Raw genomic sequence first — 57,671 nt, 5'->3', positions numbered from 1 at the left:
TAAAGATGTATGTATTCCATTCCAACCAGAAAAAAGTACTTTAAGAGAATATCTTATTCAAACACTCAATCGTGTTTATGTTCACATTACTCAACCCGAACATGTTGCTTTTTTACGACTTATTATCGAACAGACCGAGTGTAATACTGTGCTCATACAATACCTATATGACAAATGGGTACACAATTTACAAAACACGCTTACCCAAGCATTAGAGTCTGCAGATAAATCAGGGGAAATTACATGCAATTCTCCCTATTATTCTTCACTCATGTATTTTGGGATCTTACGCGATATTGAATGGCGTATGATTATGGGTATGCCCGCTCTACCAGATGAGAAAGAAGCTATTGATTATATTGAATATTGCGTAGATATTTTCCTCAAGGGCCACCATAAAGTCTAATTCTTTTGCATTTTAAAATGCTTATAGTATAGTAGACTTCTTTTTTTCCACATCCACCCAGCCAACAACAGATAATTGTTGTATTTCATAACAATTATTATGGAGTAGCTACATGGCTCTAAGACATTTCCTGACTTTACGTGATCTATCCACTCTAGAACTTAATCGCATTTTAGAACGCGCAAGCGAGCTTAAAAAAATGCAGCATGACAATAAGGTATTCCAACCTTTTGTTGGTAAAGTATTGGGAATGATTTTTGAGAAATCAAGCACGCGTACACGTATTTCTTTTGAAGCAGGCATTAATCAATTTGGTGGTAGTGCGATTTTTCTATCGCCTCGCGACACACAATTAGGTCGTGGTGAACCGATTGAAGACTCAGCACGTGTAATTTCAAGTATGCTTGATATTGTGATGATTCGTACTTTCGGTCATGACATTGTTGAACGTTTTGCATCGTATTCAAAAGTTCCTGTTATTAACGGTTTGACAGATGACCATCATCCTTGCCAGTTACTTGCAGATTTACAGACTTATAATGAACACCGCGGTAGCATTAAAGGCAAAACTGTTGCTTGGATTGGTGATGGCAATAATATGTGCAACTCATATATTGAAGCTGCACACATGATGGGCTTTAAACTCAAAATTGCATCGCCGAAAGGATATGAGCCTAAACCTGAATTTCTGGCAGAGTTTGGTCATTGTGTTGAAGTTTTTGACAATGCAGAAGACGCTGCTGTAAATGCTGACCTCATTGTGACAGATGTATGGGCAAGTATGGGACAAGAAGAAGAACAGAAGCTTCGTGAAAGAGCCTTTGCTGCTTTTCAGGTCAATGAAAAATTAATGGGGCTTGCTCATCCTGACTGTTTGTTCATGCACTGTTTACCTGCCCATCGTGGTGAAGAAATTTCTGAAACAATGCTAGACCATAAAAATGCAGTGGTCTGGGATGAAGCTGAAAATCGCCTACATGCACAAAAAGCCTTGATGGAATTTTTACTAAATGAACATCTGAAATAAGCTTAATTTCTTTCATTAAAAAACAGCACTTTTATCGTGCTGTTTTTTTATTTTCTAAATTACTTCTTTTGTTTAGTATAATTTTTTAATATTCTTGTTTAGGCTGACGAATATATAAGCAAGCCGTATTTTATCTCTCATATATAATCGTGTATAACATTGAACACAATAAGCCAAACTCACTCTTGCTGAGTACGATCATGACCACTCTTGAACAATCATTAGCTCAAATCCCTACTTTTTCTGTTATTCATGAGCACTTATTTAGTTCAGCTCAACCCTCAATCGAACAACTGAAACTGATTAAAGAATATGGTTGCAGTACAGTCATTAATCTCGCTTTAAGTAACGCACCAAATCATATTGAAAATGAAGATCGCATTTGTTTAGACCTCGGTTTAAATTATATCCATATTCCAATTGATTGGGAGACTCCATCTGCCGAGCAATGTTTATTGGTACTCGATCTCATTGATCATTTAGTCCAGAATGAAATTGTCTGGATTCACTGTACTAAAAACGATCGCTCTAGTTGCCTCATGTATGTCTATAGACAGTTTTATATGAATATGGACATGCCTACTTCTCAAGATTTACTCCATGAAATTTGGGAACCTAATGAAACTTGGACAGGTCTTATTCATAGCATTACCTTACAGCTACAAGGCCGTAAGGCAACTCTAGAGCTTCAACAGTCTTTGCAACAGGTCGATCACTTAGTGTGATGAGAGACTAGAACAGTTGCTGTAGCTAAAATACCTTCTTGACGACCGGTAAACCCAAGTTTTTCGGTTGTCGTCGCTTTAATACTAATTTGATTAACATCTACATTTAAAACATTAGCAATACTTTGACGCATTTCCAAATTATGCTTAGCTAATTTGGGACGCTCACAAGCCACCGTAATATCAGCATTATTTAACTGATAACCGCGATCCAATATGAGTTGGTAAACATGCTTTAACAATACTCGACTATCTGCGCCTTTGCATTCTGGGTCAGTGTCAGGAAAGTGTTGTCCAATATCTCCGAGTGCCAAAGCACCTAACAAAGCATCACACAGAGCATGAAGAACCACATCGCCATCAGAGTGTGCTTTCAAGCCATGTGTATGTGGAATTTGAATGCCAGCCAATGTAACGAAGTCCCCCGCTTCAAAGGCATGTACATCCATTCCTTGTCCAATTCGAATTTGAGCAACCATATAACTATTACCTTCCATAAAAACTTAAGAAATCTTGTATTCAGCCTTTCTGTTTCGCTATAGTACACCTAGCAAAGTAGACTGAAAGTATAAGCGATCATGCTGTCTAATACTGATATGAATCAATTGAAAAGATTAAGTTTTGCCGTGACACTGAGTTGTTTATGTTCATCTCTTGTCTTTGCAGAATCAATAGACTGCTCCAACTCTGGAACTGAGCTTAAAATCTGCTCAAAAACATTTAGTGAATCGAAGAAACAACTCGATAATAAATATCTTTCCGCATATTTAGTTACTGATGCCCCCTTACAGCTTTTACAGGATACACAAAAGTTATGGTCTAAACATACTCAGCAATGCAAGAATAATACATGCGTTCAGCAACAGTTTGATTTACGTACTGATGACCTAAATTTTTATGCATCACTTAAGCAAACGCTTACCCAACATTATCTTAAGTTTGAAAATGGACGTATAGCTGCACAGCCTGTTCACATTCAAGTCCATCAGCTTGCAAAGGATAAAATCAAGATTGAAGGAATCGCATACCGCAATCCAAATAACCGTAAAGAAACTCAAACGATTTCCCTAATGGCCTATAGTTCACCTGAACAAAAAAGTGAAATCTTAGACAATGAGCACAACTGTAAATATCAGTTTAATTTTCAAAAAGCTTTACTTAATGTGAAAACCCAACAAAAAGGCTGTGAGCGTTTTAGCGGAATCTACCGATTATATGATTAATTTAATACTTAAAATAAAAGCCAGTGTTTAAACACTGGCTTTTTACTTTCTAGACCGGATATTTTTGAGCAATATCCTGACCCACTAAAACTGCTGTCGCCGCAGACAAAGTCCACCCTAAATGCCCATGTCCTGTATTGTAGAAAATACGCGGTTGTTTAGACTGCTTTACCACAGGCAGCATATTAGGCATCATCGGTCTTAGCCCAGCCCAAGGTACGACATGCTCAGTTGAAATATCAAAGTTACGGTTTACCCAATTTACTAAAGGTTGAATACGATCAGCCCGTATATCGCGGTTGTAACCGTTAAATTCAGCAGTCCCTGCCACGCGTAACCGATCTTTACCTAAACGAGAAGTCACGATTTTAGCACTTTCATCTAGCAAGCTTACCCATGGTGCATTTTTTATACTTTGTTCATCTTTTAATTGCACGGTAATTGAATAACCTTTTACTGGATAAACATTTACTCGCTCACCAATCATATCGGCGAGTTGATAACTTCCTACACCACCACAAACCACAAGCACATCACCTTCGATTTGGATGCTATCAGATTCAACAAGATAAGGGTGCTCTGCACTTGGCTGACAACTTACAATTACTTTGTCTGGATGACACTTAATATCTGTGACGTCCAAACCAAATTTATACTCAACACCGTATTGTTTAGTTTTTTCAGCCAAAGAGGTTGAATATTTATGAATATCCCCCGTTGCATCACTTGGTGTGTAATAACCACCAAAATACTCACCCGTTAACGATGGCTCTATCGTTTTCATTTCATCAGGTGAAACTGAATAACGCTCCAATTTACCTTTATTCAAGACATCATTGACTTGTTTAGCGATCTCGTAATCGGCCTTACTATGATACATATGAAGAATGCCACGTTTCTCCAAATCAAACTGAAGTTGCTCTTTTTCTGCAACTTCAAACAAGCGCTTACGAGCGAGCAATGCCAATCGGACCGTCTCGATCGTATTAGCTTCATAGTGTTTAATATGGGATAAGAACTCAACCAGCCAACTATACTTATGCAAACTAAATGAAGGATTCAGTAATAGCGGCGCATCTTTTTGTCTCATCCACTTAAAGCCCTTAACTACAGTGGCTTTTTGGTTCCATACTTCGGCGTTACAAGCCGATAATTGCCCTCCATTGGCAAATGATGTTTCCATTGCAGGATATAGATGTCGATCAATCACTGTGACTTGATAACCCAGTTGCGATAATTCATAGGCAGAAGTAACCCCTGTGATTCCCGCACCTATCACAATAACATGTGGCATAACAGACTCCTCAGAAATGCAAAACATTTCATCAGTACAGCCCATCTGTCATTGGTACCTGAGAGTTTCGACCCCAACGTTACCTTTTAACGTTTAGATCTTCCCCTTCGGTGAGTTTATAATTTATAAGTTATTATTTTCACTTCTTATAAATCTAAGCTTCTCTCCAGATTTTTTAATTATTACAGTCCTTCTGCCTGAGAGTTTCCGGGCTTGTTGCTCCTTCGGCGGGTTCTTTCGAACCTCTCTCCCGCAATAATTTTGTATTTATATAAGCAATGTATCTGCCACTTTAAAAAAAACGCATTCTTTTCTTGTAAACTTTTGTACCGACAATTATCAAGTTGTAAATCATTAATTTAATTATAAAAATAAAAAAGGTGAATCTTTATGAATTCACCTTTTGTGTTTAATTAGAGTTTTCCGTTGAGCACCGGGTCTGAAACTGTACCCTTCCATTGCTCACGCAAGGTTGGTAAATAAAATTTCTCACCAATAGTGACCAATTCTGCATCAATCAATGCGTGAACTTCGTGCATAAAAATATAATCAAGTGCAACCAAAGAGAGTTCATGATTTTTTTGTGCTGTTTTCTTACGTTTCGCTTGAGCTTGTTTCACTAACTCATTCGCAAAATTTTTATCTTTATAAGCCGTAGTTGCATTTAAACGAAGTTCAATAACACCCCATCCAGCTAATAGCTTTTTAAAGACATCAAAATCTTCAGAAGTTGATTCCCACGTTACATTTTCTAGATCGTTATCATCAGGTAAAACTGGCAATAACAGATCACCTGTACTTGGGAAAATCTTTTTAAGATTTAACAGAAACTTAACAGGCTGATCACCAGGATAATCATTAAATTGCACATGTTGTTGGGTATCTGTTAAATAAATAGAGAGCATTCAAAAATCCTTAGCTAAGCTTCTGTTTTTAAATGCTTTATTTTAAACCTCGTAAAATAGATGCAAAACAAAAACAATATAAAAACAGGACAAGGTGCGCATTTTAACAATTATGACAGCTTATTCAACGCTAATTCGCCATTAATTAGTGAAACTTACACCCTCTTGACAAAAAGCCCTCCGAAAAGAGCTCTTTGTTGATGCAGGTTTAATTCTTGCCATCGCTATAAACTCCACCAATAACTTGTCTTTAGCAGGGCATCTTATGCCGTAATAGATATACAGCTAATAAGACTTTTTAATAAAGTTGTTCATTTTATGTCTAAACTAAACTGAAGAAATGAACTCTGCTGTAGTTTTTAACTGAGCAAAAGCATTGCTTAAAACTTGGTTATGATGATCAATGATTTGCGAAGCATTTAAAGCTACTGAATCAGTTGTTGTATGTGCATCTGAAATTAGTGTCACTTTATATCCATACTCTGGAGTAGCCCTAACAGTAGTATCAATACAATATTCAGTTTTCATTCCAGTCATTATGATTTCATCAATATCAAGTTTCTCTAATACTTCTTTTAAAACAGTATTTTTAAAGCTGCTCGGGTACATTTTTTCAATGACTGTATCTTTATGTGGATTAAAAGATAAGTCTGTAATTAGTTGAGTGTTCGGGCCGTTTGGATCTAATGGTGTACCTTTCTCACCGACATGCCGAATAAAGATAATTGGTCTATCATTCAAACGACAATATTCAATGAGGCTAAGAATATTTGAAAGTACAAGTTTGACATTATGTGGCTTAGGCTCACCGTTAAATAAGCCATTTTGCATATCAATGACGAGTAAAGCCGATTTTGAGTTACTACTGAGTTTTTTCATAATCTTTCTCTGTAAAACCAATAATGAACAGAGAAAAATTAACCCAGCCATTATTGGCTGGGTTTGGTTATCTTATTAAGTCACTTTAATAAAAAAATCACACACAGCCTTCCTTAAAGGTCGTGGTGGTGGTAGTGATTTTATTCAATAAACAGTTCTCATTTGTTTTAACTGCCTTAATTAAAGCGTGATTAACCATACCATAGCTTTTTCAAAAGAAACAAAGCTTTTTAATTTTTTTACTCTGTGAAGTACTTTTTACTCTTAATTAGTTCTTACAGAAATATCTCATACTAAAAAGCTAATTTATTTAACCGAAAGTAAGTATTCATATGCTGTTTTTTCATCACTCTGTAGTTTAATGACTGCATCAGTTTCATCATTCAAAGTAAGGTTAAATACCTTCTCACCATCATAAGAAATTTGATGGCCCATACGGAATTCTGAATCAATTGACTCAAGAATAATAAAATTACCTTCGATATTCGAAGCAATATAGTAAGTATTGTTCCGATGAACATATCTAATTGTGTACATCACTATTTAAATTCCATCTAAAAAATTATGTTTTTTCTTAAATAATAAAAAAGCTCACTTCATCTTCTCAAGCAGAAATGAAGCTAGCGAAAAAAAAGATCCGCCCTTCTTTTGATTTCTAGCACTAATCGTTCAGCGCCAAACTAATATATAAATATTACAGAAATACTTAACAATAAAAAACCCCGCCATTAGTCGATACTGAGTCGGGTTTCTTATACCGTCATATGTCTGAGAGAACTAACTCTCACATGGGCTTACTGCTATTTAAATTAATCTTTACACTTAACTTTCAAAACGGCTGCTTTGGTATTCACTGGAATAAGCAGTCCTGAATTATAGACAGTATGATGATTTACGATTTTGTTATTGCTATCCAACTCATCAAAACCTTTATCTTTACATATTTCTTCTGCTTTCCCGATTAACTTTGACCTCAAAGCTTCTCTTGAACCAAATGCATTACTTTGAGCATGAAGTTGGTAAACACCAGGATTCACCTCAGCTACAGAAGGTGGAAACATTTGTAGACAACCCGACAACATACAAGCTGTTATTGCTAAAACAACTATTGATTTAGTCTGTTTCATTTATTGAAGCTTAGAATAAAAATAACGTAGCAAAATTAAAGTCTAGATATGACATTAGTATTTCAAGGTATAAAAAAAGCCCACTTTTTCAAGCAGGCCTTCCCCTTATGATTTTTGCGCTGATCATTCAGGACTTTTGTTGTACTTAGCAACTCGCGGATATTACAAAAGTATTTGACAATAAAAAAGCCCATTAGAAGAGATTATTTACTATTTGGTGAAACCATTTTTTCAGGTTTAACCACTTCATCAAATTGCTCTGCCGTAACTAAACCAAGCTCAACAGCAACCTGCTTTAAAGTTTTATTTTCTTTATAGGCAGTCTTGGCAACTTTTGCAGAATTTTCATAACCAATCACTGGGTTTAAAGCAGTGACCAACATGAGAGAGTTGTGTAAGAAGTGATCAATTTTATCCTGATTAGGCTCAATTCCCACCGCACAGTGATCATTAAAACTATTACACGCATCGCCAAGCAACTGAATAGACTGTAATAAGTTGTAAGCAATCACTGGCATAAATACGTTTAATTCAAAGTTACCTGAAGCACCAGCCACATTAATGGTCGTATCATTTCCAAGCACTTGTGCAACAACCATTGTCATTGCTTCACTTTGTGTTGGGTTTACTTTGCCCGGCATAATGCTTGAACCAGGTTCATTTTCTGGGATACGGATTTCACCAAAACCACAACGTGGCCCACTTGCCAACCAACGAATATCATTCGCAATTTTATTTAAACTGACTGCAAGCGTTTTTAATGCACCAGAAGCAAAAACAGCAGCATCACGCCCTGCAAGTGCTTCAAATTTGTTTGGAGCAGTGACAAACGGTAAACCTGTAAGCAAGGCAAGTTGCGCAGCTGATTTCACTGCATAATCAGGATGTGCATTTAACCCTGTACCTACAGCAGTACCACCTAGTGGCAATTCATATAAACCACTTAAAGCTTGCTGTAAGCGCACTACACCATGCTCAAGCTGAGATACATAGCCGCTAAATTCTTGACCTAAAGTTAATGGCGTTGCATCTTGTAAATGTGTACGACCAATTTTAACAATAGACTGAAACTCATCTGATTTTTTTTGCAAAGTCGCTTTAAGCTGCTCTACGGCAGGAATGAGTAATTCATTAATTTGCAAACTTGCAGCAACATGGATTGCCGTTGGAAATGAGTCGTTCGTTGATTGAGCACGATTGACATGGTCATTGGGGTGTACCGGCTTTTGGGCACCTAACACTTGACCTAATTTTTGGTTTGCAATATTTGCAATCACTTCATTGCAGTTCATGTTACTTTGCGTACCAGAACCAGTCTGCCAGACAACTAAAGGAAACTGTGAATCCCATTTACCATCAATTACTTCTTCAGCCGCGCCCACAATATATTGGCTCAAATCTTGCGGTAACTGTTCAAGCTCAGCATTGGTTATCGCAGCAGCCTTTTTTACTAGCCCCATTGCTCGAATCATGGCACGTGGTAATCGTTCTTGCCCGATTTTAAAGTTCTGTAAGCTGCGTTGAGTCTGTGCTCCCCACAATGCTTCATTTGGAACTTCAATCTCACCCATAGTGTCATGTTCAATTCGTGTTTGCATAGAAACCTCAGTTGTCTGGTTAAAGAACTTACGGGCTGAAGCAAGTATTTGCTCTGGCTAGTTAATTTTTAATATCGTACTCAAGCATTCCATTATTGTAAATAAGAATCATTATCTTATCTTCCATTTAATGTATTTTGATAAAAGCGCCATTCATCTTCAATCATTTGTTTTAACGAGCGTTTAGGTGTCCATTGCAATAATGTTTTTGCTTTTTCTATATTTGCCCCAACCTGACCTAACTCAACATGCTTATAAATCGCAGGTTGAGTCGCAATTTCGGCTTGAGTTACTTGTGAAATTTCATCTAGTAATTGACGAATAGAGTGAACTTGGTCATGGGCAATATTGAATGCCTCACAACAATGTGTTTGATTACGCAGCCAATGTAAGCTTGCAGTTACAGCTTCACACACATCTAAAACGTGTAGAAAACTGCGTTCAGTCGTATGGTCTGATGTTTCAGCTTGATCTTGTAATTCAATTAAATCACGTTGCATAGCTGCAACTTGCATAGCAAGCGGCACAATATTTTTAGGGAGCTGTGCGACATATTCTCCGAGCACCCCATGTTCAAATGCACCTACAATATTAGATAAGCGCAAGATTGCAATTTTCCACTCATGATCAATTTTATAAGTATCACGGATAATTTCTTCAATCATCTGTTGAGACTTAATATAAGGATTAGGGTAAGTGTAATTAAATTCGTCTGTTTCGCTTAATTGCAAACCAGATTTTCCATAGGCAGCAAGGCTTGACAGCTGAATAAAGTGACGAACACCCGTGCGTTGCATGGCACGCAGTAAACTCATGATGCAACTTACATTATCATTATAATATTCAAGAGGTTTAAGATTAGATTCTTCAATTGATTTAAACCCAGCAGTATGAATAACTGCATCAATTGAATATTGCTCAAAGACCTTATTCAATGCAGGTGTATTACGTACATCAAGTTTAACAAATGGAACGTACATACCAGAAATAAACTCTAGCCGTTCCAGCGTTTGCAAGGTCGAATTAGCCAAATTATCGACAATTACCACTTCTTGCCCTTGGGCCATTAGACTCAAAGCAATGTGTGAACCGATAAAGCCTAAACCACCTGTCACTAAAATCATTGTATACTTACCTTTCTCTTAATGCATCTACGCCCATTTAGACGTATGACCATAGTGAATTCTTAATGAGTACATTACTACTAATTACCTCTGCTCCTACTTCCATTCATGCTTGGCATGCGTTAGGACTTGCTCAGGCACTCAAAAGTAAAAATGAAGACTTTCGTGTATTCTTTTACCAAGATGGCGTGCAGGTTGCTAATGATTTTCAATGGGTTCCTGACGACCAGCGTAATTTAACGCATGAATGGCAAAAGCTTTCGATTCGACTTCCTGTATGTGTGAGTGCTGCCCTCGCTCGTGGTATTACCGATGCAGAAAATGCCAGTCGCCATCACCTTACTCATTACAACCTTGCCAAAGACTTTCAACTCGTCGGGTTAGGTGAACTTGCTGATGCGGTACAGTCAGCATCTCGTCTTATTCAATTTTAAGTTACTTTGTTTGCTTAGATTGTTGCTTTTAAAAGGTATATTGTGTGAAATCTGTACTCGTCATTTTAAGCCAAGCCAACTTAACTAGTCTTCAAATCAATGAAAGCCTTTCCGCTACTATGGTTTTAGCAACCTTTGGCTCACCAGTCAAAGTATTATTGAAAGATGCTGCTCTTAGTCTCTTGCAAAATGACCTGAGCTTTAACCAGTTTCATCATACCTTCAAAGTAGCATCAAATATGGTCGAAAGCTTTGAATTTTATGATTTAAGCCCCATTCTTATCGAAAGCAAAAATCAACAAAATCCTTTTGTTCAACAAACAGAACAAGAGCTCGAATTCATTCAGTTAAATAATGAGTTCATTCAGTCTTTTGACCATATCTTATATTGGTAGATGAAGGTGTAAATTTAATGAATCCATCAACACTTTATCTCGTGCAATCTACTTATCACAATACACCAAATATTATTGATGAATTAGGTCATCTTTATCAGGTAGGTGACCAAATTATTTTTATGGGTGATTCTGTTGCACGACTTTCAACTCAAATTATTCAACAGTTTAAATCTGTTTCATGCTTAAGTATCGAAAAAGATTTACTCGATGCAGATACTTTAGCTCAGATAAATGTATTGGACTATGATCAATTTGCAGATTTAGTTTTAACGTTTAACCGCTGTATTTCTCTTAAATAATAGATTTAGGCTAGTTTCATGAATTTAGAATTAGACCAAGATGGTCATTTGGTTGATTATACAATTTGGAATCCTGAAGTTGCACAAGAGCTTGCCAAGTCACTTGATCTTGAACTAACCGATTGGCACTTCGAAGTTTTAGCTGCTGTACGTCAGTTTTATCAACAGTTTGGGCATTCTCCAGCAACTCGCCCACTGATTAAATTTTTAATGAAAACCGTAAGTCCAGATATTAATAATGCCGTTTTACAGCAACAATTTAATACTGGTTTAGTTGCCCGCCATTTAAGTCGTTTGGCAGGTGTTCCTAAACCAGCAAATTGTTTATAAAGCTAAGCAAACTTTTTAGCAGCAGCGACGCATAAAAGGGTTGCTGCTGTAACCACCAACATTGACCAGCTCACATGTTCATGCAATAAGGCTGCAGCAATGGCTAGCCCCATTAAAGGCTGTAAGAGTTGTAGTTGACTAATCGCAGCAATTCCGCCTTGGGCAAGTCCTTTGTACCAAAAGAAAAAACCAATTAGCATGCTAAACAAAGACACATAAACGAGACCGACTACAGCTGATGCCGATATATTCTGGAAAGAAGTAGGCATATAAAAAATAGTAAGAAACAGCATGAAGGGTAATGATAAAATGAGCGCCCAACAAATGACCTGCCACCCGCCTATTTTTCTTGAAAGTACACCGCCTTCTGCATAGCCAAAGCCACAGAAAATAATCGCCATCAACATATAAAAGTCCCCTATTCCAAGTGATGTATCACCAGAAATAAAAAACATATAAGCGAAAACAACCGCACTTCCCAAGACTGCAAATATCCAGAAAAATTGATTCGGTTTTTCTCCGCCTCTCAACACAGCAAATATTGCAGTTGCAAGCGGCAAAAGACTAACAAAGACAATTGAATGAGCTGCATTCATATATTGCAAAGCGAGGGCGGTAAATAACGGAAAACCAATTACCACCCCTATAGCAACAATAGCAAGAGGCGGCCAATCTTGTTTGGCTGGTTTCTTTTGTTTTAAAACCAATATAAGAATAAGTCCTAAAATACCAGCAATTGCCGCACGTGCTGCGGTTAGAAAGCCCGGTTCAAACCCCATTACAGCTACACGTGTCGCTGGTAGCGAGCCTGCAAAAATAGCCACGCCAATAAAACCATTTACCCAGCCATTCATAAACCTATTCATAATTTTCTCCGTCACTATACGAAGAATTTAAGCTGTGCTAAGGTGATTAAACCAGATACAAAGCAGTACAATTTAAAAGAACTGTTATGTACTCACAACCAGTACAGTTGAGATTGTAAGCCCGTGAACCAGAGCAAAACAAAAATTGAAATTGTCATTTCAGAGATTGAGCAGCAAATAAAAAATCGATCTTTAATGCCCGGAGCACGCTTACCTTCTGTTCGCAAGTTAGCAAATGATCTTGGCTTTTCAGTATCAACTGTTGTAGAAGCGTATGAAAGATTAATTGCTTTAGGCAAAATCGAATCAAGAACTGGATCTGGTTTTTATATTGTTGGTCCGCTCGCCCCCTTAGCTTTAAGTGAATTAGGCCCTAAATTAGATCGTTCAGTAGACCCTCTATGGATTTCACGTCAATCTTTGGAAGCGAAAGCAGATGTTTTTAAGCCCGGCTGCGGTTGGCTACCCGATGACTGGATGCCACTAGACAGTATTCGTAAAGCTTTAAGGATGGCTGCAAGGAGTTCAGACGCTTGTTTAATGGGTTATTCAACCCCGTTAGGATTACCACCTTTGCGGGATTTGTTAGCAAGGCGTGCTCAATCAAAAGGAATAGATGCAAATCTGAATCAAGTACTTTTAACAGATTCTGGTACTCAAGCGATCGATTTAGTTTTCCGGTTTTTATTAAAGCCCGATGACGTCGTTCTGATTGATGACCCTTGTTATTTTAACTTTCATGCATTGCTTAAAGTTCATCAAGTCAAGGTTATTGGTATTCCCTACACACCAACAGGTCCCGACTTAGAAGCATTTAAAGAAGCAATTGATACTTATAACCCACGTCTTTATATCACCAACTCAGGAATTCACAATCCAACTGGAGCAACGCTTTCTCTTTCTACGGCACACCAACTCTTAAAATTGATTGAGCAATCTAACTTAATTGTAGTTGAAGACGATATTTTCTCAGATTTTGAATATACACCAGCACCTAGACTCGCGGCTTTAGATAATCTTTCACGCGTAATTTTTATTGGAAGCTTTTCTAAAACATTATCAGCGTCTATTCGCTGTGGTTATATTATTGCCAAACCTGAATGGATGGATCAGCTCACCGACCTAAAAATTGCCACAAGTTTTTCTCACAATGGTGTTTCTGCTGAAGTTTTGCTTACTGCTTTAACAGATGGCTCTTACCGTAAACATATAGAACTATTAAAAGTTCGTTTAGCAAAAGCAATGCACGATACGATTACAAAACTTGAACCTCTGGGTATAAAGCCATGGATTAAGCCTCAAGCGGGAATTTTTGTTTGGTGCCATTTGCCAGAGGGTATTGAAGCTTCAAAAATTGCGAAATATTGCATTAATCATAATGTTATTCTTGCGCCAGGCAATGCTTTTAGCCAAGCTCCTAATGCTGGTCAATTCGTACGTTTTAATGTAACACAGTCAAATCATGACCACATTTATAAGACTCTAGCTGATGCTATTCAACAAGAGTCTTTATAATTTATAGAGAGAAAAATTAAGCTTGTTTCTGTTTTTGTTCAATATATGCAAAATAGCCTGGTCCAGCTGAGACTTGCACTTGTTTTGCATGTAAAGGCTCACGGCAGACCGAACATACCATAACCGGTTCAAACTTATGTCCACAAGTTTTATGACGATATTCTAGTGGCTTACCTAAACCTTGATCCATCCATTTATCTGCCCAATTCGCCATAGACAAGATAATTGGATAAAGTTCAAAGCCCTTATCAGTGAGTTTGTATTCAAAGCGTTCTTGACGATCAAAATAAGGAGCTTTGGCTAAGATTTCATATTCAACCAAACGCTTTAAACGATCTGAAAGGACATGACGAGTTACGCCTAATGATTTTTGAAAATCGTCAAAACGTCGTATTCCCATAAAAGCATTACGTAATATTAGCATCGTCCATCGATCGCCAATCACTGATAGCATACGAGCAACCGAACAAGGCTGATCACCGATGTCATCCCATTTCATCTTTATGCGTTCCTCGATATTTCCTAGCCTAACGGCCCTATTGCTTATACCCTAAACCACTTACTACGATTTATGCAACATTCATTATAAAATAACTTCTTATCAACTTTATAAAAAAAATTTCATTATGAAAAAAGAAAAAGTTATTATTAAAAATTGCTAAATAAATATAACCCACTCATTTTTCATAATGAGTTATATTTATCCTTCTTTATACTTAATTTGAAATAAATACGCCTTTCAATATATTGCCTGCTTCTAGTTTTACGCCCGCTGGAATTCGAACAAGACAGTTCGCCTGCATTAAATTACTCAGCATATGCGATTGCTGTTTTCCAAGACTTTTTATTTTAAGCTGTCCATTTTCAAAATAAGCATACATACGTAAAAAACGCTCACGTGCATCTTCTTTTAAATCATGATCTAAAATCGCACTAAACCACTCAGGCCCTGCTTGATTTCCCTGTAAAGTATCTAGTAATGCCTTACCATACACTTGCATAGACACATAGACCGCAGCGGGATTACCCGGCAAACCGAGCAAATAACAACAATGATCTGTTTCTGGGTTTGAATATTCAGCAAAGAACAGTGGTTTACCCGGTTTCTGTTTTACTTTCCAAAAGATTTGTTCAAAACCAACCTCAAAAGCACATGGTCGTATAAAGTCATAATCACCTACAGATACACCACCTGTCGTTATAATGACATCATGGCTGTCTTTTAACTGATTAAAGTAATGCGTGACTTGCTCTGCCTCATCTGCCACATGAATCAGTTCAACATTTAAGCCATAATCTTCAAACCAAGCTTTTAATAATGGCCCATTTGCATCAAAGATTTTGCCGTCGACAAGATCTTCTGCCGTTTCTGCAACTTCATCACCAGTCACTAAAACAGCAACTTTCGGTGCACGATAAACTTCAACCGTTTGCACACCTGCCATACTTAAGGCAGCTAAGCTTCCAATATTTAGAAACTGTCCAGCTTGTGCAAGCAATTGACCTTTCTGGATTTCTTCTCCTGTAAAACGAATATCAGCTTGAGGACGTATATGCTCAGTTAAGCAAATTTCTTGGGTCGAAAGAACTGATACGATTTCCTGCCGAGCAACATGTGTTGTTCCTTCTGGAATTTTACCGCCTGTAAATATGCGGATAGCCTGACCTTCATTAAGTACGTCATGACTCTCACTCCCCGCTCGAATCTCACCAGTAACCTGAAATTTTTGATTATTTAAATCTTCTGCATGACTACAAAGCGCGTAACCATCTACAGCACTTTGAGAAAAACTTGGCAAATTAATTTCTGAATAGATTTCTTTAGCAAGATATCTACTTAGGCTATTTTGAAGAACTTGATTAATCGAACCCAACTTTTTTGGCTGCTTAACAATCAACTCAAGTGCTTCATCTACACTAATTAATCCACGCTCTGTACCACAACCTGACATTACTCATATCCTCCCGGATGCGGTAAATCACGGCACACATCAAAAATATGAACGAGCGCTGGTAAAATAGCAGCCATTGATTCACTTGCTCCACCACGGCTTCCCGGTAAAGTCACCACCAATGAGCGATCAATAAAACCAGCTACCCCACGTGACATTGCAGCATAAGGTGTGCGTTTTTGTCCAAAAGATCGTGCAGCTTCCATTAAGCCGTCTAGCTTACGCTCAAGAAGTGGCTCTAATGTATCGACCGTAATGTCACGCTTACCAATTCCCGTTCCACCGACCGTCATAATGCATGCGTATGACTTACTCAGCTCAAGCACTAAATCTTTTAGAACATCTGCTTCATCAGGCAAAATTTGATAATGAATCGGATCAAACCCTGCTTCAGTTAAAGTTTCAACCACAGATTTTCCGGCGGTATCGGGTTTTCTACCGGCTGCAACGGTGTCGGATAACACAATGACAGCAGCCGATACGGGCTGACGAAGAACACGTTTAAAGTGCGATTTGCCGCCCTTTTTCTTAAGCAGTTTACATTGATCCATCCAGAGTTCTTCTGGCTCACAATGTGGTTTCAACATGTCGTAAATGGTTAAACCCGCAAGGCTTGCAGCCGTGAGGGCTTCCATTTCTACCCCAGTAGGGCCAATGGTTTCAACCACGGTAATAATCTTTACAAAATCATGTTCTAATTCATATTCAACATCTGCACGATAAATCGGCAGTGGATGACACAAAGGAATCAGCTCATCAGTGCGTTTGGCTGCCAAGATTCCTGCCACACGTGCGGTTTTTAATGCATCACCTTTTTCAGTGTTCCCTTGTCTTAATAGCTCAATACAATGTGGAGGCGCATATAAAATCGCTTGTGCTTCAGCAACACGATAACTTTCCGGCTTCATTCCTACGTTTTTCATTATTTATCCTAGACGTACATATTTCAGTGTGAGTGTTCATGGCCGGCATGATGGTGGTGATGCTTGTGTTCTTGTGGTGCATCTTTGCGAATACAACAACCTTCTACATAATGACTTGTACCGTCTGTAAAGAACTCTTCTTTAAAAACTGGCACTTCATGCTTCACCCGCTCAACCGCTTCCTCACATGCTTGAAAAGCTTCACGGCGATGGGCTGCATAAGCAATCGCAATAATGGCTGTCTCACCTACATCCAAATATCCAATTCGATGAACGACCCGCACATAAGATACCTGATACTTTTTCTCAATTTCCAGTTCAATTTCACGTATCATTTTTTCAGAAAGTGGCTTATATGACGTATATTTCAACGCTTTAACAGCTTTACCCTCATGGTGATTACGAACCGTACCTATAAAAATATCGATTCCACCACATTCAGGAAATGATTGGATAGGATCAAAAGTATCTAAACTTAAAGCCTGCTCTTGTATACGTGCAAAATCTCGCATGACTCACCCTCCTGCAACTGGTGACAATAAAACCAATGTACATGGCTCACTTAAAGCAGATTGTCTCGTTATGACATTATCGCCAATCGCACATGCACATTTTTCCATGGCTTGTGTAGATTCTGGATGTAATGAAACAATTTCATCTAATACATCTTTAACCAAAATATGATTGGGACAAACCAACGAAAGGTTTTGAGGAAGCAATTTTTCAATTGCGCCAAACGCTTCGATTTTAATTTGGATAGATTGCTGCATTTATCCCCCAAGCATATGCATACTGATTTTACGGGTTTGTTGATGTTGTAAGGCATGAAAGCCTTTAGCTTTGTGCCAAATATACGGCATAACCATATCTGTTAACTGTTGAATATACATTGCATGATCAGCTGTAGTACGAGCACGTAATAATGATTGAAGCTGCGGTTTAATATTTAGACCTTGCGGGGCAAATAAACAGTTGTAGAGTTCGCCTTGTGCAGTTAACCGTATACGGTCGCATTGATGGCAAAATGAATGAGTGATTGTGGAAATAATCCCAAGAGAGTAACTATTATTGATTAGATATTGGCGTGCTGGCTCATGCTGTTGTTCGACAACCTCTACTGAATAATGTGGTTGCAAAACTTGTAAAATTTCAGCCTCACTCACTACATCTTTACTTGACCAAAGCGCATCGCCATCAAGTGGCATAAACTCAATAAAGCGTAAAGGAATATGATTGGCGATTGACCATTTAACCATCGGTAAGATCTGATCATCATTTTTATTTTTCATCAGTACGCAGTTAATTTTGAATGGTAATCCTACATCCTTAGCAGCCTGAATACCCTCGAGAACGGGTTCTAATTTTTTCTTGGTTAGCTCTTTAAACTGAATAGCATCAAGACTGTCTAAACTAATATTTAGGTCATCTAATCCCGCATCTTTTAACTGCCTAGCGTATTTTGCAAGGTAATGCCCATTTGTAGTCATTGAAATACGTTTTAAGCCCAGCGCTTTCAAGGCCTGTAACTCACGAACAAAATGCACAATGCCTTGACGCATTAATGGTTCGCCACCTGTAATGCGGATACTTTCAACACCATGTTGCACCATAAAATGACAAAATTGAAAGAGTGCCTCAAAACCAAGCAGATCTTGCTTATTCAACCATTCAGGATGTTCAGGCATGCAATATACACACTTAAAGTTACAGCGATCAGTTACGGAAATACGCAGCTTTCGCTTTATACGACCATATTGGTCTTGAAGAACCAAAGGCGTATTTTCAGAGTGATATTGTTTCATCATTTGCACTCATATCGAGAACAGTTCAAATATTGCTGGCACTTTTTCTGAGCAATTAAAATAGAAATTTGCTCTTCAATAGTGCTGTGCTGTTTAAGCAAAATTTGTTCCAATTCTATTTATCATCCATAGTTTTTTATGGGTATCAGCAAGATTAACGTCGTCCAATTTTTGTCTTAAATTTTAAAGCTGTACAAATTTAGTGCGACGTCAATCTCTTGTATGCCCTACATTATTTCTAGCATTTTTCTAGACGGATGGGTACATATTTATGGTACGGCGTTTTAGATAAAGGATCACAATGTTCACCAGACACCAGAAGATTTAATTGTGGCCCTATTGGCTCGCCACCTTGAAAGCGCATGCCATAACCATGTGGAAGTGACACAACACCTTTTCGCATACCCTCATCAAAATCTACAGTTACCTGAATTTCTCCATGTTGGGAGATACATTTAAGTTGATCCCCTACTGCTACATTCAGGTTTGTTGCGTCTTCAGGGTGAATTCGTAAAGCGCCTTCTGCATCTACTTTTCGCCATGCAGGGTCACGGTAAATCTGATTAGCGTTATAACTACGGCGCTCCCCCGACAAAAGTATGAAAGGAAACTCTTCAATACTAAATTGATGATTTTTTAAATTTGCCAACTCACTCAACATTTCAGGAATAACCAGACGTATTTTTTTGTCTTTATATGCCACGAGCTTCCACATTTCATCATATTCATGTTGTGATAACACTACACCTGAACGCTGATTTAAAATTTGCTCAAATAACCGAACACCTAAAGTTAAAGGATTACCTTTATAACCTGCACGGCGCACCGCTTTGGTATGTAAAACAGCATATTGAATAGAGAGAGGTAATAAAAAAGCAACTGAAGCAGCTGAGTTTTCTAAATGTTTACCTAAAGTGCGATAGAGAATTGAAGCTGCAAAAGGAATGTATTTTTTATGTCGAGCAAAAGTTAAACCCAAAGCTGACAGATAAGGTAAATAGGCTGTTTTTTTCGAGTCGACCGCAGCTATTTTTTCTAACACTGGAAAGCTTTTAGGAATGACCTTCATGGCTTCAAGTAATCGTGTATAAATTTCTGCTTCGGGTAACGTATTGCCTTGGGCAGTGAATACCGGATGTCTCAGGTGAAAACCATTTTTAGGAAACTCAAGATTAAACCCTGTAAATTCCCATTTTTCAAATTGCGTATGTGCCGGTAAAATATAATCTGCTAACCGAGCGGTTTCTGTCATGGCAACATCGACTACGACCAACAAATCTAATGCTTTAAATGCTTTTTCGTATGCAGGTGTATCAGGATAGGTTAATAAAGGATTACAGCTATCTACAAAAACTGCGCGAATTCGTTTTTCGCCTGCTTTTAATATCTCGTCAGGTAAAATATTGGGTGGGAAAAAACCTGAAATCGGAAACATTTTATGGTAAACACTACGTCGATATTTCGATTTTCTTTCATCGGTATCACTTAAAATCGGAATAAACATAGTGTGTAAATTATTGGTGCCTTGTTTTCCAAAGTTTCCGGTCAATAAATACAGTAGTTTTTCTAAATATCCGTTTAATGTCGTATTTAAAGTATGCTGAATACCTAAATCGATGCGCACACAGCCTCTTTTAGCCTTTGCAAAATCTCTTACCACTTGATAAATCAAATCGACTGGTACATCAGCTTTTGCAATATATTCTTCAATCGGGACACGGCTAAAAGTTGTTTTTACCTCTTCAAACCCTTGTGTATGCTGTTCAATGAACTTCGCATCATAAAGTTGTTCTTTAATAATAATGGCAATCATGGCCGACATTAAAAAAGCATCTGTTCCAGGTTTTAACTGCACATGAATATCTGCTTGCTTTGCCGTTTCGGTAACACGTGGGTCAAACACCACCATGGTACGGTTGGGGTCTTTTTTAATATGCTTTAGCGTGTCTCGTGCATTTGGAATTCCATGTGCCTGAAACGGATTTGTACCAATGAAAAGAACATAATCAGCGTATTCAACATCTTCTGTCGTATGGCAGGCCTGATTTCCAAATAAACGTCCATTTAGCCAAAAATCACCCGTTTTTTCTTGGGCAAGAGAGTTGTAAGCATAATAACTTTTCATAGCTAGCAAAAGTTGACGCCCGTAAGCTGCACCCAGATGATTACCCTGACCACCGCCCCCAACAGAAGCAAAAGCGGTACCGCCAAAATTATCTCTAATCTGAACTAAATGCTCGGCAATTTCTTGTATGGCATTATCCCAACTAATTTCTTGAAAAGAACCATCTGGTTGACGTTTTAACGGCGTAGTCAAACGGTCTGCATGCTGCTGATAATGCTGTAATCTTGCGGCTTTTTGACAAATGTAGCCTTGTGAAAATGGATGTTCAGGATTGCCTTTAATTTTGACAAACTGATTATCTTTAATTTCGACACTTAAACCGCAATTTCTTGAACACAAAATACATGCTGTAACATCCGTTTTGTTTTCCTTTAGCGCTTCTACCATTTCGATTGACTCCCTTTATTTTTATGCATATGGATGGAACTAAAACAACAAGTTCCAAAATAGAACTTATATAATAAATAGTCAACGGCACAAATATTAAAAACGTTTTTCGCACGACCAATGTAAGGTTAAAAGCTATTCAAATACATCGTTAATTTGCTGTAAAAATTTCTTTAAATGCGGTGATTTGTTTGTATTGCTGAAGCTCATCTAGAGAATTGATGCTATGAAAAAATAAATTTTGTTTTTGAAATATGGCGACTTGTGCATGTAAAAGCTTAAAGCACTCTTTCAAACTTAAGCGTTGTTTTTCAATTTGCTCTGTTATCGTGATTAGACTTTCACGCTTTAACAAACAAAATGGGTACAAGGCATCTCCATTAATTGACACATAAGCCGCTTGAGCTTGTTTATTTTTCCTAAGTGCACTGTGTAATTTGGCAATGACTTGTGTTGGTACATAGGTCACATCACAGGGAATAAACAAAACATAATCTGCTTCTACATGTGACCACGCACTTTTCATACCCATCAGTGGGCCGAAAAATCCAGAAGCATCGTCTTGAAAACATTTAATATCTGGCACAATACTTTGATAGATGGAGTAGTCGCGATGACTATTCACCCAAAGTTCAGATACCGATGATCTTAATTTCTGATGAATTTTAAGAAGTTGGGGTTCACCATCAAATTGCTGCAACAACTTATTTAAACCGTTCATACGGCGGGCTTGTCCACCCGCCAGAATGACCAGATCAGTTACGGGATATCCCTTATTCACACTTCCACCTCCTGTTGGCAAGCTTTAATCAGGCCACGGATTTCAGGTAAACATGAACCACAGTTTCCACCTGCTTTTAAACAAGCAGTGACCTGTTTTTCATGGGTAATGTTTTGTGTTTTTATCGCTTCAATAATTTTATTCTTACCTACTTTAAAACAACTACACACTAAAGGCCCATCATTATTAGTAGCCGACATCGGCATACCCGCTAGCAAAGCTTTGCGGTGTAAGGCACTTAAACGTTCGCGTTTAAACAGACTCGCTACCCAGTCACGGTCTGGCAATAAATCTGGCGGTGCAATATATAAGCTTGCAATTACAATGCCATCTTTCAAAATAACGCTATGGCTCAGTTGTGAAGAGATATCTTCAATACTTAACCATTCAAAAGTTTCATCAGCAAATGGTAAGAAATTTTTCAGGTTCTTTTGAGTATCATGAAAAGTTTGGCGGTCTGCAAGTTCATAACGGTTGGTTTTAACCATTTTGACCTTAGTCCACCATGCACAGTGATGTAGCGATTGTTGGATATGCGAATCATATCCTTCCCGAACATAGAGCACACCTTGCCAAGTGGTATAGAACGGCTGAATGGTGACAGGCGTATGTTTAAACTCAGGTTCACCAGAAATTGCATCAACTTCTGGGTTAACCACTTTACCAATGCGGGCGTCGGAGGCAACTTGTTCAGTCCAGTGAATCGGTGCAAAAATTTGCCCACGACGTACACCCGATGAGAATGTCACACGTAGTACACAACTGCCCCACTTTGAACGAACTTCAACCAAACCTTGATCACGCACACCAAACTTTAGCGCATCGCTCGGATGAATCTCACAGAATGGTTCTGCGCGGTGACTAGTTAAGTTTGCTGACAAGCCCGTACGGGTCATGGTATGCCACTGATCACGAATACGGCCAGTATTCAAAATGAGTGGATAGTCTTCTGAAACTGCATGAACCGGATCAATTGCGACCGTTGGAATCAGTTTTGCCTTCGCATTTTTATAGCTAAATTGGCCCTTGCCAAACAGTTGCTGAACGGCTTTAGCATTTTGGGTTTTATCCCACACTGGCCATTGTAGAGGTTGCAGAGCATCGTACTCAGCAGCATTTAAGTTCATCAAACCTTTAAGGTTAAAATAACGAAAAATACTACTTTCTTCACGCGCATCTATATCTACATTATCTTGTGCAGATAGTGCCGCATGCTCATTAAAGATGTCACTAGGACCCGCAAAGTCAAAACCATTAAAGCCTAATTTTTTCGCAACTTGGCTCACTGACCACCAGTCTGCTTTTGCTTCACCTGGAGCAGGTAGGAAAGCACGCTGACGAGAGATACGGCGTTCAGAGTTAGTTACAGTACCGTCTTTTTCTCCCCAACCTAAAGCAGGAAGTAAAATATCAGCATATGCTGTCGTATCGGTATCTGCACAAATATCTGACACCACGACCAGCTCGCATTTTTCTAATGCACGTTTGACTTGGTCTGCATCAGGCAAACTCACAACAGGATTAGTTGCCATAATCCAGATGGCTTTAATTTTTCCTGATTCAACAGCACGGAACAAATCAACTGCTTTTAAGCCCGCTTGATTAGCAATGAATGGGCTATCCCAAAAGGTTTGCACGACTTTTTGATGCAGTGGGTTATCTAAATCCATGTGAGCTGCTAGCATATTTGCCAAGCCACCCACTTCTCGGCCACCCATCGCATTGGGTTGCCCTGTCATTGAAAACGGTGCTGCGCCCAGTTTGCCAATTTTTCCAGTGAGTAAATGACAGTTAATAATACTATTGGCTTTATTTACACCCTGAGTGGATTGATTCACACCCATTGAAAATAGGGTTACCACTTTTTCTGTCTGAGCGAATTTCTCAAAGAACTGCTGTAACTTATCTAGTGCAATTCCTGTCCGCTTTGCCACATACTCCATATCAGTTTCTGGCTGACTGCTCGCCAAAACTTCTTGTAAGCCTTCGGTATAGGTATCGACAAACGCCTGATCGGCATGACCATTTTGATATAAGTATTGAAATAAGCCATTAAACAAGGCGACATCTTGACCCGGTAAAATCGGCAAATGTAAATCAGCTTGTTCACAGGTACTGGTAAAGCGTGGGTCAATCACTACCACAAACATATCTGGGTTTTGGCTCTTTGCCTGCATAATCCGTTGATAAAGTACCGGATGACACCATGCAGTATTGGAACCTACCAATACCACCATGTCTGCGTGTTCAAAATCTTCATAGCTTGCTGGTACAAGATCTTCACCAAAGCTACGTTTGTGTCCAGCCACCGCTGATGACATACAAAGACGTGAGTTAGTATCGATGTTGGCTGTACCTAAATAGCCTTTTACAAATTTATTAACGACATAATAGTCTTCGGTAAGCAATTGTCCTGAAACATAAAAGGCGATGCTGTCACGACCATATTTGTCGATACACGACTGAAATTTATCGGCAATCTTATCGACTGCATCGTCCCATGTAGTTACAGTCCGATGAGACTTACGTCCCATCATTGGCTGTAAAACACGTGTTTCTAACCCCAAAGTATCCGCAAGTCGGCTACCTTTAATACATAAGCGTCCAAAGTTGGAAGGATGCTCCGCATCCCCCTCAACCTGAACCACAGGCCCTTGAGGTTTTTGTTGAACGTGTACACTGACACCGCAACCAACACCACAATATGGACATGTTGTTTTAGTTGTTTTTGCCACATGATCGGAGCTATCGATTTCAACGCTTGGAATACTGTTCATAACTGCTCCTTTCCCTATTTAGCCTGCATTTTTTAATGCAAAATCTCGACCAAATAACAGTTTATTTCTGAATGAAGAAACAGGGGTTTGATCTGCGATTAACTCTGCATACCACATACCATCTTCAGTATCACCAAACAATACTGCACCAATTACCCGATCGCTTTGAATGATAATGCGTTTGTAAATCTGGCGTTTTTCATCGTTTAGGATAATGTCTTCATAATCATCTTTAGGTTCAAAATTACCCGCAGAGAATACATCGACACCACTGACTTTTAACTGAGTTGGTACAGTCGGCGCCTTAAAGGTCAAACTACCATGCTCAGCCAAGTGCGTCGCACAGATAAAGGCTTGGCCCCATAATGGCTCAACCAGACCAAATGTTTGCCCACGGTGTTCAATACACTCCCCCACAGCATAAATACTTGGGTCAAAGGTTTGCATAGTGTCATTCACCAATACGCCACGGTTACAGCGTAAACCCGCACTTTGTGCCAAGCTAATATTTGGTCGGATACCAACTGCAAAGACCACAAGGTCAGCATCTAAAACAGTACCGTCTTTTAGTCGAATCTGTTTTACATGACCATTTTCATCACCTACCAATGCTTCTGTATTGGCTTCAGTAATAATATTAATGCCCTTTTGTTCAATGCTATGACGCAGTAACTGACTCGCACGACCGTCGAGTTGACGCTCCATAATACGGTCCATTAAATGCAATACGGTCACGTTCATACCGCGTTGCTTTAAACCGTAAGCTGCTTCCAAACCAAGTAAGCCACCACCAATCACCACTGCATTGGTTTTTGAACCGCAGTACTCAATCATGGTGTTAACGTCATAAATATCACGGAAGGTTAAAACACCTTTTAAATCCACTCCTTGGACTGGTGGAATAAATGGCGCCGAACCAGTTGCCAAGATCAAACGGTCATAATCAACTGTTTGTTCCTTTTCGGTGTAAACCACTTTACGTGGGCGATCAATTTTTACAGCTTTGTCGCCTGCAATAAATTTGATACCTTTGTCGCTATACCACTTTGGCGGGTGCAGCATAATGTCTTCAATGGTTTTTTCACCAGATAAAACTGGAGATAACATAATACGGTTGTAGTTACCCCAAGGTTCTTCACCAATCACCGTTACTTCATAACGATCTGGTGCCATGTCGAGTAAATCTTCTAGGCAACGCATACCTGCCAAGCCATTACCAATCAGTACTAGTTTAAGTTTGTCTTGAGACACACCTGTATTGGTAATATAAGTTTTTTGTGGCACGGGGTTGATCAAAACACGACCATCAACAATTTTGCTTGGATAAACTGAAAGTTTCTGGTCTTTATCTTCTAAACAGCGACCAGTAGCCAAACTAAAGTGTTGTTTATAAATCGGTGATGCGATCACACGCTCACCTTGTAAATCACCAATAATGCCGCGGCTCATGACATTTGCTTGGCTAAACGGATCTTTATTGCTTAACACATAAACGCGTTTTTCATGTCCAACTCTGAAGATTGCAACTGCTTGATCACCTACTAACGCGCCTGCGCCAGTGTTTGGGGTTAAATCATCTAGTGCACACACATCAATCCATTCGCCATCAGGAAGCATATTTTTGTCTTGTACAATATTCATAGAAATTCTCCTGCTTATGCTTCAACCATTGGAATACGGTCTTCTGAACGCTCAACGTCTGTTAATGGTCGGATTTGGCCACGTTCAGTCGTAAATTGAATGTGTGGATCGGCCTGTTCATTTGCACTTGCATTGATATAAGTTTGGAAGCGTTTACGAACTTCAGGATTTTCTACCGCAGTACGCCATTCATCTTGATATGTGCCAATCACATGTTCCATACGGCGCTCAAGCTCAGCAGCCAACCCAAGAGAATCATCAACCACCACAGATTTAAGGTAGTCCAAACCACCTTCCATGTTGTCGCGCCATACGCTGGTACGTTGTAAACGGTCTGCGGTTTGGATGTAGAACATATAGAAACGGTCGATATAACGAATTAGTGTCTCTTTATCGAGGTCAGATGCAAGCAATTCTGCATGACGCGGTTTCATACCCCCATTACCACACACATAAAGGTTCCAGCCTTTTTCAGTCGCGATAATACCTACATCTTTACCTTGTGCTTCCGCACACTCACGTGTACAGCCAGACACCGCCATTTTTAATTTATGTGGTGAACGTAAACCTTTGTAGCGGTTTTCTAGTTCAATCGCTAAACCAACCGAGTTGTCTACACCGTAACGGCACCAAGTACTACCGACACAAGATTTCACGGTACGTAATGACTTACCGTATGCATGACCCGATTCAAAACCAGCAGCATTCAATTCTTCCCAAATGAATGGAAGCTCATGAACTTGTGCACCAAACATATCGACACGTTGACCACCAGTGATTTTGGTATACAGATTATATTTCTTGGCAATTTGACCAATCGCAATCAAACCATCTGGAGTCACTTCACCGCCAGCCATACGCGGTACGACCGAGTAAGAACCATCTTTTTGGATGTTACCCAAGTAGTAGTCGTTACTGTCTTGCAGACCGGCATGACTTGGTTCAAGTACGAAGTCATTCCAGCAAGATGCCAAAATATTTGCTGCAGCAGGTTTACAGATATCACACCCTAAACCATGACCATGTTGATCAATCAAATCATCAAATGTTTTGATTTCATTAACACGAACCAAGTGATACAACTCCTGACGAGAGTACGGGAAGTGTTCGCAAATGTGGTTGTTAACGGTTACACCTTGACGTTGTAACTCAGATTTCAATACTTGAGTCACTAATGGTGCACAACCACCACATGCCGTTGCTGCTTTGGTGCATTTCTTCAATGCACCTAAAGAAGTCGAGCCATCGCTAATCGCTTGGCAAATGTCTGCTTTTGATACGTTGTTACATGAACAGATCGTCGCGCTGTCCGGAAGTAAATCTACACCGCTACCACCAGATTTACCTGCTGATTGCTCAAAGCCCGGCATGATTAAACTTTCAGGTACTTCCGGTAAATCCAGACCGTTTAACATCATTTGTAAAAGGTCGTTATATTCTTTGGCATCGCCCACTAAAACTGCACCAAGCAATTTAGTTTTGTCTGCATTTACAACAATCTTTTTATAAACCAGTGCATGCTCATCTGTATAGAAGTAGCTTAATGCACCCGGAGTCATGGCATGCGCGTCACCTACAGATGCAACATCAACACCCATCAATTTCAACTTGGTGCTCATATCCGCACCAGCAAAAGAATTACATTCTTCATCTAGCACATGTTTCGCTGCAATACGTGCCATGTCATAGCCCGGTGCAACCAAACCGTAGATTTTGTTTTGCCAAAGCGCACATTCACCAATTGCGTAAATGTTGCTATCTGAGGTTTGACAGTAATCATTAATCACGATACCGCCACGTTCACCAATCGCCAGACCACTGTTACGTGCTAACTCATCACGTGGACGAATGCCTGCTGAGAATAAAATGATATCTGCTTCAAGTTCACTACCATCAGCAAACTTCATCACATGTGTTGTGCTATCACCGCATTCAATACATTGAGTGGCTTTTTGTGTATGAACTTTTACACCCAAATCTTCAATTTTACGGCGTAGAACTTTACCACCCAAGTCATCAATTTGAACTGCCATCAAACGTGGAGCAAACTCAACAACGTGCGTTTCCAAATCTAGGTCACGTAATGCTTTGGCTGCCTCAAGACCGAGCAAACCACCGCCAATCACCACACCAGTTTTAGCATTCAAGCTCGCTGCACGAATCGCATCTAAGTCTTCAATGGTACGGTAAACAAAGCAGTTTTCACGGTCATTACCCGAAATTGGTGGAACGAATGCATACGAACCTGTTGCCAACACCAATTTATCATAGCTAATCACATCGCCATGATTGGTTGTTATTGTTTGTGCGGCAGTATCAATTGCAGTTGCTTTGGTATTTAAACGCAGGTCTATGCCATGAGCATCAGCAAAGTCAAAACGAGCTAAAGATAAATCTTTTGCCGATTTCCCCGAAAAATATTCAGTCAAATGTACGCGGTCATACGCGATACGAGGTTCTTCCGCGAGGATAGTGATTTCCAGTTCATCATCTGCTTTTTCTAAAATGGCTTCGATGAATTTGTGGCCCACCATACCATGACCAATCATTACCAATTTCATAGTGTTTCTCCTCAAATCACGTTGCTTTTAAGCTGCGTTATTGCGTTCTCAAATAGACGTTGTTCTTTTGCTTTGTGCTCTACCGAGAAGCGAATCAACATCACGAAGCATGTAGCTGCTTGAAACCAATTTTTTTCACTCGTTGACGACGCCCAATGCACAGCAAAGTCATAAAAAGAAATAAAAAAAGCGAGCCCCCTCATAGAGAAGGCTCGCATCGCTGGAACTGAAAATTTAAATAATTCAGATGTAACTTTTTTATGCAATAAAAATAAAGACATGACCTTCACTCCGACTGAACGTAACTTCTTTGTGTGTACGGTTGCACTCACAAACTCGATCAGAACGGACATCGTTGGCCGTCTTTAAAACTCATGGTCGTCTTCGACCTGCAATTAAGTAAGCATTTTGCATGCCAATATTTTAAAAAATTAATAAGATAATATTTTTTATATTTAATTTCATATAGATAATGATTTTTAATGTATACATAAAGAATTACGTCTTATTTTGCATGCTCTATCACTGCACACTTATATGGTTTAAATAAAAATACGCCTTGCTACAAAATGAATCGTATTTTTGCACCAAGATTGATCAGCCCCATACTTTGGCATGCTAAAGTGCCATTAAAGCTCGATTTTTTCTTTAGTTTTCGATGGCACTAATCTTGCTTAAAAAACTGATAACAAAAAACGCGTCGAATTGGCGCATTTTCTTAGCCTGATTTTCTGAACTTATGCCAAAACTCAAAATAGCCCTTATTGATGATGATCATGCGCGAGCCGACTATATAAGAAAAAGTCTGCTTGAAAATGATTTTGAAGTGGTCGCTTGCCTTACTTTGGACCACTTGAATATCTTTCGCCTCGAACATTTACAAGCTGATGTGATCTTGCTTGATATGGACCATCCTCACCGTGACATTATTGAAAGCTGTGTCAGTAGCTATGACCTTCCTACCGTTCTGTTCACGAAAAATTCAGATAAAGACACAATCAAACAAGCCATAGATGCGGGGGTGACTGCTTATATTGTTGATGGCATAGACCCTGCCCGCTTACATACCATTTTAGAAATCTCTATTGAGCAATATAAAAAACACAAAAAACTCGAAGGGGATCTAAAAGATGCTCAAACTAAACTCGCTGATCGTAAAGATGTTGAAAAAGCCAAAGTTTTACTTATGCAACTCCATGGCCTTCCTGAAGATACAGCATTCCAGCTGCTCAGAAAAAATGCCATGAGCCACCGTATCACGATTGGAGAAATGGCGCGGCGTTTACTTGACGCCCAAAAATTACTTGGCAATCAACTAAAGGATGAATAAATGAGCACAATAGAAAAGACTCAGTTACAACTCGGCTATATTCCTTTGCTTGATTGTCTTGCATTGCTTTGGGCAAAACAAAGAGGTTTCTTTGAAGAAGTAGGGCTCGATGTTACTTTAGTTAAAGAAGCTTCATGGGCAAGTCTTCGCGACCGCCTTGCTTTTGGTTTATTAGATGCAGCTCACTGCTTATCTGCAATGTTACCTGCGGCCGCAGTAGGATCAGATCAAATTGGTACACCACTGCAAACCTCGCTAGTTTTGAGTGAAAATCGTGCATTTATCAGCTTAAGCCAAAAATTAACATATCAACTTAAACTTCAAGAAAATGATACAGCTCAAGTAACGGCGCAAAAAGTGGTGCATTACATTGAACAAGGTCATTCCCTTTCTTTAGCACATGTGTTTAAGCACTCCATTCATCATTATTGTTTAAGAGAATGGTTAGCTTTAGCAAACCCTGAACTCGCTCAATCGATTCAGCTCAAAACCTTACCACCACCTTATATGGTCGAAGCACTAGATAAACATGTGATTGATGGTTTCTGTGTTGGAGAACCTTGGAATACTCAAGGCGAGCTTCTCGGTTTAAGTAAAATGATTTGCTCAAGCCAGAACATTATTCCACCTGTGGCTGACAAGGTTTTAGCCGTAACGCAAGAATGGGCTGAACAGCATCCACAAACGCTGGTTGCACTCACCGCTGCAATTATGAAAGCTCAGCAAGAACTTAGCGCACTAGAAGATTTTGCTCCAATTTTAAAATTATTGGTCGAATTTGGAATTGTTCGTTTTCATTGCTCAGAAGAAGTGCATGTCGACAAATACTATATGATTCAGAATATTGTCCGTCATTTGGTAAAAGAAAGCGCTCTTCCGAAAGTAGAAGACTTTTATTGGCTCTTTCAGCAAATGCAGAAGTGGGATGACCTTCAGCTAGACCAAACGCAAATCAATGCACTGGGTCATAAATGCATCAATCTTGCGGCTTATGAACAAGCTAAGCAGCTTAATTTCGTCTAACACGCCCTATCAATCAACAAAAAAAAGCTGTCTTTTATATAAAAGGCAGCTTGAAAGACCCATAAGACAAAATGCGAAACACGCATTACTATACTTTTTGGACTCAATTGATCCATTTAAAATATAGCGCTTATGGACATGATCATATCCATCTAAACGTATCATTTTCAGACATTTTCATATCAATAACTGACACTTGATCAAAATCCCTCTCTTAATAATTCTTACAATTCAAACTAATAGCCAACGTACTGTTGACGTGGCTGTAAATTATTTGGCTTGTGAATCGTAGTAGTTGCTGAGATTTGGGGAAACTAAACAGCTTTGAACCACGCTCATGGCGATACTTACATCCAGTTAAAAATTTGAATTATATAAATAATAAAAAAGCTGGTGATAAGTGAAAATTAAACACTCAGCACCAGCTTTTAGCTAAAATCAATTAATAATTAAAAGTATAACTCAAACCAAAGGTACGCCCTTGTGCCCGCATACTAGACACAGGTGAGAAGGTAATTTCTGACTGCTGGCTATAAACTATGCGATAGTCTTTATTCCACACGTTATAAATTCCAAAATTCACTCGCCCCTTATAAGCTGGAAAATTCACTAGGGCGTCCATAATCGCATGACCCTGTATTTTTAGGGGGACTTACCATGTTAAATAACCAATAAAGATTTTATATCCATAATAGTAATGACTACTATTTACATCTGTAATGATAATGAATACTATTTGCATCAATATTAATACTTACTAATTGGGAATAACAATGCGCTTGTCACACTTCAGTCTTTGCTTCCTTACAACAGCAATTTGTACCCATCTTTATGCCGATGGTTCAATTAAAACAACTACTGAATCACAAAATGCTGAAGCTAAACTTCCGACAATTGTGATAACAGCGACACGTACACCCAAAAGCATTTCTGAAATTGCGGGAACAGTTCAAACCATTTCTGCTGATGAAATTGCGCAACAGGCTGGTCCAGGTCGTAAAGTTGCAGATGTTCTGGCACAACTAATTCCATCTTTAGCACCAAGCAGTGGAACGAGTAGTAATTATGGTCAAACTATGCGTGGACGTAATGTACTGGTGATGATTGATGGCGTATCACAAACGGGCTCACGTGATGTAGCACGTCAGTTGAATAGTATTAGCCCAAATATGATTGATCATATTGAGGTAGTTTCAGGTGCGACCAGTATCTATGGTTCAGGTGCGACTGGCGGAATTATTAATATTATTACCAAACGTGCTGACAAGTCTAAGCCTGTTAGCTTTCAAACAAAATTAGGTGTGACATCGGCCGATAATTTCCGCGGTGATAGTCTGGCTTATCAAGTTGGCCAAACGGCTTCATTTTCAAATGATAAAGTCGACGGTTTTCTTGGCATAGACTATACCAATCGAGGTTCTCAATTTGATGGTAATGGGGATCGTATTTCATTAAGCCCTTGGCAGGGTAGCACTATGGATACCGACACCATTGATGTGAATGGTCGTGTTAACTTTAATTTAACAGATAATCAGACTCTTAGTTTTGGTACTCAGTATTATAAAGATGAGCAAGATACAGAATATGGACCTGATTATTCTTATTTACTCACAAAAACAGATCCATCTTACAAAGCTATCAAAGGTTGGAGCTTAGATAATCAGCCGTTTACTGAACGTTATGCTTTTAATACACAGTACCAAAATCAGGATTTCTTAGGTCAAGTTCTGAATGTGGAAGCTTACTATCGAAAGGAGAAGTCACGCTTTGTACCTTATGGTTATTCAGCTGACGGTGTTAGTGTAAAGCAAAGTCAATCAAATGTGGATTATGCAGGTATTCGTTCAACTTTACAGTCTGATCTTGTGGTTGCTGACCGTGATTTAAAACTAACTTATGGCTTAGACTACGACTGGGAAAAAGATCATCAGTGGGCGGACTACTACATGCCAAGCAATAATGGTTTAGTTTATACCCCAACTGGAGAAAAACAAGGCTCAGGACCAGATACTGAAATTCAGAATATTGGTACCTTTATACAAGGGGACTATGCAGTAACAGATCAGCTTAATATTCAAGCTGGAGTGCGTTACCAATATGTTCAAGCGGACACAGACAGCTATTTAACTGCACGTAAGCCATATACATTAATGGCTGCAGACTCTACAGATTCAGATAAATTCCTGTTTAACCTAGGTGCTGTCTATAAACTCAATGATGCTCAGCAAGTCTATGCTAACTTTTCACAAGGCTACAGTTATCCAGATGTGCAACGTGTATTACGTGATGTTGCAGCATATACCTTAACTACGTCTGGTATTGCTCCGATCACTGTGAATAGCTATGAACTAGGCTGGCGCTTGAACCAAGATAAAGGTTTAAATTTGGGCCTAACAGGTTTTTATAATACTTCTGATAAAGTCGTTCAATTTAACTCGGATCGTTCTGTAAATGTTGTTGATACCGACCAGCGAATTTATGGGGCTGAAGCAACAGTAAGTTACCCATTCATGGAAAATTATAAGGTAGGTGGGACTTTAGGTTATACAAGAGGCCAGTACAAGGATGGAGCCAATAATTGGCATGAGTTAAATGCTTTTGCAGTTTCACCAATGAAAGGTACGTTGTTTGCCGAATGGAATAATACGGCAGGCTATGGTGTACGTGCTCAAATGCTTGCGATCAAAGGAACTGATAAAGCTTATAAAGACGATCTAGAGTTAAAATCAGCTGGACTGAGTGATAGTAATAGCGCAGCAGAGATTAAAGGTTATACAACCATGGATGTATTAGCACATTTCCCTGTGGCGAAAGGTCGTGTGGACTTTGGTGTCTATAATCTATGGGGAAATCAATATAAAACTGTATTCGCTCAACAAGCAGCAGTAACCAATGCTAACTCATTGTTAGCAATCCCAGCCGAAGGTCGTACTTTTGTGCTAAGTTATACTATAAATTATTAAATTTAGAACTGGGAGAGACTGTTCTAAATTTTCTAAAATTAACGTAATATGCCTTATTATTTAATAAAAAGTCCAACCTTAGTGTCTGGACTTTTTTAATGATTTGTCACGTTTAACGGTTAATTATCAATCAATTTTTCACAATTTCATGTAGCCTCTCTTATTCTATTAGAGAGAAATACAGATATTAAAATTCGACTTTTTTTAACAGTCTGATTTAGGTTTTCCCAAAAAAAACTTGCCCCTCTTTCTTTAATCGATCATGGATTAAGATGGTATGTAAGAGCATATGATTATGAAAAATGATGCTGTATATCAAACTGGTCCTGACTATTTGAGATAAAAAATTAAGTTGTTGATTTATTATATTTTACTGTACTTTCATTTCTGATTCATTTAGTCCATCACGTTGCCGACAACTTCCACAGCGTGAGTAAAATTCATTTCGATAACAATGATATAGAACTGCTGTTTTTTCTAACATCTTTATTTTTTTCTGCGCTTGATAAGCAATATCTTCTGCAATATAGGCATAAGATTTTACATTTTCATCCGGCTCACCCACTATTCTACTGGCAGTTGAATTTTCAAAAATAAAATAACTCATCATGCGCATAACAGCTCTGAAATGCCCTTGCCCCAGCACATGTTTTTCACCAAATAAAATATGCCAGCCCAGATCAGAGTCATCAGCATCATAATAAAGCGCCAGCCGATCACGCTTGGCTTCATATATCTCAAGATAACCAACATCAGTATGTTCAATCGTAATAATAAATAACCGCTGATGATCATCACAAATCATCTTTTCAAAATAAACTGCCAGTTCAAGCTCCGGTTTATTTAGCTGCCACTGGGGAATCACATGAGGTTCATGCATCCATTTATACAATAATGGAAAATCCTGCGGGAGTTGCACAGCCCTTAATCCATAGGCTATTCCTCTTTCCTCGTAATGAAACTCATCCAACAGCTGTGAAGATAATGTCATCATAAATATTTCCTCAATTCAATTTTATGCAGATGCAGTAAAGTGGTAATAATCCTGTGCTGAATGTTCGCTAAAAAACTGATCCCGTTTCTGCCGTTCTTGGATTTCCATTTGCTGAAACTGCTCGATATGATGGCGGGCAATATCTGGACTCAAAATAAATACACCATCGGCATCTCCAACCATTAAGTCGCCTGAAGAAATACAGGTATCTCCCATCTGTATTTGCTGGTCAAACTCCACCACACACTCTCCCTGCTGACGTGTAGTCAGACAACTGACCGATGAAGCAAAAACGGGGACCTTCATGTTTCTTAAGGCAGTTACATCCGTTACTGCACCCAATATGATTACAGCGGCAAGCTGATGATATATGGCAGCGCGATGTCGCTGTTCTCCCCAGCAGGCGCGATGTTCCAACTGACGTGCATCAATGACCAGTACATCACCCGGTTGGCTGTTCAGCAAAGCCTGACGCAGTGCCATACCATTGACTGAATGCAATGTAGCCGTACGCACTCGCCCCACAGCATGCCCAATTTGGTTAATCGCATGAATCTGTGGTAAATGCCCTTGGTCCAGTACATGACCAATGGTTGAGCTGGCAATACCTGCATAGCTCTGGATTAAATTATTTAAGTGGTCTTGCATGAGTATTGACCTCTGTGTTCATCCTGTCTCAGTAATGGACAGCTTGCACAATATTCTTTCTGTGCTTCAGGTAACTGAAAATAAAAGCAGCATTTTTTACGTTGATAGGTCGTGGACGATTGCTGTCGACTCTGATCCAGTAGATAAAATGGGTTCTGTTTTAGGCCCAGATCAGCTGCAGGTAAATCTATCAAAAACTGCCGTTGAAACTGGATACGGCTGAGGAAAGCTTGGTTCCCCCCTTTTCTGTTCATCATGTCGTAAAATTGCAGAATTCGTAATGCAGTATTTTCCCACAACAAAAATTTCTGTACTTTCCCTATACGGGTGAGGACATCAAATAACTTTTGCAGGTCATCCAGTATAAATCGCACATATCCTTCAAAAGATTGCTGTTTTCTACTGACGCCATGCTGTAATTGAGGCAGATTAATCAGATGCAGTGTTCTGTCCCAATACCAGTCAGGAGGCAATACTGTGGAAATACAGGATATTTCCCATGGCAAATCAATTTCCTCAGAAGTCAGTGCATAAAAATATGGGAATAACAGAGGAACAGCCCAGTATTTAATGAACATGGATGTAGTGCAGGTTAAATTCACTGCACCCACACGGGAACCAAAATCATTTAATGCTGTCAGACATGCAGAGGGATTTAGCAGATCTGTAAAACTCAGTATCTGCTGGCCCTCTACAGGCAGCACATCAAATTGAATATTCAGGCGTTCAGCCAGCAACTGCCTAAGTACTGGTATATCAGATTCTGTCATTTTAAAATCACACCCAATATTCAATACTGCAATCTTTGACTGCACGCCTGAGTTTTCTCTATTCATGAAATTAAACAAAACTCCTGAATACATTCGGTACAGTTCCCATACTGCTTGGCATACTTCCCACCCGATTATCTTGCTCAAGTAGCGGACGGATCAGTTGCTTATATGGCCACAACTCACTATCAAACAGGATATGCTTTAATTCAGCGCGGGCCGTATTCGTAAATGGCACATCATCCAGCGCTTGCTGTAACTGCTGAGCCAATACGCGCCATAAATCCGCTGAGTCAACCTGATAGAACTCTGCAACAGTCTCCAAGATACTGGCCAGATTGACCTGTATACCGAGTGTCTGCAGATAGAGAATCAAACTTTTCACGCTGTCGTGATACAACGTAATACGAAAATCATGTGGGCTCAGGTACTCAGGATCAGGCAGGCCCTGCTGCTGCATCCACGGCTGATAAATACGGACAGAATCATGGTCGCGGAGCATGAAACCAGCGAACTGCCCCTGTTCCAGTACAATACAAATATTTTGACCATGAATTTCGCCCATCAGACCAAGACGGAACAGGCGCAAATTTACCTCAAAGAAATCACGGCATAATGCAGCAAAAGTATTATAGATATGCTGTGGTGTAACATTTAAATTCTGCCATTTTAGAATCAAATCAAATACACATCCCTGCCCATCCATCAGTTGCCCTAAGCTAGCCATAGGAATAATCTGATAAGGTGCTTGTAACAACTCAGCAGGAATTCTACGGCGCTGTGCAGCGAGATGCATCGGTCGTTCGTTGAACAGCATTAAATTATCTGGCGTTAAATTCTCCTGTTGTTCTGGAAGATAAGCCCACCATTGATTTTCATCGCATAACCACAGACGTCTTTTCAATACCTCATCTTTTTCCTTAGCAAGCTGCAACAGTTGCTGATTCTTTTGCCCATTGATCATTTTTACAATTGGTAAAAAACGCAATGAACCCAGTGACTTAACCGCAAGTGGCAATTTCAGACTATCCTGTGGCTGTGTCGCTGAAAGAAGGCTTCTTAGTGACGAACTGGCGTACCAGCCGCCAGACTGGAACGCTAAGGGGATAATATCCTTATGGCGCAACTCTTCAGAAAATTTGTCGGACAGCACATGCTTGAACTGCCACGCATGTAGGGGAATCGCCAAATAACCATCCCCCAACGCTTTTTCATCACATTCCTGTTTCAACATCAGGAACTGTTCCGCATTCAGAAAAATACGAGCAGGTTGCTGCCTGCTGATCTCGGTAACATCCTTTCCATAGACCAACTTTTCTCTATTTACTGCAACCCAGTGAACATTCATATCGTGAGCAAATTCAGGACTGAAATACTGATATTCATCAGGACTAAAACCGTCCTTTAATTTGGCCAGCGGATGATAGGGACGATCCCGCAAAGCGGCATACTGCTCCAGCTGTATAAATAAGTCTGCAGGATGCTGCGTTAACCAATCTGAAGAGGACAATTGATGTTGCTGAGACAATTCTGCATGCAGCATTGCCTGTTTTAAATCTGCACGAAAATCTGCCAGTTTTGATGTATCAGCAGAGTTGAAGCACTGTAATTGCTGCATGAAGTCAAATAACTGCAATGCACTTAGTTTCTGAACATGATAACCCTGTACTTTATCCATGCTAAGCTTACAGATCGATGCTCCAACATGCATCCAACGCTGTTTCAAACCCTGTTTCAGCGATAGAATCAAGCACTCCGTCTGCGCAGAATTAAATAAAACTGCAAAATGCTCCCCAGCTGTATAACTGTCGAAAAGTGTTTCAAAGCCATGCTGAAATCTTTGTCTGCATAGGCGTTGAGCCTGATCCTTTGTCAGGATCTCCGATTCTGAAATATATTGCTCAGCAAGTAGACTATTGACCAAATCCATCAATATCTCCTGCCCTGAAACGGCAGGTGAAAATACCATGGTATTCATTCGTTTATCTCCCCTAAACAAGCTGACGGAAATGGAACAGAGGGTTATTGACATAACGCATCTGTACATCACCATCACCGAATAAGCGGCGGCGGGTTAGCGATTCAATACAATATTGCTCTGCAAAGACATCAAACACTGCATAGCGTGACTGGTGTTCAGGATATTGCTGCTGAAAATGATGAATAATATCTGCTGCTTTTTGCCAGAAGACCTGCTCACTAAAGTCAAGCTGCTGTTGTAGTGTTATGGCGATATCACTCAATGCAACAAAGAATAGACAAGCGCAACTAAAATCCCGCACTGCATTTAGATCATCCGTGAGGATAAATGACATGCGATTAGCTTTCGCATGTTCCGCGGGTAATGCATGCAAGGCCGGAAAAGCTTCTGGATGGGTCAGATGATCAGGACTGAAGCGTACCCCATCATGAAAATCCTTTAAAATGATCCGTACTGGCCAGCCATTACGATGAACCAAAATAATATTCTGCCCATGCGATTCAGTTCCAATTCCTTCAGCAAAGAGTAAATATAGAATTGGCTGAATGACCACAGACAGCAATTGCCCAACCCATGCGTCCACACCATACTGATCCAGCCAAGGTGCGATCAATAACTTCCCATCCTGCTGAACATGACCAATTCCATTCAGAGGAATAGCGTCTTCACCAGATTTTAGATACTGCTGAACACTTTCACGCCATAGACTGGCAATAGTTCCATATGCCTGCTTGGCATGTGATGCAGGCAGACGAGTAAAATCCACTGCTGAGGCATGTACTTCCCCAAGAATATCAAAATCCAATTTTTGGGCAATTTCACTGTTCTTTTTTAAACCCTGTAGCCAATCTGTAATTAGCGGCCCATTCATTGCTGTATGTGTCGCCAATATCCGTGAACTTGAGGTATTTGTCAGACTCATGGACATTTTGATATAAGGCTTTTCAGGATGTTGTAAATTGGTCAGTGTTCTCAGTGACTGCTGAGCAATATAGGTATATTCACCTCGTCCCAGATAAACAATCTTCTGTTCAGCAATTTCCTTAAAGAACACATGCACAATAGTATTTTCCCATTGCCATGGATGAACTGGTAACCAAATATACTCATCTGCATTTTTTTGCTGATCCAAAACCTTTGTAAACTCTTGCTGATCCTGTTCAGTCAACTGCTGCTGCAGGAAATCATCCGCATTTAAATGACTGGATGCGTTATGGGAAAGTATGGACTGATGTACTGCAATCCACACCAGATGAATAGGTTGTGCATATTCAACCCCATATTTCAGATTATCCTGCAGATTAAAACCCACTCGGGATTTATAACAAGGATGATAGGGATGGCCATCCATCAGATAGGTTTCCAGCACATCATAACTATATTGTGCTGCTGGTAGTGCATACTCATTCTGGCAGTGCTGAGACTGCACATCATGAATAAAAGTTCGCTTCAATTCACTGATAAAACCATCAATCTGGGCTGCCTGTGGAATACTTCGGATGACCTCATCAATCACTAAATTCAACTGTGCAACCGTTTTCTGACCCTGATAATCTTCACGGATAACATCTGTAGCATTCATGCGTACTAGCCCAAAACTGAGATGTCGCTGTCCTGCAGCTATGTAACGTACCGATTGCCCCTGTGGATTGATCACATTTATATAAAAAACACCATCCTCAAACTGGGCTGGAATCACCTCTTCATAAATCAATGCCTGTAGCAATTGTTTGATCACACGCTGTTCAACTTTTTTCATCGTGGCTTGATCAGGCTGCTGCCAAGCCAAAGTGCTTGCATTCACAGAATGTGTGGTCGTAGAAAGTGCTGGATTTAAATTACCCATTATTTTTACCTTTATTGATTTTGGACCAAAACGTCCGCTTGCTTTTGACTCGGAAACTTCCATGCAGCGGGTAATGCCAACAGCATCACTCCTGCACAGATCAAAAACAGTTCCCGTATTGCATGAATTTGAGCAATTGCGAGTTCTGGTGAATATGAAATATTGTGTGTACGAATTTGCAGATAGAGTGCAGCAATCACGACAGCAATTGCAGCGCAGATCCGCCGCAGTAAGTTATTAACAGCTGCTCCCTGAGTTACCAGTTCCTGATCTTCAAGACTATTTAACCCTGCTGTTGTCGCTGGCATATAGGACAAACCAAATCCCAGCCCATGCAAGATCATACAAAACATCAGGGATATAACATGTGTGCCAGGAATCAATGCCAGACCAGCAAATGCAGCAACAGTCAACAGAAGACCAAAACAGATTAATTGTCGGGCACCATGTTGATCGAGATATTTACCCGCCCATTGACTACATAGACTGGTGGTCAGTGCACTGCTCATCAGAATCAGCCCTGTCCACACTGGATTGAGTTTTAAAGTATTCTGTAACAGTAGTGGGATCAGGAGTAAGGTAATGAACAGTCCGATGGTATGCACAACTGAAATAATGACACTGTAGTTAAAACCACTATTGGTAAATAGTTGCCAGTCAATTAAAGCATTGGGCTTATTACGACTGAACAAGAAAAAGCCGCAACATGCCGCAATACCTGTACTGAACAACAGCAGAAACTCAGGCGTTTGGATGTCACTCAACTGCTGAATTCCACTCAAGCTGAGCAGCAACGCTACAATACCCACAGCAAGCAGTACAAAACCACTCCAGTCAAAACGCAACAATTTCACATTAGTCTGCTGTGACGGCAACCACCTTAACCCCATCACTAATGCAAAGATCGCCAGCGGAACATTCAATAAAAACAACGCCTGCCAGTTCCACCACACCAAAACCAGTGCACCCAGCATGGGTCCACATGCCAAAGTCAGCATGATCATGGCACCCCATAGCCCTGTAGCAGCACCCCGCTGCGCAGGCGGAGTTACTATAAATATAATTCCCAGAGACAATGGGATCATTAATCCACTTGAAAAGCCTTGTAAGGCACGAACCAGCAGTACAGTTTCAAAATGCTCTGCAAAAGCACCATACAGCGAGCTCAAACCAAAGACTATCAGCGCAGTCAGATATACCTGACGTTTACCAAATCGCTGACTCAAATAACCTGTGAGCAATAAACTCAGGCTCATACTCAGCAGAAAAATAACCATCACCCAGCTGACTGCTGTTTCATTAATCTGAAAATCATGCATCAACTGAGGAATAGCGGGGTTAAAACTACTGTTGTTTATACTGACGGTGCCAGTCCCCAACATCACACAGATCATCACCCGACGTTGTAACCCTGAAGATACAGGATTTTCTGTTTGCAACAGTGGTTGTGGCTGTTCAGCCATCTCCTGTCCCCTGTGTTATTTGCTCATGACTTTTAAATACTGATCATCGGTTTTCCCAGAGGGACGCGGCATGACTGTATTTGTTCGGGAATTATTTATCTGGAATTCAGTCGTCAAGGCCTGACTACCCAGCTGAAAATCCTGAAAGCCTTGTTTTCCGTCTACATCAAAATAGTTTTCTTTCAGAATCTGATTGGCAATCCTTGCAGAACGGAATGCACCCAATCCCAGATCTGGAGTACCAACGCCATGGTGTTGGAGACTGGTATTCTGTATATAGATCTCACCATCTCCTTGATACTGCAGTTGATGATGCTCACTAATTTTCCAGCGTTGCTGGGTATCTAATACAATCCCGTCATTTAGCTTATTCAAGAACGTCTGTGCAGGATATTGATAACCCGTTGCTGCAATCACGGTACTTGCCCGGATTTTCAACATCTGCTGTTGCTGAATCTGTAAAAATTCAAGTTGAATATTATTCGGACCATGTAATTGTGCATTCTCCAACTGATAGTTGCCAGCAATAGTCACACAGGTATCCGCTTGTCCAATACTACGGTGATAAAGGCGCTCATAGATTTCCTGAATAGTTCTGCTACTGATGCCCTTGTACAAGTGGGCTTGTGCAGTTGGCAGAGTATCCTTGAGAGCTTCTGGTAAATGGTAGAAATAACGCATGTAATCTGGACTGAAGCTTTCCAGACCCAATGGTGTATTTTCCATGGGTGAAAAACCTGCAGAGCGGGTCAACCAATACAAATGGAATTTGGGCTTGCCTGTTTCTGATGAAATCTGCTGATCAAATAAATCAATAAAAATTTCCGCTGCAGACTGACCAGAGCCAATCAGTACCACATTGCCAGAAAGATTATCGGTACACTGCTGTAGATAGCTGGAAGAATGCAGACAAGATGCAGTTTGCTCTGAAATTGTTTGTAAGGGTTTGGGTAATCGCGGCACCGTTCCCACCCCCAATACCAGTTTACGGCTCTGATGAATGGACAATCGCCCACACTGTTCAGCAATCACCTGAAAACCTCCAGAGATTGGAGCAACGTCCACCACTCGCTGACCAAAATGTAGATCATGCAACTGCTGTACGACCCACTGGCAATAATGGTTATATTCTTTGCGTGGAATATACAGATTCTCACGGAAGTAAAACTTATAGAGACGTTGCTGTGCCTTTAAATAGTTCAGAAAGCTATAAGGGCTTGTCGGCTCAACCAAACTAACCAAATCGGCCATAAAAGGGACTTGCAACATCGCACCTGGTAGCTGTAATCCTGCATGCCAGTCAAAATTTTCCCGTTTTTCAAAGAAACAATACTTCAATGAAGCATGCTGATTCACCAACGCAGCAAGACTTAGATTAAAAGGCCCCAGACCAACACCGATGAAATCAAGCATAGTCGGCCTCCTCAATAACCTGTCTAACATAGAGTGGATTTTTTAAATCAACATAGATTGATTGCTGAGAAATATCAGCTTGTAACTCATCCAGCTCATACAGACGTGTCATCATATTGCCTTTATAAGGGAAAGTTTCATGATGTAAAACAGTCTTTAATAAATTGCTTTCAGGATATTTCTGATAGGCCTGCAACAGATAAGATTGCAGCATTTCAATTAATTGTTGCTCCTGAACGGCGCCAGTCATACCTATGGCATTAATCAGACCGAATAAGGTATTACCAATAAAGTAATAACGGAAACGCTCATCCACCAGGGACAATGGGCACACTGCCTGACCATCGGTTGCCAATGTCGGATAATGTTTCAAAATTTCTGTGGCAAGCTCACGGATATAGTAAAATCCTTGATTATCCCTAAACCATACTGTTTTAGGCATACCCTGTTCCAGTTCAATCAAGGTATTCTGTTGATGTGCTTCAAAAGCCATTCCATATTCATGATACAACTCCATCAATGGCAGAATGGTCATTTCTAGGAAGCGATCAAACCATAGCAAGGCAACTTGTGACTGAGACTGGCCTGTTTGTTTTGAAATATCTGCAAAAATTTCACTGAAACGATTTTTTGCTAATACAGGATGATCTTGACACAATGAAGCAATACAAGTCACATCATCACTGACCTTAAATGGATTTTCACGCAAAATACAGATGGTTTCATCCAGTACTTGACCAGCAAATTTCAATGCAATCCAAGCAGGATCACTCAAAGCCTGAAGGTTCGGATTTCGCTGCCTGAATTCACTTAGACAATCATCATGCCACAGCTGATAACTCAACAAACCACGGTGGCATTCCTTGTACAAATTGACCCGAACTGAATTAGTCACAGCCACAGTCATAGATGCCTTGAACATCCAAGGTGATTGCTCACTGTACAGCGTACGTACTGAAGTTGTTGCTTTGACATCCCAGCCTAGCGCGCCAAAATCAATCAATTTCTCTTCATGTAGAAGCTGTTGATACCAGTCCTTATCCTTTAGATAACGTGCCTGCCATGGATGTAAAGGCAACAATGCATATTCAGGAAACTGGGCTATTTTAGCTCGGTGAAACGCATTGAAATATGGTTCTAAATCATGTTTGAACTGTGTAGGAATATCAATTTTATGTGCATTGTCCGAAGCAATATGTTCTGGGTGCACATATAGAAATTGCATTTTGAAGGTATTCTGTGTTTCAGGTGAAAAAATCTTCCAGTCATCCTGTACAAAACCCTGTCGGCTTTTTGGTGAAGGATGCATGCTGTGGCCAAGAACCAATGCCTGTTCACTCTGAATAAAATTTTGCTGTTTTGCTATAATCTGATCAAAATCTGGTTCACGATGACTGAGAAATTGCTGCAGTGCTCTGTGACTCTGAATCCAACACTCTAGCAATGAAGATGCATCAAGTTGCTGAGCTTTGGATTGTTCAATTAAATTTTCCAGTAGATTTGACGCAATATTTACAGGGCTAAGTGCCAGATATTGACCTTCCCGCTCGACCCACGGCAAGTCAGCAAAACGGTGTCGCCCCACCTGACTGAAATACTCAATCGGTGCATAAAGAACCCCATTGATTGCGTGTAAAGGGATACTCAGTAAAACTTTACCCTTACCTCTTTCTGCTAAATGAGGGGATTGTTCTGTTAAAGAGAGAAAGCGTCCATGACCTGTTTCTTGTAAATATGAGTTCACTAAATGCTGCAAGGCAATTTTATTTGTGATTGATCTCATCAGGATTACTCTGTGGAGGGATAAATACCTATGGAGAATATCCACACTTAATTTCAAATACAAATGATAATTATTATTATTTACATTCAATAATAAAAAATTACATTTCCTTAACAACTTTCATTTTTTTTCACACAGTAGAATCAAGTCAAATTAGTCAGACTACAAAATTCAACCTTAAATTTCCTAAAATACTGATCAATGTAAAACTGGATCAGATAAATTTATTTTGATGAAATGTGATACAAATTACAGTTATTTTATAATTTTTAACAAAATAAATAGAAACTTAGCCTCCTCAATGCTTTCTTCTCGTTCCTGACTAACACTAACTACCTAGTTTTACCTCTGCTCGATGCAGGAGTAACGGGCATTGTGTTTCCACGTATTGAAAATGCTCAGCAAGCACAAGAGGCTGTGAACTATTGCCACTATATGCCGCTTGGACAAAGAGGATTGAATTCGACAAGATTAAATCGATATGGCATTGATGATTTAGCAAGTTTTGTTCAACATGCTGCAAACGAGACAGTTGTCATTGCTATGATTGAAAGCTTAGAAGGACTAGAACAGCTAGATGAAATCTTAAAAGTTGAAGGCATTAATATTATTCTTGAAGGCGCTGCCGACCTTTCCCACTCAATGGGAATGCCATGGCAAACCAACCATCCGAAGGTCCAAGAAAAAGTTCAAGAGATGTATACAAAAACGAGAAATAGTCAAAAAAATTTCTGTGCTATCCCCCGAAAACCAGAAGATATCTCTACGTGGAAACAGCAATCTGTTCAGTTTTTTGTACTGGGCGATGACCGAAGTATTATTCGCCGTGCCCCTCAAAATCATCTAAATATCTTTAAAGACATCTCATAACTGTTTAAATCTTTTTAGGGGAATAAATGCCTTTTCCCCTAATTCATTGAATAAATTTCAAATATATTATTTTAAAGCAATTAATAATATTATTAATTACAATGATTCTCATTTATAATTCGGTCAATTTAAAATCACTCTCAGGGCGAGACAATGGCAAATAAGAAAAGTAATAAACTTTTTACGAGAAAGTCTGAAGTAAAAAATATTATTCCACTCCTTTCACTTGGTGGGGCCATCTTTCTCTCAAACTCAGCCTTTGCAGCCTCGTCTTCTGAGACAACCGATGCTGAAAAAAAGCCTGAAGCACTCCCTACAATTACAATTACCGCTTCACGCGCAGATGAACTCTCTACTTCTGCTAAGCAAGTCACTAAGCTAGATGAAAAACAAATTGAACTTTTAAGAAATGGTTCCTCTGGAAGTATTGCGACTGTATTAGCAAAAGCTGTACCGGGCCTGTCTGACTCAAGCCGTACTATTACAGATTACGGTCAAACTTTGCGTGGTCGTAATGCCCTCATCTTGGTCGATGGCGTTCCAATGAACCTTACACGGGACACATCAAGAGGACTTTCCTCAATTGACCCTGAAAGCATTGCAAATATTGAGGTAATCCGAGGCAGTAATGCAATTTATGGTGGTGGTGCTTCTGGCGGTATTATTTCAATTACCACGAAAGCTGCTGGTGGCGAACCTACAGCAAAAACGGTCGTTGGACTTCAAACCCCTTTAACAAATTTCCGTTCTAATGCTCTAAGTGGCGATATTCATCAATATTTCACAGGCAGCTTTAACGCTTTTGACTATGCACTCGACTTTGGCTATCAACGTATTGGTAGTCCGTACGATGCAAGTGGTGACCGTGTTGCACCGGAACCAAGTCAGGGCGACCTTTATGATGCCGATGCCTACAGCGTAGGCGGTAAGCTGGGTTACCATATTGATGACAACCAATATCTACAATTCGCTGCAAACTATTATAATGCAGAGCAAGACTCAGATTATGCATCTGACCCAAGTGTTAATAAAGCTCCAGCTGGAACTGTGCCAGCAAAAGCAATTAAAGGCTTAAAGCTTAAAGACCAGACTAAAAACGAAAACCAGATATACAATCTAACCTATAACCATAAAGACTTCTTTGGCAATAAGGTTGATGCGCAAATTTATTACCGTGACTTCTTTACACGTTTTTCACCATTTGATGCAAAAAACAATCCGAATCGAGGTGGACAGGTAGACCAAATTTATCAAGAGAATAACGTACTCGGTAGCCGCTTAACTGTAACGACACCACTTGAGTTTTTAGGTGATACATCATTGGTTTGGGGCGGTGACTTTAGCCGTGAAAAAAGTGAAATGCCTTTAGATATTTTTGATCGTGACATTTATGAGCAATCTGGTGGCCTAGAGTTTGTAAAAACTGGCAAGCTTACTTATTTACCTGAACTCACCACGCAAAGTGTTGGTGGTTTTATACAGTTAAAACACCGTTTTAATGACCAATGGTCAGCTGAAGCGGGTACGCGTTATGAAGACAGCTATGCCCAAATTGATAGCTTTATTCCATTATCACAACTAGGTAAGTCTGAGCCTTATGTATATCAAGGTGGAAAAGTGAAAGCTGATGCATGGTTGTACAATGCTAACGTGACTTTCTCACCGAATGACCAGCACGCGATTTATGCATCATTTAATCAGGGTTTTCAATTACCTGATGTTGGTGTGATTATTCGTAATGCGAATGAGAAAATAAAATCTGAATTATCATCTTCATTTTTTGAGCCAGTAAAAGTTGATAACTATGAGTTGGGCTGGAAAGGAAACTTCAACAACTTCTCTTCAAGCTTAGCAGTGTTCCACTCTACTTCTGACTTAGGCGGCGTGCAATCCTTTGGTAACGGATTAATTCTTACTAGAACCAAAGAAAAAGTTACTGGTGTGGAAGCAACTTTTGATTATCTTGATGATGCTAATGTTTGGGGAACTGGTGGTAGCGTTACGTGGATGAAAGGCCGTGAAACACCTGAAAACGGTGCTGAACAAGACATGACAGGTTTCCGTATTCCTCCATTAAAACTCACAGCTTACGTTTCTTATAGCCCAACTGAAACTTGGACAAACCGTCTACAAGCAACTTACTTCGGTTCAGAAGATTACCGCTTGAATGGTGTAAATAGTTTTGGTCGCTACGATGTAAAAACTTATACAACAGCCGATTTAATCAGTAGCTTTGCGCTTAACAAAAAAGACACTGTGACGATTGGTTTAGAGAACATGTTTAACCGCAAATACTACCCTCTCTATAGTCAATTATTAAGATCTGGTAATAATACCAGCCACTTAGTCGCAAATGGCGCAACGCTTAAAGTTTCTTATAGCCATAAATGGTAATTAAAATTAGATAGCATGTGTCACAAAAAAGGAGATCTAGTACGGTCTCTTTTTTTATTTAAAAATTATTTAAGCTTTCTATTTTTTCTTTGTCGACTTGAAACCGACTGTCGGGACTACCCTAGCTTTCTACCAGAAATTTTGTTAACTTGATTTTGTTACATATTCAAAATGTGATTTTCTCCCAACACTTTTCAACATCGTGTTTATGAAACTCAATTCATGCATGTGGCTTTACCAATATTTTTAAGGGGGAATCATAATGGAAATCTCACATCGAGAAATTTATGCGCTTGTAGACATTAATAATTGTTATGTCAGTTGTGAGCGACTATTCAACCCCAAACTTATTGGTTTGCCTGTTGTGGTACTTTCTAACAACGATGGATGCGTTGTATCACGCAGCGAAGAAGCAAAAGACTTGGGTATAAAGATGGGAATACCATGGTATCAAATTGAAGAAGCGGCTCTCCAAGCAGGCGTACACGTCTATTCAAGCAACTACACTTTATATGCCGAGATGTCTCGTCGCTTTTTTTCGGTTCTTGGGGAGTTTTTCTCATCCGATGATTTAGAGGCTTACTCTATTGATGAATGCTTTATCCACCTTACCCCTTATCTCCAATCTCTAGATATCCATTCTTATTGTGGCAAAGTCGTAGAAACGCTAGAGGAATGGTTAAGCTTACCTTGTTGTATTGGCATCGGATATTCAAAAACTCAGGCCAAGTTAGCCAACCACTATGCCAAAAAAATTAAAAGTTTTAATAGAATTTGTAATTTCACTACTTTAGATCCCCTACTTCTTGAAGACCTCATGCAACAAACTTCTGTTAAAGAAGTCTGGGGAATTGGCTACCAATTGGTCAAACAACTACGAAGCTATGAAATTTATTCATGCCTAGACTTAACTTTTGCCAATGAATACCATCTAGCCAAAGCTTTTTCTGTGGTTATGGCACGTACCATTCGTGAGCTAAAAGGCCAATCCTGCATTCAACTTGATGATCCTGCCATCTTAACAAAACGAATTTTAGCATCACGAAGTTTCGCTCAAGCTTTATCCAGCATTGAGATTATTAAACAAGCGCTTATCTTTCATCTCAATCGTGCTCATCGGCGTTTAATGAAACAAGAACAACTCTGTGCCTGCATTCAAGTCATGCTTTATGAAAAAACAGATAAACCACCTTATAAAAAAGCATCATCTCAAGCAATTGGCTTAACTTATGCAACAGATGATCTATGCATATTAACCAAAGCAGCAATGCAACAAATTGATGTTTTATATAAAGAAAATAAAAGATACATTAAGATTGGAGTTTTATTTTGTGGTTTGCACGCCCGTCAACATCACATTGATGATTTATGGCAACCTCTTGAGTTGATCCAGCAAAGACAACAACTAATGAAAACACTAAGTACTGTCCGTAATCGATTCGGTAGTCATTATTTACAAGTGGGCTATCATTCGCGTAGCCCATCTTGGCATATGAAACAATGCCACCGTTCAAAAAACTATCTAACCCGATGGAATGAGCTACTCGTAATTGAAGAGAACTCTACAGCCGTTACACAAAATACATGAACTGTTTTTGTCAATTCAGTTTAAAATAAGCTTCATTAAATTACTTGAAATTTTGTCATTTTTTAACATTGCTAAATCATCGCAAAATTTACAATATATAAGCCGAATTTGGCGTACCCTTTCTGCGACAATTAAAACAAATTATAAAAAAATTGTAGAAACATATGCCATAATAAGCAAACTTTGCAGACATCTTGCAAAGAATATTTGCAACTTTAGAGCTGGAGCAATCTGAATGAGTTCGACCATTTTGGTGATTCATGGACCGAATTTGAATTTGCTGGGAAAACGCGAACCAGAAGTATATGGTCATCTTACCTTAGGTGATATTAACCAACAACTTATTACCCAAGCTCAACGCGCATCAATTACATTAGATACTTTCCAGAGCAACTGGGAAGGTGCCATTGTTGACCGTATTCATCAGGCACAAACTGAAGGCGTAAAACTTATTATTATTAACCCTGCCGCCCTCACTCATACTTCTGTTGCTCTACGCGATGCTCTACTTGGCGTTGCCATTCCATTTATTGAAGTACATTTGTCGAATGTTCATGCACGAGAAGCATTCCGACACCATTCTTATTTATCTGATAAAGCAATTGGCGTGATTTGTGGTCTAGGTGCAAAAGGCTATAGTTTTGCACTCGATTACGCTATTGAAAAAATTCAACCATCTAACCCAAACTAGTTTAGGAATAGTCGCCCATGGATATCCGCAAAATTAAGAAACTCATCGATTTAATGATTGAGTCTGACTTGCAAGCGATTGAAGTTAAAGAAGGTGATCAATCAATCGCTTTAACTCGTCGTAGTCCAGTCGTTGCTGCGGCTGGTGTAGCACTTCCGGCAGCTCCTGTTGCAGAAGCACCAGTTGCAAAAACACCACGTGGAGCAGTTGAACCCTCTCCAATGGTTGGCGTGTTCTACGCTGCTCCAAGCCCAGGCGAAGCACCATTTGTTAAAGTAGGTCAAACTGTATCTGCTGGTGAAACTTTGGGTATTATTGAAGCAATGAAAATCATGAACCCAATTGAAGCAACTCAAAGTGGCGTGGTTGAAGAAATTTTAGTGAAAAATGGTGATGTTATCCAATTCGGTCAACCTTTATTCCGTTATCGCGCGTAATTACCTCGGGGACGTCTATGTTGCAAAAAGTTTTAATTGCAAACCGTGGTGAAATCGCTTTACGAATTACCCGGGCTTGTAAAACATTAGGAATCAAGACTGTTGGTATCTATTCAGATGCTGATAAGGATTTGATGCATTTACGTTTTGTTGATGAAGCAGTATGTATTGGTCCGGGCGCAAGTAGTGATAGCTATTTAAATATCCCGGCAATTATTACTGCTGCAGAAATTACTGGTGCTGATGCCATTCACCCTGGTTATGGTTTCCTTTCAGAAAATGCTGAGTTTGCTGAAATTGTAGAAAGTTCAGGCTTTACTTTTATTGGCCCTCGCCCAGAACATATTCGCCTCATGGGGAATAAAGTTTCTGCGATTGTTGCCATGAAAAAAGCAGGCGTACCTACTGTACCGGGTTGCGACCATGCTGTAACCATCCACAATGCCTTAGCAGAAGCTAAAGAAATCGGTTTCCCGCTTATTGTTAAAGCGGCATCTGGTGGCGGTGGACGTGGTATGCGTATTGTTGAGCGTGTAGATACACTACTTGAATCAGTTCAAGCAGCACAACGCGATGCAGAAATGTGGTTTGGTGACGATACTGTATACATGGAGCGTTTTTTACAAAAACCTCGCCATGTCGAAGTTCAAATTCTTGGTGACGGTAATGGTCATGCGATTCATTTATATGACCGCGACTGTTCATTACAACGTCGTCACCAAAAAGTGTTAGAAGAAGCGCCTGCACCAAACCTACCAGAACAAGCTCGAGCTGATATTTTAGAAGCGTGTGTTCATGCATGTCAGCTAATGCAATATCGTGGTGCTGGTACGTTTGAATTTTTATTTGAAGACGGTGAATTCTTCTTTATCGAAATGAACACTCGTGTTCAGGTAGAGCACCCTGTTACTGAAATGGTGACTGGTGTTGATATTATTGAACAACAGCTACGTATTGCAGGCGGCCTAGGGCTAGAACTTCAACAAGAAGATATCAAAGTTCAAGGACATGCAATCGAATGTCGTATCAATGCAGAAGATCCAACAACTTTCTTGCCTTCGCCAGGTAAAATTGAAAGTTTCTATGCGCCAGGCGGTGCGGGTATTCGTTTAGACTCTCATATCTATCCAGAATATAGCATCCCACCTTACTATGACTCTATGATTGCCAAACTGATTTCTCATGGTAAAGACCGTGAAACGTCAATTGCACGTATGCGTCAAGCGTTAGATGAAATGATCCTTACAGGAATTAAAACCAATATTCCTCTGCATAAAGATCTTATTTTGCAAGATAAGAGCTTCTGCTCTCAAGCAATGGACATCCATTACCTTGAAAAACACTTGCTAAAGCAATTGGAAGAAAAGAAGAAAGCTGAAACTGCATAATAAAAAAAGCCTCTTATAAATAAGAGGCTTTTTTATATCTATTACTCTATGGTAGTACTCTACGCAAAGTCGCAAAACACTGCTCACCCTTAGCGGTTGAACAGAAGTTAATAGTATGATCATTTTTCCACTGTACAAAATATTGAGAAACATCACCTGTTTGATCTTGTTTCTGCCCAGAACAATCCATTTTATTATTATCAAATTTAATTTGCATGACTAAAGCAGCTAACTGCTCTTTAGGATCATCTGACGGTTGATATTCATATAAGCCATATGACCATTCTTGACCACTTTTGATCACTACATCATTACTGCTACGGAAATTATAATATTCCACACATTTCTTATTATTTGGAATTTCCATTCCCCATAATCCCATAATTTCAGGACGCGTAACAATACGTATAGCATTAGGATTACTTGCTGTCCGAACGGGTTGTTCGGCTGGCTGCTGAGTCGCCGTTTCTGCCACAGCTAAACCAGAACAAGCCCACAATAATCCAATAATATAAATATTTTTCATAGATTTATTAATCATTAAACGCATGAACTTAAGTTAGCATATTTTTTGACAAATTCACTGGTTCATAACCATATAAAAACAATATTTTTCAACTGTAACGTGCTACAACAAGTCATCAAACAATTTTATATTTACTTGCTTTTTTCAATATAAATACCTTGTTTTTCATCATTTCGAGCTTATGCCGTTGAAGAGTCGATTTGTTTAGGAAGCCACATTACAAAGCATAAGCCTAAGAGTACAACCAAGCTGGCACACATAAAGATAATTTCACCGGAAAAAATTTTCCAAAAATGTCCAGCTAGAACACTACCCAAAGCTACACCTAAGCCCCACATGGTGCTGTAAAGAGCTTGTCCACGCCCTTGTTGTCCAGCCGAGAAATTTTGAAAAATAACTCGCATCGCAATTAAGTGAAATAGACCAAAACTAAAAGCATGCAAACACTGTGCAAAAAGTTGACCAACAAAATAATGTGAAAATAGTGCAACTAACATCCAGCGTATGCTCGTCACTAGTAAACACACAATCACTAAACTATGCCACGAAAAACGTTGAAAAATCTTTGGAGCAATTGAAAACATAAAAATTTCTGCACAAACACCCATAGCCCATAAAAATCCAATTTCAGTGGTACTGAAATTCAAAGATTTTAGAAAATTACTATAAAAACTATAAAAAGGTGCATGCGAAAAAAGTAAAATAAATTCAATTGTAAAAAATGCAGCTACTGTCGGGCGCTTAAGCACGGGAAGTAAAGGCTCTAACTGCTTTTGTGAGGTAGGCGCACCATCCGGTTCTCGAATTGTGAAAGACCAAATAAATGCCAATGAAGCAATAATTAATAATAAAATCGGAAGCATCGAAATAGGTACTATTTCTAGAAGTGCACCAATAACGAAAACACCTACAATGAATCCAACAGATCCCCACTTACGGATTTTGCCGTAAAGTTTAGCTTTTTGATCGCCCAACCAAAATAAAGTAACCCCTTCAAATTGAGCTAAAATAGCATTTTGAAAGAAGCTAAAAATAAGCATGAGTAAAGCAATGGATTGAAACGTATTGGGAACTATAAAAATAGCCAACCATATACATGATTCTATCCAAGTCGCCAGCCGCACTAATAGCATTCGCTTACCAGATTTGTCAGCAATCCATCCCCATACCAATGGTGCAAAGAAACGCGTTACAATAGCAATTGACGATAAAACACCAATTTCTTGATAATTAAACCCTTGATCTTGAAGATATAAATTCCAGTAAGGCATAAATGTGCCAACAATGGAATAATAGAAAAAGTAGAATCCGCCGAGTCTAGTTTGGATTGTAAGTGGTTGGAACAAGTGGTAAACCTTTGTATTTTCAATAGGTTAAAATTCGAGATAATTGTATATATCAAAACATCCCAACCCTACAATTCTAACACTTTGTTTTCCAATACAAATAACTAATTTATTAATAACCAACTTTGCCTCTGAAAGCTTTTTTTATTGATAAGAAAGATTAAATAAAGATAAGCAAACTGTAATTTAATTTGTACAATGTGTTAACTTGTGTAAAAATACATTTAATATTCATAAGGTATTTATTCATCAGATGTTTTTTCTTATTTTCTTAATTTGTCTTTTTCTGTTTTTACTTATACTAAAACAACATTACCGTTAACCGTCTTTTATCAACCATCTTTTCTGTAAAAGCTTTTCTACTTCCTTTAAATTAGAACAATTAAAAATCAAATTTATAGACATCACTCTTTAGAACTAAATTTTCAAATTAAGCTTAGCTTAAATATCGAATATCAAACTCACGGATATTCACATTACAAACCCAGCATCAGAAAGATACTCAACATTAAATTCAAAAATTTAATCAATAAGTTACAGTAACAACAACACTATCTGAGTAGTTACCAGGAGTCGTTGAAATAGTAGTACCTTGTGGGATTTTTCCGTACACATTGGTGCTTTGAGCACTCCCCGAGCCTGTTTTGGAAACACCTCCTGAACCTCCCACTGCGGTTACGCCGCCTGTAATATCCCATACCGTACTATAAGTCGAGTTCTGATATAACTGATAGGGAATATATTGACTACTACCATTTGTCATACGTCTAAAGCCACCACTAATACGGTTATTTCCATCACCTAAATAAATACTGTATGGCGTTCCATTGTTACAAGTGGTATTCACTGCACCTTGCGCAGTGTAATCACGACTAGTTGAACCAATATCATTAATATTGCCGAAATCTACAGTTGATGTTGAATCTAATTGGCATAAACTCGGTACAACATAATTAGCCGTTATAGTGGTATTACCTGAATCCCAACCGCCTCCGCTATTACCTTCACAGACACTACTAGAGCTTGCCTGCATGTCCCAAAAAAGTTGAACCGTACCAGTATATGTACCTTTAGGATATGCAATGAGCGAACCTGTGCGGGCTGGGACTTTTACATTTACAGAGTAATTAATAATATTATTTGAAGCGACTGTCCTCACTGGACCATACCAAACATTTGAGGTCTGATTTGTGGTAGAAGAACCTGCGCCACCTACAGTTGCAGTGACCGTATAAGGTAATGAAACGCTATTATTGGCGTTCGTGTTTCCCGTAAATACGGTTTTCATACACATATAAGCTGAAATTTCAGGAGTAGTACGCCCCCCAAGACAGCTAATCGTGCCAGAAAAGTTGATGTTTGCATCACTATTAATTGTGGCAGCCGTATAGGTATACGTACTATTAGTGGTTCCAGTTACCGTACAAGCAGCATGTGCAGAGCTAAAAAATGCATATAATATACAAAACAGAACAATCACTAAAATATACTTTATGGCCAATGAAAACTTTTTACTCTTCATCCAAAAACTATGACTCGCAGTAGTTATCGACATACATAAGGCCCCAATTTTTTAGCACTGTATTGCTTATTTTCATATGCAAAATTAACTTGGCATGAACCATGATCCAGAAGATCTACTTCAAGTTTGTTTTGTTTTAATAGATTTGGAATAAATACTTCACCGTCGTAGCCAACTACCCCATCTTGCTGTCCATTAATTCGAACGCTATAACCTGGCAATAACGCTGAGTTATTCGAATCAACAAGTTTTACTAACCCTGAAATAACCTGATGAGCACCAAAGTCTACTAAGGTTCCTTGGCGATAACCTACAAATGCTGCTTGGTTAGTTGAAGTAACATCCCATTCTAAAGGTAAATATGATGGGTCGAGATAGATATGATGAAGCTGATAAGGTCTTAAATTTGAGATTAAGAATCGACCAGTTCGATCAGTCGCTCCTAAATTGACTCCTCCATTTAAAATTTGGCTTTGTGGTCCAGCATTGGTCACAACTGCATAGCCGTCTCCAATTTCATTGGCCGCAAAAATCCGCCCTGCTGCCGCAACCAACGATCCTGTCGCTGAAACTGCAACCTGATCGTTATCTCCAATTCGATTATATCGACCTGTCAGATAAGCAGCACGGGCACGGTAAGATGCATAGATAGATGCATTGTTTTGATTGGCATCCTGATCACGCTCAACATAGCCTCCCCATCCAAATGCACCGATTTGTGGGTCACTAAATCCATTTATTTCTTGTCTATATGTTGTTTTACCACTTTCATTAGAAATACTTGTAATCGTATTAACTCTAGTAGATGGTGTATAACGCAGTGCAAAGTAAATGCCATAGTCTTTGTGATTTTCATAATCTTTATACGCTGAGGTATAAAATCCCCAGTTCTTGTTCAAACTTCCACTCAAATTGGCAGAGACTAATTTATAAGAGTTATCACTAAATTTAATCTGGTTATAGCCCAGATAAGCCCCATACCCCTCATAAAAATTATAGTTAATTCCTGCCCTAAAAATCTCATCTGCCAGTGCGCTGTAGCTTAGATAGTTTTTGAGTTCAGCATCGGTTTGATTATCTTTTAAATATCGAATTTGAGACACACGGGCAAGGTCAAAGTAGTTATCGAATACTTTGCGGTAACTGGTATTAAACGAAATATTCTTACTAATCCGTCCTTCTAAACCAACCAAGGCAGAATAACCGTTTTCATCTTTATATTGGCTCGCTGCGATGTCAGCATTAATTACCCCAAAACCAAACAGGTTCTTGGCAAAGCCTGTGCCCAGATTTGATAGTCCATCTGTTGAAGCCTCTGCACCCCCACTTAAAGTCAGTGAGTTACTATAACCATACCGAATCGCACCTGAAGCAAAGGTGGCATCATCATAATCGTTCGAATACAGCCCATAGTTATAGCGTGGAACTCCAACATCTACTGAAAATTCATTAATGCCTTTTGCCAGAATTTTAGATGAAAAATAATAAGCCTGTTTGGTAATGCTCTGCTGACCCGTTGCATCGGTGGTCACAAGCGTGACTTCATTTCCCGAAATAAACGGGAGCTGCTTAATGTCAAATGGACCTGAGGGAACA

General features: G+C 39.4%; 51 protein-coding genes, 2 pseudogenes and 1 riboswitch (1 of these 54 running past the window's edge). Of the genes and pseudogenes, 18 read left to right on the top strand and 35 right to left on the bottom strand.

The features are described from left to right. From RMB03_RS05950 to RMB03_RS05940, 3 genes are all read left to right on the top strand, one after another. Nucleotides 1-406 carry the 3' portion of a TetR/AcrR family transcriptional regulator gene (locus RMB03_RS05950; protein ID WP_311074641.1) on the top strand. The gene continues 248 nt to the left of window position 1, outside the view, so the window shows 406 of its 654 coding nt (coding positions 249-654); its start codon lies beyond the left edge, outside the window; the stop codon is at nt 404-406. 112 nt (nt 407-518) lie between these two features. Then, entirely contained in the window at nt 519-1,433 is a 915-nt protein-coding gene (gene argF / locus RMB03_RS05945) for an ornithine carbamoyltransferase (protein WP_003652194.1), read from the top strand. Between the two features lie 200 nt (nt 1,434-1,633). Continuing rightward, on the top strand, nt 1,634-2,158 hold the full coding sequence (locus RMB03_RS05940; RefSeq protein WP_004643117.1) for a protein tyrosine phosphatase family protein: 525 nt from the start codon (nt 1,634-1,636) through the stop codon (nt 2,156-2,158). On the opposite strand, the gene ispF is transcribed toward RMB03_RS05940, so the two are convergent. Then, a complete protein-coding gene (gene ispF, locus RMB03_RS05935) occupies nt 2,146-2,637 on the bottom strand; it encodes a 2-C-methyl-D-erythritol 2,4-cyclodiphosphate synthase (protein ID WP_311074638.1) in 492 nt (163 codons plus the stop codon). The genes RMB03_RS05940 and ispF overlap by 13 nt on opposite strands. Before the next feature lie 99 nt (nt 2,638-2,736). Between ispF and RMB03_RS05930 the strand changes: the two genes are divergently transcribed. After that, a complete protein-coding gene (locus RMB03_RS05930) occupies nt 2,737-3,381 on the top strand; it encodes a hypothetical protein (RefSeq protein ID WP_311074635.1) in 645 nt (214 codons plus the stop codon). A gap of 49 nt (nt 3,382-3,430) precedes the next feature. On the opposite strand, the gene RMB03_RS05925 is transcribed toward RMB03_RS05930, so the two are convergent. From RMB03_RS05925 to RMB03_RS05895, 7 genes are all read right to left on the bottom strand, one after another. Continuing rightward, nucleotides 3,431-4,675 carry a D-amino acid dehydrogenase gene (locus RMB03_RS05925; protein ID WP_307009243.1) on the bottom strand — a complete coding sequence of 415 codons (1,245 nt, stop codon included), beginning with the start codon at nt 4,673-4,675 and terminating at the stop codon, nt 3,431-3,433. A 175-nt stretch (nt 4,676-4,850) separates the two neighbouring features. Continuing rightward, nucleotides 4,851-4,938: riboswitch (glycine riboswitch) on the bottom strand. A gap of 150 nt (nt 4,939-5,088) precedes the next feature. Then, nucleotides 5,089-5,580 (bottom strand): hypothetical protein, encoded by a 492-nt coding sequence (locus RMB03_RS05920; protein WP_311074632.1) that lies wholly within the window; start codon nt 5,578-5,580, stop codon nt 5,089-5,091. Between the two features lie 327 nt (nt 5,581-5,907). Beyond that, the gene (locus RMB03_RS05915; protein WP_311074631.1) at nt 5,908-6,459 is read right to left on the bottom strand and encodes a cysteine hydrolase family protein; all 552 of its coding nucleotides are present in this window, start codon (nt 6,457-6,459) and stop codon (nt 5,908-5,910) included. Between the two features lie 306 nt (nt 6,460-6,765). Then, the gene (locus tag RMB03_RS05910; protein ID WP_004643124.1) at nt 6,766-6,996 is read right to left on the bottom strand and encodes a hypothetical protein; all 231 of its coding nucleotides are present in this window, start codon (nt 6,994-6,996) and stop codon (nt 6,766-6,768) included. 272 nt (nt 6,997-7,268) lie between these two features. Further along, entirely contained in the window at nt 7,269-7,586 is a 318-nt protein-coding gene (locus RMB03_RS05905) for a hypothetical protein (protein WP_311074629.1), read from the bottom strand. A 203-nt stretch (nt 7,587-7,789) separates the two neighbouring features. Then, nucleotides 7,790-9,184, bottom strand: a complete 1,395-nt coding sequence (fumC, locus tag RMB03_RS05900) for a class II fumarate hydratase (protein WP_005039964.1) — start codon at nt 9,182-9,184, stop codon at nt 7,790-7,792. A 116-nt stretch (nt 9,185-9,300) separates the two neighbouring features. Further along, nucleotides 9,301-10,308: an SDR family NAD(P)-dependent oxidoreductase gene (locus RMB03_RS05895; protein WP_311074626.1), complete on the bottom strand. Its 1,008-nt coding sequence runs from the start codon at nt 10,306-10,308 to the stop codon at nt 9,301-9,303. 65 nt (nt 10,309-10,373) lie between these two features. Between RMB03_RS05895 and tusD the strand changes: the two genes are divergently transcribed. Genes tusD through RMB03_RS05875 form a run of 4 tightly spaced genes read left to right on the top strand, consistent with a single transcriptional unit; the run spans nt 10,374 to nt 11,769 of the window. Then, nucleotides 10,374-10,742 (top strand): sulfurtransferase complex subunit TusD, encoded by a 369-nt coding sequence (tusD, locus tag RMB03_RS05890; protein WP_003652216.1) that lies wholly within the window; start codon nt 10,374-10,376, stop codon nt 10,740-10,742. A gap of 44 nt (nt 10,743-10,786) precedes the next feature. Then, nucleotides 10,787-11,137 carry a hypothetical protein gene (locus RMB03_RS05885; RefSeq protein ID WP_017392208.1) on the top strand — a complete coding sequence of 117 codons (351 nt, stop codon included), beginning with the start codon at nt 10,787-10,789 and terminating at the stop codon, nt 11,135-11,137. A gap of 17 nt (nt 11,138-11,154) precedes the next feature. Then, nucleotides 11,155-11,439 (top strand): DsrH like protein, encoded by a 285-nt coding sequence (locus RMB03_RS05880; protein WP_311074622.1) that lies wholly within the window; start codon nt 11,155-11,157, stop codon nt 11,437-11,439. Between the two features lie 18 nt (nt 11,440-11,457). Then, entirely contained in the window at nt 11,458-11,769 is a 312-nt protein-coding gene (locus RMB03_RS05875) for a TusE/DsrC/DsvC family sulfur relay protein (protein ID WP_003652222.1), read from the top strand. 2 nt (nt 11,770-11,771) lie between these two features. On the opposite strand, the gene RMB03_RS05870 is transcribed toward RMB03_RS05875, so the two are convergent. Beyond that, nucleotides 11,772-12,635, bottom strand: coding sequence for a DMT family transporter (locus RMB03_RS05870; protein ID WP_311074617.1), 864 nt, complete (start codon nt 12,633-12,635; stop codon nt 11,772-11,774). A gap of 123 nt (nt 12,636-12,758) precedes the next feature. Between RMB03_RS05870 and RMB03_RS05865 the strand changes: the two genes are divergently transcribed. Then, nucleotides 12,759-14,150: a PLP-dependent aminotransferase family protein gene (locus RMB03_RS05865; RefSeq protein ID WP_311074615.1), complete on the top strand. Its 1,392-nt coding sequence runs from the start codon at nt 12,759-12,761 to the stop codon at nt 14,148-14,150. A gap of 16 nt (nt 14,151-14,166) precedes the next feature. Here RMB03_RS05865 and RMB03_RS05860 read toward each other — a convergent pair whose 3' ends face one another. From RMB03_RS05860 to RMB03_RS05805, 12 genes are all read right to left on the bottom strand, one after another. Continuing rightward, entirely contained in the window at nt 14,167-14,649 is a 483-nt protein-coding gene (locus tag RMB03_RS05860) for a helix-turn-helix domain-containing protein (RefSeq protein ID WP_003652226.1), read from the bottom strand. Nucleotides 14,650-14,866: 217 nt separating this feature from the next. Continuing rightward, entirely contained in the window at nt 14,867-16,102 is a 1,236-nt protein-coding gene (locus RMB03_RS05855; protein ID WP_311074612.1) for a molybdopterin molybdotransferase MoeA, read from the bottom strand. Further along, complete coding sequence (gene moaCB / locus RMB03_RS05850) at nt 16,102-17,025, bottom strand: bifunctional molybdenum cofactor biosynthesis protein MoaC/MoaB (RefSeq protein WP_003652229.1); 924 nt, start codon at nt 17,023-17,025, stop codon at nt 16,102-16,104. Before moaCB ends, RMB03_RS05855 begins: the two co-directional genes overlap by 1 nt. Nucleotides 17,026-17,048: 23 nt before the next feature. Continuing rightward, nucleotides 17,049-17,537, bottom strand: coding sequence for a molybdenum cofactor biosynthesis protein MoaE (locus tag RMB03_RS05845; RefSeq protein WP_092707016.1), 489 nt, complete (start codon nt 17,535-17,537; stop codon nt 17,049-17,051). Between the two features lie 3 nt (nt 17,538-17,540). Next, complete coding sequence (locus RMB03_RS05840) at nt 17,541-17,795, bottom strand: MoaD/ThiS family protein (protein WP_003652232.1); 255 nt, start codon at nt 17,793-17,795, stop codon at nt 17,541-17,543. Continuing rightward, nucleotides 17,796-18,836 carry a GTP 3',8-cyclase MoaA gene (moaA, locus tag RMB03_RS05835; RefSeq protein ID WP_311074606.1) on the bottom strand — a complete coding sequence of 347 codons (1,041 nt, stop codon included), beginning with the start codon at nt 18,834-18,836 and terminating at the stop codon, nt 17,796-17,798. It lies immediately after the preceding gene. A 229-nt stretch (nt 18,837-19,065) separates the two neighbouring features. Beyond that, nucleotides 19,066-21,339, bottom strand: a complete 2,274-nt coding sequence (locus tag RMB03_RS05830; protein WP_311074604.1) for a molybdopterin-dependent oxidoreductase — start codon at nt 21,337-21,339, stop codon at nt 19,066-19,068. Nucleotides 21,340-21,490: 151 nt separating this feature from the next. Next, nucleotides 21,491-22,120 carry a molybdenum cofactor guanylyltransferase gene (locus tag RMB03_RS05825; protein ID WP_127492232.1) on the bottom strand — a complete coding sequence of 210 codons (630 nt, stop codon included), beginning with the start codon at nt 22,118-22,120 and terminating at the stop codon, nt 21,491-21,493. Continuing rightward, nucleotides 22,117-24,897 carry a molybdopterin-dependent oxidoreductase gene (locus tag RMB03_RS05820; protein WP_311074600.1) on the bottom strand — a complete coding sequence of 927 codons (2,781 nt, stop codon included), beginning with the start codon at nt 24,895-24,897 and terminating at the stop codon, nt 22,117-22,119. Before RMB03_RS05820 ends, RMB03_RS05825 begins: the two co-directional genes overlap by 4 nt. Before the next feature lie 18 nt (nt 24,898-24,915). Next, nucleotides 24,916-26,538, bottom strand: coding sequence for a nitrite reductase small subunit NirD (gene nirD, locus RMB03_RS05815; protein ID WP_005046594.1), 1,623 nt, complete (start codon nt 26,536-26,538; stop codon nt 24,916-24,918). A 14-nt stretch (nt 26,539-26,552) separates the two neighbouring features. Next, nucleotides 26,553-29,099: a nitrite reductase large subunit NirB gene (gene nirB / locus RMB03_RS05810; RefSeq protein ID WP_270902221.1), complete on the bottom strand. Its 2,547-nt coding sequence runs from the start codon at nt 29,097-29,099 to the stop codon at nt 26,553-26,555. Nucleotides 29,100-29,110: 11 nt separating this feature from the next. After that, nucleotides 29,111-29,452: a hypothetical protein gene (locus tag RMB03_RS05805; protein WP_003652244.1), complete on the bottom strand. Its 342-nt coding sequence runs from the start codon at nt 29,450-29,452 to the stop codon at nt 29,111-29,113. A 386-nt stretch (nt 29,453-29,838) separates the two neighbouring features. On the opposite strand from RMB03_RS05805, the gene RMB03_RS05800 reads away from it, so the two are divergent. Then, nucleotides 29,839-30,429, top strand: coding sequence for an ANTAR domain-containing response regulator (locus RMB03_RS05800; RefSeq protein ID WP_003652246.1), 591 nt, complete (start codon nt 29,839-29,841; stop codon nt 30,427-30,429). Continuing rightward, the gene (locus RMB03_RS05795; protein ID WP_311074595.1) at nt 30,430-31,452 is read left to right on the top strand and encodes an ABC transporter substrate-binding protein; all 1,023 of its coding nucleotides are present in this window, start codon (nt 30,430-30,432) and stop codon (nt 31,450-31,452) included. Here the strand turns inward: RMB03_RS05795 and RMB03_RS05790 are convergent. Continuing rightward, nucleotides 31,449-31,568, bottom strand: a complete 120-nt coding sequence (locus RMB03_RS05790) for a hypothetical protein (protein ID WP_311074593.1) — start codon at nt 31,566-31,568, stop codon at nt 31,449-31,451. The genes RMB03_RS05795 and RMB03_RS05790 overlap by 4 nt on opposite strands. Nucleotides 31,569-31,894: 326 nt before the next feature. Continuing rightward, nucleotides 31,895-32,095: pseudogene (locus RMB03_RS05785) on the bottom strand (hypothetical protein); the annotation flags it as partial. Between the two features lie 130 nt (nt 32,096-32,225). On the opposite strand from RMB03_RS05785, the gene RMB03_RS05780 reads away from it, so the two are divergent. Then, complete coding sequence (locus tag RMB03_RS05780; protein ID WP_005039934.1) at nt 32,226-34,415, top strand: TonB-dependent receptor; 2,190 nt, start codon at nt 32,226-32,228, stop codon at nt 34,413-34,415. Between the two features lie 370 nt (nt 34,416-34,785). Here the strand turns inward: RMB03_RS05780 and RMB03_RS05775 are convergent, their stop codons facing one another. From RMB03_RS05775 to RMB03_RS05740, 8 genes are read right to left on the bottom strand one after another with little or no spacing between them, the layout of a single operon-like run. Beyond that, nucleotides 34,786-35,409, bottom strand: a complete 624-nt coding sequence (locus RMB03_RS05775; protein ID WP_311074590.1) for a GNAT family N-acetyltransferase — start codon at nt 35,407-35,409, stop codon at nt 34,786-34,788. Nucleotides 35,410-35,430: 21 nt separating this feature from the next. After that, on the bottom strand, nt 35,431-36,057 hold the full coding sequence (locus RMB03_RS05770; RefSeq protein WP_311074588.1) for an RraA family protein: 627 nt from the start codon (nt 36,055-36,057) through the stop codon (nt 35,431-35,433). Next, entirely contained in the window at nt 36,042-36,920 is an 879-nt protein-coding gene (locus RMB03_RS05765) for a (2Fe-2S)-binding protein (protein ID WP_311074585.1), read from the bottom strand. Before RMB03_RS05765 ends, RMB03_RS05770 begins: the two co-directional genes overlap by 16 nt. Further along, on the bottom strand, nt 36,898-38,805 hold the full coding sequence (locus tag RMB03_RS05760) for an IucA/IucC family protein (RefSeq protein ID WP_311074583.1): 1,908 nt from the start codon (nt 38,803-38,805) through the stop codon (nt 36,898-36,900). The genes RMB03_RS05765 and RMB03_RS05760 overlap by 23 nt, the downstream gene beginning before the upstream one ends. A 13-nt stretch (nt 38,806-38,818) precedes the next feature. After that, nucleotides 38,819-40,654, bottom strand: coding sequence for an IucA/IucC family protein (locus RMB03_RS05755; RefSeq protein ID WP_311074581.1), 1,836 nt, complete (start codon nt 40,652-40,654; stop codon nt 38,819-38,821). Between the two features lie 11 nt (nt 40,655-40,665). Beyond that, nucleotides 40,666-42,117 (bottom strand): DHA2 family efflux MFS transporter permease subunit, encoded by a 1,452-nt coding sequence (locus tag RMB03_RS05750; protein ID WP_311074579.1) that lies wholly within the window; start codon nt 42,115-42,117, stop codon nt 40,666-40,668. Nucleotides 42,118-42,132: 15 nt separating this feature from the next. Then, nucleotides 42,133-43,530, bottom strand: a complete 1,398-nt coding sequence (locus tag RMB03_RS05745) for a SidA/IucD/PvdA family monooxygenase (RefSeq protein ID WP_311074577.1) — start codon at nt 43,528-43,530, stop codon at nt 42,133-42,135. Further along, a complete protein-coding gene (locus RMB03_RS05740) occupies nt 43,523-45,313 on the bottom strand; it encodes an IucA/IucC family protein (RefSeq protein WP_311074575.1) in 1,791 nt (596 codons plus the stop codon). Before RMB03_RS05740 ends, RMB03_RS05745 begins: the two co-directional genes overlap by 8 nt. Before the next feature lie 324 nt (nt 45,314-45,637). On the opposite strand from RMB03_RS05740, the pseudogene RMB03_RS05735 reads away from it, so the two are divergent. The 6 genes and pseudogenes from RMB03_RS05735 to accC all read left to right on the top strand — a co-directional run. After that, nucleotides 45,638-46,183: pseudogene (locus RMB03_RS05735) on the top strand (HpcH/HpaI aldolase family protein); the annotation flags it as partial. 153 nt (nt 46,184-46,336) lie between these two features. Continuing rightward, nucleotides 46,337-48,577 carry a TonB-dependent receptor gene (locus RMB03_RS05730; protein ID WP_311074574.1) on the top strand — a complete coding sequence of 747 codons (2,241 nt, stop codon included), beginning with the start codon at nt 46,337-46,339 and terminating at the stop codon, nt 48,575-48,577. Between the two features lie 262 nt (nt 48,578-48,839). After that, nucleotides 48,840-50,165, top strand: a complete 1,326-nt coding sequence (locus tag RMB03_RS05725) for a Y-family DNA polymerase (RefSeq protein ID WP_311074572.1) — start codon at nt 48,840-48,842, stop codon at nt 50,163-50,165. 235 nt (nt 50,166-50,400) lie between these two features. Continuing rightward, nucleotides 50,401-50,856: a type II 3-dehydroquinate dehydratase gene (gene aroQ, locus RMB03_RS05720; protein WP_003652261.1), complete on the top strand. Its 456-nt coding sequence runs from the start codon at nt 50,401-50,403 to the stop codon at nt 50,854-50,856. A 17-nt stretch (nt 50,857-50,873) separates the two neighbouring features. Next, nucleotides 50,874-51,293 carry a biotin/lipoyl-containing protein gene (locus RMB03_RS05715; RefSeq protein WP_003652263.1) on the top strand — a complete coding sequence of 140 codons (420 nt, stop codon included), beginning with the start codon at nt 50,874-50,876 and terminating at the stop codon, nt 51,291-51,293. 17 nt (nt 51,294-51,310) lie between these two features. Next, nucleotides 51,311-52,681 (top strand): acetyl-CoA carboxylase biotin carboxylase subunit, encoded by a 1,371-nt coding sequence (gene accC, locus RMB03_RS05710; RefSeq protein ID WP_003652264.1) that lies wholly within the window; start codon nt 51,311-51,313, stop codon nt 52,679-52,681. Nucleotides 52,682-52,727: 46 nt separating this feature from the next. Here the strand turns inward: accC and RMB03_RS05705 are convergent, their stop codons facing one another. From RMB03_RS05705 to RMB03_RS05690, 4 genes are all read right to left on the bottom strand, one after another. Further along, entirely contained in the window at nt 52,728-53,231 is a 504-nt protein-coding gene (locus RMB03_RS05705; protein ID WP_003652266.1) for a hypothetical protein, read from the bottom strand. A 155-nt stretch (nt 53,232-53,386) separates the two neighbouring features. After that, nucleotides 53,387-54,553, bottom strand: a complete 1,167-nt coding sequence (locus RMB03_RS05700; protein WP_311074562.1) for an MFS transporter — start codon at nt 54,551-54,553, stop codon at nt 53,387-53,389. A 526-nt stretch (nt 54,554-55,079) separates the two neighbouring features. Next, nucleotides 55,080-56,108 (bottom strand): spore coat U domain-containing protein, encoded by a 1,029-nt coding sequence (locus tag RMB03_RS05695; RefSeq protein WP_311074560.1) that lies wholly within the window; start codon nt 56,106-56,108, stop codon nt 55,080-55,082. Beyond that, nucleotides 56,099-57,671 (bottom strand): fimbria/pilus outer membrane usher protein (locus tag RMB03_RS05690; protein WP_311074559.1); only part of this gene is annotated, 1,573 nt, incomplete at its 5' end. The genes RMB03_RS05695 and RMB03_RS05690, both read right to left, overlap by 10 nt.

The sequence above is a fragment of the Acinetobacter sp. V91_7 genome, assembly GCF_031799075.1.
GTDB lineage: Bacteria > Pseudomonadota > Gammaproteobacteria > Pseudomonadales > Moraxellaceae > Acinetobacter > Acinetobacter calcoaceticus.
This window is presented reverse-complemented; position numbering and strand designations above follow the sequence as displayed.

Bases quoted from the DNA above. Each gene is read 5' to 3' on its own strand.
- RMB03_RS05755 (WP_311074581.1), bottom strand. From the start codon at position 40,654: ATGGGTAATTTAAATCCAGCACTTTCTACGACCACACATTCTGTGAAT.
- RMB03_RS05830 (WP_311074604.1), bottom strand. From the start codon at position 21,339: ATGGTAGAAGCGCTAAAGGAAAACAAAACGGATGTTACAGCATGTATT.
- RMB03_RS05760 (WP_311074583.1), bottom strand. From the start codon at position 38,805: ATGAATACCATGGTATTTTCACCTGCCGTTTCAGGGCAGGAGATATTG.
- RMB03_RS05775 (WP_311074590.1), bottom strand. From the start codon at position 35,409: ATGATGACATTATCTTCACAGCTGTTGGATGAGTTTCATTACGAGGAA.
- RMB03_RS05870 (WP_311074617.1), bottom strand. From the start codon at position 12,635: ATGAATAGGTTTATGAATGGCTGGGTAAATGGTTTTATTGGCGTGGCT.
- RMB03_RS05920 (WP_311074632.1), bottom strand. From the start codon at position 5,580: ATGCTCTCTATTTATTTAACAGATACCCAACAACATGTGCAATTTAAT.
- fumC (WP_005039964.1), bottom strand. From the start codon at position 9,184: ATGCAAACACGAATTGAACATGACACTATGGGTGAGATTGAAGTTCCA.
- RMB03_RS05765 (WP_311074585.1), bottom strand. From the start codon at position 36,920: ATGTATTCAGGAGTTTTGTTTAATTTCATGAATAGAGAAAACTCAGGC.
- RMB03_RS05770 (WP_311074588.1), bottom strand. From the start codon at position 36,057: ATGCAAGACCACTTAAATAATTTAATCCAGAGCTATGCAGGTATTGCC.
- RMB03_RS05925 (WP_307009243.1), bottom strand. From the start codon at position 4,675: ATGCCACATGTTATTGTGATAGGTGCGGGAATCACAGGGGTTACTTCT.
- RMB03_RS05895 (WP_311074626.1), bottom strand. From the start codon at position 10,308: ATGATTTTAGTGACAGGTGGTTTAGGCTTTATCGGTTCACACATTGCT.
- RMB03_RS05725 (WP_311074572.1), top strand. From the start codon at position 48,840: ATGGAAATCTCACATCGAGAAATTTATGCGCTTGTAGACATTAATAAT.
- aroQ (WP_003652261.1), top strand. From the start codon at position 50,401: ATGAGTTCGACCATTTTGGTGATTCATGGACCGAATTTGAATTTGCTG.
- RMB03_RS05730 (WP_311074574.1), top strand. From the start codon at position 46,337: ATGGCAAATAAGAAAAGTAATAAACTTTTTACGAGAAAGTCTGAAGTA.
- ispF (WP_311074638.1), bottom strand. From the start codon at position 2,637: ATGGTTGCTCAAATTCGAATTGGACAAGGAATGGATGTACATGCCTTT.
- RMB03_RS05750 (WP_311074579.1), bottom strand. From the start codon at position 42,117: ATGGCTGAACAGCCACAACCACTGTTGCAAACAGAAAATCCTGTATCT.
- RMB03_RS05780 (WP_005039934.1), top strand. From the start codon at position 32,226: ATGCGCTTGTCACACTTCAGTCTTTGCTTCCTTACAACAGCAATTTGT.
- RMB03_RS05940 (WP_004643117.1), top strand. From the start codon at position 1,634: ATGACCACTCTTGAACAATCATTAGCTCAAATCCCTACTTTTTCTGTT.
- RMB03_RS05795 (WP_311074595.1), top strand. From the start codon at position 30,430: ATGAGCACAATAGAAAAGACTCAGTTACAACTCGGCTATATTCCTTTG.
- RMB03_RS05790 (WP_311074593.1), bottom strand. From the start codon at position 31,568: ATGGATCAATTGAGTCCAAAAAGTATAGTAATGCGTGTTTCGCATTTT.
- RMB03_RS05820 (WP_311074600.1), bottom strand. From the start codon at position 24,897: ATGAACAGTATTCCAAGCGTTGAAATCGATAGCTCCGATCATGTGGCA.
- RMB03_RS05875 (WP_003652222.1), top strand. From the start codon at position 11,458: ATGAATTTAGAATTAGACCAAGATGGTCATTTGGTTGATTATACAATT.
- RMB03_RS05930 (WP_311074635.1), top strand. From the start codon at position 2,737: ATGCTGTCTAATACTGATATGAATCAATTGAAAAGATTAAGTTTTGCC.
- accC (WP_003652264.1), top strand. From the start codon at position 51,311: ATGTTGCAAAAAGTTTTAATTGCAAACCGTGGTGAAATCGCTTTACGA.
- argF (WP_003652194.1), top strand. From the start codon at position 519: ATGGCTCTAAGACATTTCCTGACTTTACGTGATCTATCCACTCTAGAA.
- tusD (WP_003652216.1), top strand. From the start codon at position 10,374: ATGAGTACATTACTACTAATTACCTCTGCTCCTACTTCCATTCATGCT.
- nirD (WP_005046594.1), bottom strand. From the start codon at position 26,538: ATGAATATTGTACAAGACAAAAATATGCTTCCTGATGGCGAATGGATT.
- RMB03_RS05905 (WP_311074629.1), bottom strand. From the start codon at position 7,586: ATGAAACAGACTAAATCAATAGTTGTTTTAGCAATAACAGCTTGTATG.
- RMB03_RS05855 (WP_311074612.1), bottom strand. From the start codon at position 16,102: ATGTCAGGTTGTGGTACAGAGCGTGGATTAATTAGTGTAGATGAAGCA.
- RMB03_RS05805 (WP_003652244.1), bottom strand. From the start codon at position 29,452: ATGTCCGTTCTGATCGAGTTTGTGAGTGCAACCGTACACACAAAGAAG.
- nirB (WP_270902221.1), bottom strand. From the start codon at position 29,099: ATGAAATTGGTAATGATTGGTCATGGTATGGTGGGCCACAAATTCATC.
- RMB03_RS05695 (WP_311074560.1), bottom strand. From the start codon at position 56,108: ATGTCGATAACTACTGCGAGTCATAGTTTTTGGATGAAGAGTAAAAAG.
- RMB03_RS05910 (WP_004643124.1), bottom strand. From the start codon at position 6,996: ATGTACACAATTAGATATGTTCATCGGAACAATACTTACTATATTGCT.
- RMB03_RS05715 (WP_003652263.1), top strand. From the start codon at position 50,874: ATGGATATCCGCAAAATTAAGAAACTCATCGATTTAATGATTGAGTCT.
- RMB03_RS05845 (WP_092707016.1), bottom strand. From the start codon at position 17,537: ATGCGAGATTTTGCACGTATACAAGAGCAGGCTTTAAGTTTAGATACT.
- RMB03_RS05705 (WP_003652266.1), bottom strand. From the start codon at position 53,231: ATGCGTTTAATGATTAATAAATCTATGAAAAATATTTATATTATTGGA.
- RMB03_RS05915 (WP_311074631.1), bottom strand. From the start codon at position 6,459: ATGAAAAAACTCAGTAGTAACTCAAAATCGGCTTTACTCGTCATTGAT.
- moaCB (WP_003652229.1), bottom strand. From the start codon at position 17,025: ATGAAAAACGTAGGAATGAAGCCGGAAAGTTATCGTGTTGCTGAAGCA.
- RMB03_RS05840 (WP_003652232.1), bottom strand. From the start codon at position 17,795: ATGCAGCAATCTATCCAAATTAAAATCGAAGCGTTTGGCGCAATTGAA.
- RMB03_RS05745 (WP_311074577.1), bottom strand. From the start codon at position 43,530: ATGCTTGATTTCATCGGTGTTGGTCTGGGGCCTTTTAATCTAAGTCTT.
- RMB03_RS05860 (WP_003652226.1), bottom strand. From the start codon at position 14,649: ATGAAATGGGATGACATCGGTGATCAGCCTTGTTCGGTTGCTCGTATG.
- RMB03_RS05800 (WP_003652246.1), top strand. From the start codon at position 29,839: ATGCCAAAACTCAAAATAGCCCTTATTGATGATGATCATGCGCGAGCC.
- RMB03_RS05740 (WP_311074575.1), bottom strand. From the start codon at position 45,313: ATGAGATCAATCACAAATAAAATTGCCTTGCAGCATTTAGTGAACTCA.
- RMB03_RS05880 (WP_311074622.1), top strand. From the start codon at position 11,155: ATGAATCCATCAACACTTTATCTCGTGCAATCTACTTATCACAATACA.